We start from the raw sequence: 57,671 nt of genomic DNA on the forward strand, positions 1-57,671 counted from the left end.
TTTTCCATAAACTTAATATCTCCATACATAAGTTTAGTAAAAATAGCAGATAAAATAGTTAGAATAACAGTAGCTATACCTAAATAAATATCTACAGAAAACATTATTACAAATAAAAGTATAGGCGTTACTACCGCAACAGTAATATCAGGAATTAAATGTGCAACTATCATATGAGTATCACTGGCATTATCATCTATTATTTTTCTGATTCTCCCTGATTCATTAACATCAAAAAAAGAAAATGAAGCTTTCATTAAATGACTTATTCCTGCTTTTCTAAGATTTGTTTCTAATCTAAAAGCAAATAGATGAGTAAATCCTACTGAAATAAAATAAATTAAAGATTGTACAATCATAATAATAAAAATGGTAATCGCATAATTTTTAGCTTGAGTAAAATCTTTTTTTAACAAAAATTCATTCAAAAATTTATACAAATACCAATACGGTAAAATTGAAAGTGCTGAAGAAATAACACTCATAAAAATAGCTATATATACGAGAAATTTTTTATCAGGCACATATTTGAATAATTTCTTATAAATATCCATTAAATCCTCCTATTTTATTAAATATTCAATATATTACAAATCAATGCTATAAATAAATTGAATAAGTATTTATATTTAAACGACGTAGTCGTCGTTTAAATATATTATAGCATTTTTAATATTGCTTTTCAATATCTTTAAGATTGATTTTTATTATAAATAAAAAAAGATTATCTTTAAATAACAGATAATCTTTTAAAAATTTACTTGAAAATAAGAACCCCACCCTTCCATGATGCTTCGCATCAGGTGGGTTCCCGGGAACCTTGTTGTTTCACAATAAAAAAGACACCTTATGGTGTCTAAATTATTAATTATTCTCCTAATTTAGTAGAAGCTAATTTTATTCCAGGTCCCATTGTAGTTGCAATAGAAACTGATTTTAAATATTTTCCTTTAGCTGCTGATGGTTTAGCTTTTATAATAGCAGTAATTATAGTTCTTAAATTTTCTTCTATTTTTTCAGCTCCAAAAGAAACTTTTCCTACTGGACAGTGAACAATATTAGCTTTATCAACTCTGTATTCAACCTTACCAGCTTTAATTTCTTTAACTGCGTTAGCAATGTCAAATGTAACTGTTCCTGATTTAGGGTTTGGCATTAAACCTTTAGGTCCTAAAACTTTACCAATTCTACCAACAACACCCATCATATCTGGAGTTGCTACTATTACATCAAAATCAAACCAGTTTTCAGTTTGAATTTTTTGAATAAGATCATCTGCTCCAACATAATCTGCCCCAGCATCTTTAGCTTCTTGAACTTTATTTTCTTTACATAAAACTAAAACTCTTAAAGTTTTACCAGTTCCATGAGGTAATACTACTGTACCTCTAACTTGTTGATCAGCGTGTCTTGAATCAACACCTAATTTAACATGTAATTCAACTGTTTCATCAAATTTTGCAGTTGAAGTTTTTACAGCTAACTCACATGCTTCTTTTAAATCATATAAGTTTGTTTTATCTATTAATTTTAAACTTTCTAAATATTTTCTACCTTTTTTCATTTATATCCTCCTTGTGGTGTTCGCTTTTTGCTCCCACGTAATATTACTCTTCTACAGTTATTCCCATACTTCTAGCAGTACCTTTAACCATGCTTATAGCCGCTTCAATAGTGGCAGCATTCAAGTCAGGCATTTTCATTTCTGCAATTTCTCTAACTTGTTCTTTAGTTAAATTACCAACTTTAGTTTTGTTTGGTACTTTTGATCCTGATTCGATACCTAATTTTTTCTTAATTAATACTGGTACCGGTGGAGTCTTTGTAATGAATGTAAATGATCTATCTTGGTAAACAGTCAATACAACTGGAATAATTAATCCAGCTTGGTCAGCTGTCTTTGCGTTAAATTCTTTTGTAAATTGCATTATATTTACACCATGAGGTCCAAGTGCAGTACCTACTGGTGGAGCAGGAGTCGCCTTTCCTGCTGGAATTTGTAATTTTACTAATGCTTGTACTTTTTTAGCCATTTTATAGTTCCTCCTTAAAAACTAATGTGGTTTTCGGGTGCTAAAACCCTCCCACTCTCGTATATCTCTGTTTTGAATGTTTTTCAAATTATTTTCAAATTTAATTTTTTATTACGTCACTAAAATCCAATTCAGCAAGCGTATCTCTTCCAAATAAAGAAACGAAAGCTTTTAATTTACCATTTTCGTGAGATACTTCTATTACTTTTGCAGTTAAGTCCTTAAATGCTCCATCTATAATTGTAATAGAATCTCCTTCATTAATTTCCACATCATTATATGGTTTTGCAGAAACACCTAATGTTTCTACTTCTTTTTCAGATAGTGGTACAGGTTTATTACCTGACCCTACAAATCCAGTTACCCCTCTAGTATTTCTAACTAAATACCATGAGATATCTGTTATTATCATTTTAACTAAAACATATCCAGGAAATAATTGTTTTTCTTTAATTTTTCCAGTTTCTGTTTCTTCTTTAACCGTTGGAACAACAACTTCAAATATATCAATGTCATTTCCACGATTTACAACTAACTTTTCGATATTAGCCTTTACTTTGTTTTCATGCCCTGAATATGTATGTACTACATACCATTTAGCTTCTTTTTCTTTAATATCCTTTAATTCTTCTGTTGTCATATAAGCGGACTAAAGTCCTTCCCTCCTTCATAATTAATGGATAATTAAACCTAACAATTTTTTTAATACATTATCCAATCCCCAAATTATAGCTGAACTAATTATAGAAATTGTAACTACTGCAAGGCTATAATAAAAAACACTTTTTTTAGAAGGCCATACTATTTTCTTAAATTCATGACGAACTCCACGCATAAAGCTAGTTTTCTTTTGTTTTTGATCAGTAGTTTTTGTTGTCATACTACTCTCCTCCAATCTCTAACTATTTTGTTTCTCTGTGAAGAGTGTGTTTTTTACAAAACTTACAATACTTATTCAATTCAATTCTGTTAGTTGTAACTTTTTTGTTCTTTTTAGTATTGTAATTTCTATTTTTACATTCTGTACATGCCAACACAACTTTATCTCTCATAGAAACACCTCCTTGAAAGCTAAATTTGAACATAATTATACATTATATTACTCATAAGATAATAACACAAAGTAAATCAATTGTCAAGCAATTTAGAGCATTTATTATTAACTTTATTTTTTAAAAATAAGTAAATTCTTAAATTTATAAAGTCTATCTATATTATCTATTATCTCTATCTTTTTTAATAAGATTTCTAAGAGCAAGTATTGCTGTTTTTATTGCTCTATCTGTATCTTCTATTACATTATTAGAAAGATTTTGTTTAACTCTTTCTTGATTGTTTACAACCAAAAATATTGAACCTGCTCTAGTATTCAAATAACTTGATACTATAAATAGTGCTGCTGATTCCATTTCACTTGCCTTTGTATGAAGTCTTTTCCAAGCTTCCCATTTATTTAATAATTCATAGCTTACCGGTTTAGTTTCAGGTTGATGTTGTCCATAGAATGCATCTTTACATTGCACCACTCCAACATGATATTTTTGATTTGTTTCAATACAAGCATTTGAAAGTTCATTTACGATATTAAAATCAGCAACTGCAGGAAATTCTATTGGTGCATATTCTTTTGAAGTTCCTTCCATTCTTATTGCTCCAGTTGCTACTACCAAATCTCCAGCTTCAACATCTAATTCAATTCCACCACAAGTACCAACTCTTATAAATGTATCTGCGCCGATTTTATGCAATTCTTCAACAGCTATTGATGTACTTGCTCCACCAATTCCTGTACTTGTTACAGAAACTTTTTCTCCTTCTAAAAATCCTGTATATGTTACATATTCTCTATTATCTGCAACTAAAACCGCATCATCAAAATATTTAGCGATTAATTTACATCTTTTTGGATCTCCTGGTAAAATTACATATCTTCCAACATCTCCCGCTTTCATATCAATATGATATTGTTTTTCTTTTAATAATTGTTGTGACATTTATTTTTCCTCCTCGTTTTCTAAATTCAATACTAATTCATACGCTTCATTTTTTGAAATATTATAATTATTTTTTAGCAATTTTACAATGTCCTTAGTGCTATATCCATCATCTTTTAATTTTAATATCTCTTTTTTTATATCAATATCCACTCTCTCATCAGATATTTTTTCTATTATAAGAACTATCTCTCCTTTTACTCCTTTTTCAGAATAATATGAAATAATTTCTTCTAAATTTCCTCTTTTGTACTCTTCAAATAACTTTGTTAGTTCTCTACATACACATGCATTTATATTTCCAAATAAAGAATATAAAAATTTTAATGTTTTTAAAAGTCTATGTGGACTTTCATAGAATATTCCTGTAACTTTCATATTTTTAAAACTTTGAAAATATTTTTTACGTTCCGAATCCGTTTTAGGAACAAATCCCATATATACAAAACTTGTCGCATCAAATCCGCTACCACAAATTCCATTTATCAACGCACATGCTCCGGGTAAAATTTCATAAGATATATCTCTTTTTATAACTTCCTGTAAAATCACAAAGCCAGGATCATTTATTATCGGCATTCCTGCATCTGAAATTACAGAAACAATTTTTCCATCTTCTATATTATTTATTATTTCTTCAACTCTCTCGCTCTCATTAAATTTATGATATGATACTAATTTAGTATTTATATTATGAAATTTTAATAAGTTTGAGCTGTTTCTGGTATCTTCACAATAAATTATATCACTTTTCTCTAAAACTTCCAATGCTCTAAGTGTTATATCTTTCATATTACCAATAGGTGTTGGAATAAAATAAATATTAGAAATTCTGTCCATAATATATCTCCTTAATCTTATCAGTATATTCTCCATTTTTATTATAAATATAAATATTATTTTCAACCAATAAATTACTATTTCCGTTTTTAACTAGCTCAACCATAAACAGATGTGGCTTTTTATCTATATTTGTAGAAATAAATTGAATTCTTTTAGGCTCTAATCTAAATTTTCTCGATTCACTTAAAACATCAACCAAACGTTCCATACTGTAAATCAAAAAAACTTTTCCTGAAGATTTTAGTTTTTTATATGAAAAATCTAAAATATCTTCAAGTTTAAGTGCATATTCATATCTTGAAATCAAAAAATTCTCATCTTCATTTAATATTCCAGTATTCATTTTTTTATATGGAGGATTTGAGACAATATAATCAACAGATGAATTTTCAAAATCGTTATAACATTCTTTTAAATCTTTATTTAAAAGGACAACATTTTTTAGTTTATTTTCAACAATACTATGCTCAATAAGCTTTGCATTTTCATTTTGTATTTCTATAAGATATACAGTTTTTAAATTATTTAAAAAATTAATTCTAAAGCCTACTATTCCAGTTCCTGATCCGATATCAATTAATATTTTATCTTTTTTCACTTTTGAAAAATAGGATAGCAAAATTGAATCAATACTGAAAGAAAATTTATTCTTATTTGTAAATATAACACCTTCAGTGTTAGGAATATAATGTTTGTCCATATAATAACCTCCGTCCTATATTTTACCATAAATATGCTTTAAAAGGAATTATTTTTATGATAGAATATACTAAGGTGATTATATGAATTTTACGAATCAACAAGTTGATGCCATTAAACATTTTGAAGGTCCTGCTTTAATTTTAGCAGTTTCGGGTTCAGGCAAGACAACTGTATTATTAAATAGAATTTTAAATTTGATTAACAATCATAATATAGATCCAAGTAAAATTATTTCTATTACTTTCAGCAAATCTCAAGGAATTGATATGGAAAAGAGATTTTTAGCACTAAATCCTGAATTCAGAGGAAAAATTACTTTTAAAACAATTCATGCTTTTTGTTATGAAATAGTTAGAAATTATATGAAAGTAAAAAACATCAAAAAAACTTTAATTGAAGGAAATAACGAATTCAATAGAATTTTAATTTTAAAAAGAGTGTATTACCAAAAAAATTATAAAAAACTTTCTGATGAAGAAATAAATGAATTCTTTTCAATTTATGACTTTACAAAAAATAAAATGTACGATTTTGAAGGCTATATAAGAAAAAATCATTTTATTTCAAATCGTTCTTTAATGTTAAAACTGTATAATTTGTATGATGAAATAAAAATTCAAAATAATTTTATGGATTTTAATGATTTGCTCATTTTGGCTAATGAATATATTTCAACAGATAAAAAACTTTTAAAAGCTTTAAAAAATAGATATAAATTTTTTCAAATTGATGAAGGTCAAGATACCTCAACATTACAATTTGAAATCATCAGGAAGATTGTATTTCCTGAAAATAATGTCTTTATAGTAGCAGATGATGATCAGTCAATTTATAGTTTTAGAGGTGCAAGTCCTGAAAACTTATTAAATTTTAAAAATATTTATCCGAATTCAAAAATATTTTTTATGGATAAAAATTTTCGTTCTACAAAAAATATAATAAAAATAAGCAATAAAATAATTCAAGGAAATAAAATTAGATATGAAAAAACTTCTAAACATACAACTGAAGAAAGTTCACAAATAATGCTATTTAAAGTTAAAAATTCAACTATTCAAGCAAGAGAATTAGTAAAAAGAATTTCTGAAATAAATCCTAATGAAACAATCGGAGTTTTGTATCGTAATAATATATCTTCGCTATATATAGCGGACATATTAAAAAATAATGATATTGATTTTTTTGTAAAAGAAAATAAATTCGATTTTTATTCTAACAGAATATTAAATGATGTAAAAAATATCCTTTTATTTTCTGAAGATACTTCAGACTTGGAAGCTTTTAAAAGAATTTATTTTAAACTTAATGCCTATATAAAAAAGGACTTCATCTCTAAATTGGAATATAAGCCTTATAATCAATGTGTTTTGGAAAGTCTACTAGACTTGGATGAGTTAAATGATTTTTATATAAACAAATTTACATCTTTAAGAAATGATTTTAAAAGATTAAAAAGGATGAAAATGGAGGATAAAATTGATTGTATTCTCTATGAGATTGGATATAGAGATTATTTGGATAATTTTAATGACTTTTCCAATCTAAATTATAATCTAATATTTGACTTGATAAAATATTTATCCAAAGATTTAAAAACTTTTGATGAATTTATTGAAAAATTGAACAATTTAAAAGAATTACTTAAAAATGCTTCAAGTTCAAAATCTAATATATCAATTTCAACAATACATTCTGCAAAAGGTTTAGAATATGATAATGTATTTATTATTGATTTAATTGATGGAGAATTTCCACAAAAAAGTATATTAAATTCTTTTGATGAAAAATTATTAGAAGAAGAGAGAAGATTATTCTATGTTGCAATGACTAGGGCAAGAAAAAGATTATTTTTGTTTACAATAAAAGAAAGAAACAATTTACCTGTTGAACCTTCAATTTTCTACAATGAATTAAAAAACAAATATTAAAAAAGGAGCCACGCTCCTTTTTTATGTGTAAATTATTTGTTTTTTGCTGCATTAGTTCCTGCTATAATTCCAAAAACCGTAATATCTGCTATTGAGACGGAACCAAGTCTATTATTACCATGAATTCCACCTGTTGTCTCTCCTGCAGCGTATAATCCCTTTATAATATTTCCATTTTTATCCAACACACTTGCATCTTTATTTATCTTAAGACCACCCATTGTGTGATGAACTGCAGGAACGGCTTCTAAACAGTAAAAAGGTGCTTTATCTATTTTAAAACCTAATCTTCTAAGATTGAATAATGTATCTTTTCCATTTTTTGAATCTTCATTAAATTTATTTATTGTTGCTTTTAAATTTTCCTTATCTATTCCAAAAAAGTCAGCCATTTCATCAATTGAATTTACCTTACAAAGTTTTTTACCCTCTATCAAATTATTATATTCGACTTCGTGAGTAGGTAAAATATTTGATTTTTTCATTGACTCTTCATCCCAAATTTGATATGCAACACTATCCGTTTGAGCCTTAATTCCCATTGAAATTTCTCTTCTAGTACCCAACTCTTCAACAAATCTTTTTCCTTCTTTGTTTACGAGTATTGCTCCACCAACAAGCCTTGTGTCTCCAGTATATAAAAGTTTACCTGTCTCAACATCACAAACAGGATATAACTGAATTTTATCTAAATCTACAACATCAGCTCCAATAGCTTGTGCCATTTTTATCCCATCACCTGTTGAACCTGCAGAATTTGTTGAAAGAATTTTATCATCAATTTCTTTATCATTATCATAAAGCATTTTTTTGTTTGCTCCAAAACCACCTGTTGTTAAAACAACGGATTTCGCATTAACTATCAATTCTCCAGTCTTTATTTTAGCCTTAACTCCAGTAACTACATTATCTTTCGTGATAAGTTCATAGGCATTAGTCTCTGTTAAAATTTCTATTCCCAATTCCTCAGCTTTAGCTTGCAATTTGTTTATCAATTCTTTTCCAGATTGACCTTTAGGAATTAAAGACCTCTTAACTGAATGACCTCCAAAAAACATAAGTTCATCTGTCCACTCAACATTAACATCATCTCTTAACCATTTTGCACCATCAAGTGCATTATTAGCTAAAACATCTATAAGTTCTTTATCTCCTCCAGCTTTTTCAACATCTTTTTTAAATAAGTCTATACTGTCCTTTATATTTTCCTTTTCTTGTAACCAATTCATTGGAGCTGCATATTCAGCACCTGAAATTAAAGTATTTCCACCGATTATTGGTAACTTTTCTAAAATTACGACATTAGCTCCAGATTCTTTGGCTTTAATTGCAGATATTAATCCTGCCCCTCCTGAACCAACAACAACTACATCAACATTTATTTCTTTAGTTTCAAATTTTTCATTAGTAGTAGGGTTGTTTTTAAGAATTTTTTTATAATCGAGTCCGGATTTGTTTATAGCATCTGCAAGAGCGTTTATAAAAGCTTTTGAAGAATAAGTTGCACCTGTTATTTCATCTAAATTTAGATCTCCTGAATTAACTTTTTCAATCAATTTTTCAATAGCAAGTTTCCCTACATCTTCAGTTTCAACACTTTCCTTTAATGATACTTTTTTTATTTTATTATTTTCAAAACTTACATCAATAACAACATCTCCATTATGTCCTCTAGCTTTTCCCTCGTATGTTCCATTTACTGCAGATTTACAAGAATTTAAAAATAATACAAAAACAAGTAAAAATGATAAGGCTTTAAATAATTTTTTCATAATATCCTCCAAATCTTACAAAATTATTATACTGAGATTAAATTTCTCCTTATGTTTATTATGTATATTGTAATTGTAATCTTAATTAAAATTATTTTTATATTCATTTAATACATCAAAAATTTCGTTAATATCAGTTAAAGTATTTATAGTATTTTTCACCTTGTTTGAATCTTTAAAACCTTTTAAATACCATAAAATATTTTTTCTCATTTCTCTTATTGCTATTCTTTCCGGTTTAAATTCCAACTCCAGTTTATAATGCCTTTTTATAGTATCAATAACTTCTTCCAAAGTTGGAGATGAGTATTTTTTTGTTAAATTATAATCCTTAATTTGTTTAAAAATAAATGGATTCCCAAGAGAATGCCTTCCAATTGCAACTGCATCAGCTCCGGTTTCTTCTTTCATTCTTACATAATCTTCAACGCTACAAACATCTCCATTTCCAACTACTTTTATAGGAACATGATTTTTCAAAGTTTTTATAGCATTCCAATCAGCCTTTCCTGAATAAAACATTTCTCTTGTTCTTGCATGTAATGTAATCATATAAGCTCCAGCTTCAACAATAGCATCAGCAACTTCTAAAAAGTTTTTGTTTTTTTCATCAAAACCCAATCTAATTTTAACACTTACGGGAACTTTAGAATTTTTCACCATAGTTGAAACAATACTTTTAACCTTTTTGGGTTCTTTCATCAAGTAACTTCCCTCATGATTTTTAACAATTTTTGGAGCAGGGCATCCTAAATTCAAATCAAGTTGATAAATATCATCTCTTTTATTAAACCTATTTTGGATTATTTCTGCCATAATATTTTCATCACTTCCAAATACTTGTAATCCAACAGGTCCTTCTCTTTTGTCAATATAAGTTATAATTGAAGTTTTGTCATTATCATAATATAATCCTTTTATAGAAACCATCTCAGTAAAAGTTAAACTCGCTCCCATTTCACTAGCTAAAATTCTATATGCAACATCGCTAACTCCTGCAAGTGGAGCTAAAAAAATGTCTCCATCAAGCATACTATAACCCCTTTTTCATCTTATAGATTTCAAGCATTCCATCAAGAGTAAGTTTCTTATCTATAATATTAATCTTATCTATATCTTTGGTAATTAAGCTGGAATATCCACCTGTTGCAACAACTTTTAACTTAGAAACATCAAAATTCATCTCTTTTACAATTTCATCAATCAACTTTTCAATAAGTCCAATATATCCAATTACCATACCAACTCTAATATTATCCATTGTATTTTTAGCTACAATTCTTTCAGGTTTATAAAGTTCTACTCTTGGAAGTTTTGCAGTTTTTAAAAAAAGTGCTTCTGATGAAATTCCAATTCCTGGAATTATAGCTCCACCTTGATAAACTGAATTTTCATCAACTACATCAAAAGTAATAGCTGTTCCAATATCTATAATTATCAAAGGAACTCCATATTTTTTAATTCCTGCAACTGAATTTACTATTCTATCTGCTCCAATTGTTTTTGGATTATCGTGATTTATTTTTATTCCCAAATCACAATTATCATCAATAATTATTGGTTTTAAATTAAAATATTTTTTTATAGCATTTTCAATTGAATGCATAACATCAGGAACAACTGATGCTACAACAACATCGTCAATTTCAGATTTTTTAATATCGTTAGCATGTAATATTTCTGTAATTGACATTGCATATTCATCACTTGTTTTATTTTTTATCGTATTAAGTCTAAAATCACAAATTAGTGAATATCCTTGATAAACTCCCAAAACAATATTTGTATTTCCAACATCTATAACTAATAACATATATTTCTCCAAATCACTAATAAATTTTTTCAATTACTTATTTCAATTTAATTTTAACATTTTTTATATTTTATTACAATTATTTTACACATCAATTTTTCAATTCCCAGTCCATTTCAATCAAAAAACGATTAAGACAAAATCTTAATCGTTAAGTTTTCTATAGTTCTAAAAAACAATATTAAATTACAATCCACGTTTGAAAAATTTACGAAATTCTGATACTTCTGCTCCACTTTGTGTAATTGCAACTGAATACTTTGCACCTTTTACAATTCCTGGCTCAAATGTTATAGGTTCAAATTGATAATGTACATTTTCTTTATCAGCAACACAATAACCTACAAATGTTTTTATTGTTGCTCCATTTTCTTTATTAAAATATTCCGGTTCTGAATATTCTGTCAAAGTTGCATTTACATTAATTATAACAACTTCTCCTTCTTTATATCCAACAATAAAATTACTATGTCTTGTAACTTTTACAACAACAGCATTAGTCTCATTTTGCATATGACAATATATTAACTTGTAGTCATCGCCATTTTCTACACAAGAATTAAAAATTTCACGCATCCTTGCCTTGTTTTTTATATTATCCTCATTACTCGCTCCTGTTAAAGCTTTTTTAACTATATCAAATAATCCCATTTTTCCTCCTAAATTAAAATTATTAAAAATTTTTTCACTAAAATTATATCATTTTATAAAATACATGTCTATATTATTATAAAAAAATAAGAAACAAATATAAATCTGTTTCTTAATTAATATTAACTATTTATTTTTATTTTTTATAGATGCCTTTATAAAACCATCAAATAGTGGATGAACTTTATTTGGTCTTGATTTAAATTCAGGATGGAATTGACAAGCAACAAAATAATTACTGCCAGTATATTCTATAATTTCAACTAGATTAAGTTCAGGATTTATTCCTGAAAAAATAACTCCAGCTTTTTCAAGTTCTTTTCTATATTTATTGTTAAATTCGTATCTGTGTCTATGTCTTTCTTGAATTATTTCAGAATTATAAAGTTCTCTAGATTTAGTGTTCTTTAAAAGTTTACAATCATAATTACCAAGTCTTAAGGTTCCCCCTATATTTTCAACATCAAATTGATTTTCCATCAAATCTATAACTGGGTATTTGGTAGTATCATCTTTTTCAGTTGAATCTGCTCCTTCAAGATTTGCGACATTTCTTGCTATATCTATAATTGCAATTTGCATTCCAAGACATATTCCAAAATAAGGAATATTATTTTCTCTTGCATATTTACTTGTAGCAATCATTCCTTCAATTCCTCTGCCACCAAAGCCGCCCGGAACTATAATTCCATCAATTCCTTTAAATACTTCTTTAGCCGTTTCTTCAGTAACTTCTTCAGAATTTATCCAATGAATATTAATCTTATGAGCATTTTTATATCCTGCATCTATTAACGCTTGAGAGACTGAAAGATAAGCATCATGAAGTTGAACATATTTGCCAACAAGTCCAATTTCTAATTCAGATTTTACCTCTTTATATGAATCAATCATTTCTTTCCAATTATTTTTTACAATTGGCTTTCCTTCAAGGCAAAGTTTATGCAAAACATAATCATCTAAACCTTGTTCATGTAATCTAACAGGAACTTCATATATAAAATCAACATTTTCTGATTGAACAATTGCACTTTTTGGAACATCACAAAAAAGACTGATTTTATTTTTTATTTCATCAGAAATTTTTTCAGGGCTTCTAACAACTATTATATTAGTCTTTATTCCTTGACTCATAAGTTCCTTAAAAGAATGTTGGGTTGGCTTAGTTTTTAATTCATCTGAGCCCGGTATAGTAGGTACCAAAGTAGTATGAATAAATAAAACATCTTCTTTTTTATTTTCCGCATGAATTTGTCTAATTGCTTCAATAAAAGGTAGTGATTCAATATCTCCAACTGTACCACCAATTTCAGTTATAATTATATCAGCTTTACTTTCCTCAGCAGCCTTATAAACATATCCCTTTATTCTATCAGTAATATGTGGAATAACTTGAACTGTTGAACCGTTATAATCTCCTCTACGTTCCTTTTGAATTACTTCACTATAAATTCTTCCAGTAGTAACATTACTTCTTTGAGTAAGTTCCTCATCAATAAATCTTTCATAATGACCTAAGTCCAAATCTGTTTCTGCTCCATCTTTTGTTACAAAAACTTCTCCATGTTGATATGGACTCATTGTTCCCGGGTCAACATTTATATATGGATCAAATTTTTGCATAAAAACACTAAATCCTCTATCTTTTAAAAGCCTTCCCAAACTTGCTCCACATATTCCTTTACCTATTCCAGAAACAACTCCTCCGGTAATGAAAATAAATTTGCTCATAATATCCTCCTAATTTAATACTCTAAACATTTCCTCATAAGTTGGTATTTTCCAATTTTCTCTTGAAACATTTGATTCAATTTCATCACTTATTTTCCTAATTTCTTCTATTTTTCTAGGAACGAATTTATGTAAACTTATTACTTCTTCAATTCCATTTTTATTTTTTATTGTTTTTTCAAATTCATTAAATTCATCAAGTTTAACAAATAATCCCTCAAGCAAATTATTTAGTTTGTTAATTCTCTCATTTAGTTTAACATTTTTTACTCTTTCATTCAAATTTATTTCAAAATTAAGTTCTTGTATACAAGATGGAATGACATCTTTATTAATCATATTAATTAATGTTTTCATCTCTAGCAAATAAGTATTCTTTATATCTTCAATGCAAACATCATAAACTGCACCTAATTCTAAATAATTTAAAATACCATTTTTCAAAAGAACATCATACTCTTTTGACTCTTTTGCACTTAATATTGCTTCTAAATATGTTCTATTATTTTTAAGTCCTCTTCTTTCTGCTTCTTCAATCCATTCTTTTGAGTAATTATCGCCAGAAAATAAAATTCTTTCACTTTCAACAAAGATTTCTTTTAGAATATTTTTGCAAGCCACAATTCTTTCAGACTTATCATTAATATTTTCAACTTTCTGTAAAATATTTTTAAGCTCTGAAGCAACTATTGTATTTAAAATTATGTTACAATCTGCTGCACTTTGCATTGAACCTAACATTCTAAACTCAAATTTTCCATCAGTATAAGCAAAAGGTGATGTTCTATTTCTATCATCAGTATCTCTTGGTGCAAATTCCAGATTACTAATATTAAAATCATTTAATTTTATTGGATTTTTAACTTCCATATCTAAAATATCACATAATACATTTTCAATTTCATTTCCTAAATAAACAGATACTATTGATGGTGGAGCTTCATCTCCTCCAAGTCTTAAATCATTTCTAACGCTTGAAGATGAAACTCTAAGTAATGAAGAATATTTATTTACAGCTGAGACTGTAGAAATCATAAATATAGCAAAAAGTAGTCTCTCTACTTCATCATCTTTTTTTGGTAGTTTAAATAAATTTTTACCATAATTTGTAACCAAAGACCAATTATTATGTTTTCCACTTCCATTTACATTTTTAAATGGCTTTTCATGTAATAAACAGACAAGATCATGCTCATAAGCTGTTTTTCTTAAAACTTCCATAACAATTTGATTATTATCAACAGAAACATTTACTGTATCATATAGAATTGCAACTTCAAACTGACCAGGAGCAACTTCATTATGTTCAGTTTTAGAATTAATACCTAAATCCTCTAATTTTTTATTTATACTATTGTAGTAATTCATAACTCTTTTAGGAATTGAACCAAAATAATGCTGTAATAACTCTTGATCCTTAGGTGGCATTTCACCGATTAATGTTCTTCCCGTATTTATAAGGTCAACTCTCTGTTCATAGAATTTCCTATCAATCAAGAAAAATTCTTGTTCTAAGCCAACTTTTATTCTAACTCTAAAAATCTTTTCATCTGAAAATAAATTATATAAAGCAGTAGCTTGTTTTGATAAAAAGTCCATACTTTTTAAAAGTGGAGCTTTTTTATCCAAACTTATACCATCAAAAGAAACAAATATTGATGGAATATATAAAATATTATCCATAATAAAAGCATTTGCAGTACAATCCCAATATGTATAACCTCTAGCTTCAAAAGTTGATCTCATTCCTCCATTTGGAAAAGATGAAGCATCTGGCTCACTCTTTAAAAGTTCCTCTCCTGAAAATCTAACTATAGGTAAATTTTCACTTGATTTACTTATAAAACTCTCATGTTTTTTTGCAGTATTACCATTCAACGGTTGAAACCAATGACAATAATGTGTTGCTCCCTTTTCTATAGCCCACTCTTTCATTGCATGCGCAATTATATCGGCACTGTCTTTATCCAAAAGTTCTTCTTTTCTGATAGCATTCTTCCATTTTAAATATACAGGATACGGCAGTTTTCTTTTCATTGCACTTTTATTAAAAGTAAATTTTCCAAAATCATCAATTCTGCTCATAAATTCCTCCTATAAAAAAATTGGTCTTCTTTTTACCTCTAAATAGAGAAAAAAAAAACCAATTTACAAAATTTTTTATTTATTAAACTATATTATTACTTAACTTATAGTAATATAATAAAATATTTTTTTGATTATGTCAAGTACCTAAATAGAATAATTTTTTAAATTCTAGATCTTAACTTTAATATCTTATAAAGTCTTAAAACTGAATAAATATAAGAAGCAAGTCTCATTGTTACATCATATTTATCTTTTATCTTCATTATTTCATTATAAGCAAGTAGCATTTTATACTCTACTTTATTTAAAACATCATCTTCTGTCATATCCATTCCCGAAATATTTTGTACCCATTCATAGTAAGAAGCTATAACACCGCCTGAATTTGCTAAAATATCTGGAATTACTTCAATATTTTTTTGACTTAATATTCTATCGGCAAGATAATTAACAGGGCCATTAGCCCCTTCAACAATTAATTTAGCTCTTATTTTTTGAGCTTCTTCTTCTGTAATTGAATTTTCTAAAGCACAAGGTATAAGAACATCTACATCTAAAGAATAAAATTGATCTATTGAAATATGTTTAGAACCCTTAAAATCATATAATGTATGATTTTTTGAAAAATAATCAATTAGTTCAAAAACATTAAATCCATTCTCATTATATATGGTGTAAACACCATGTTCATTATCAAATTCTGAAACTGCTAAAATATTTCCACCCATTCTTGCTAAATGTTTCGCAGTATTAGAACCTACATTTCCGAAACCTTGAATTGCAATTTTTGAATCTCTTATATTAATACCTAATTTATTTAAGGATTCTCTAGTCATAACGGCAACTCCAACTCCTGTTGCCTCTTTTCTTCCAAAAGATCCCCCAAAGCCTAACGCTTTTCCGGTAAAAGTTGCAAGAGTATTATTACCGGTTAATTTTATATACTCATCTAACATCCAAGCCATAATTTTTTCGTTTGTATTTACATCAGGTGCTGGAATATCAAATCTATCTCCAATATATTTGTAAAGCTCTTTAACATATCCTCTTGATAGTTTTTCAAGCTCATTTTCAGATAATTCATTTACATCTACTATTATTCCACCTTTTCCACCGCCAAAAGGCAAATGAGTAGCTGAACATTTTAAACTCATCCAAATAGATAAAGCTTTAACTTCATCCCCATTTACACTTTGATGAAATCTGATACCTCCTTTATATGGACCCATAACATCGCAATGTTGAGAACGATAACCTTTGAAAATTCTAAATTTTCCATTATCCATTTTTACAGGTATATTTATTTCTATGGTTCTTTCTGGTTCCTTTAAAAGATTATAAACACTTTCATCTAAATCTAAAACTTCACAAGATTTTTTTAAAATCATTTGAACATTTTCTAACGGATTAACACTATTCATACTATTCTCCTACAAGTAATTTTCCCATTCTAAATATAAATTTTCCTTTTCTTCTATCAATTCAGACAAATCTTTACTAAGTTTTAAAAATTTATCTTTATCATTAAAAATTTCTGGATTTTGAATATCTCTATTACAAGTTTCAATTTTGTCTTCTATTTCAAAAATTTTATCTTCAATTTCCTTCAATTTTTGTTTTTTAGCTTTTTCTTGTCTTTCTAATTCTCTTTTCTTCTTTTTTTCTTTCTCAATTTCTGTCTTTGAGATTATCTTTTCTTCTATTTCATTTTTTTCATTTAACTTTTCTAAAAAGTAATCATAATTCCCATAATATTCTGTTATTTTACTATCCTCTAATAACCAAATTTTATTTACAACTTTATTTAAAAAATATCTATCATGCGAAATAGTGAGAACTGTTCCAGAATAATCTACAATTGCTTTTTCTAAAACCTCTTTACTTTCAATATCTAAATGATTCGTTGGTTCATCAAGAAGTAAAAAGTTAGATTTCGACAACATTAGTTTTAAAAGTTCAAGCCTTGCTCTTTCTCCACCACTTAATTCTCCAACAGATTTAAATAAATCTTCATCAAAAAAGTTAAACTTTGCAAGATGACTTCTAACTTCAAAATTATTCATTTTTGGATAGGCATCCCAAAATTCATCCATAACTGTATTTTGATTACTTAAAGTTTTTTGCTCCTGATCGTAATACCCAATTGATACTCTAGCACCTAAATCACATTTTCCTTTTAAAGCCTCAAGATTATTACAAATTATTTTGAATAAAGTTGTTTTACCAACTCCATTCTTTCCAACAAGACCAATTTTATCTCCTTTATAGATATTTAAATTTATATTATTAAATAAAATTTTATCATTAAATCCCATTGTCAAATCTGAAATATCCAAAACATCTTTCCCAGACTCAACTTCTGGAACTAGTTTTAATCTCATTGAATTTTTATAAATTTCTGGATTTTCAATCAAATCCATTTTATCAAGAAGTCTGCGTCTTGAACTTGCCTGCTTTATAAATCTATTATTTCCATAATTTTCAAATCTTTGAATAATTTCTTTCTGCCTAGAAATCTCTTTTTGTTGTTTTTCATAAAGATGTCTATTAATTTCAAAATCTTTTTCACGTCTTGAAATATATTCATCATATCCACAATTAAAAACCTTTAATTTCTTATTCTCTATTGAAAAAATCCTGTTACAAACAGCATTTAAAAAATACCTATCATGAGAAATAATAAGGCAGCTTCCTTTATATTCTCTTAGATAAGACTCTAAAAACTGAATAGATTCTATATCTAAGTGGTTTGTTGGTTCATCAAGTAAAATCAAATTTGACGGTTTAAGTAAAATTTTTGCTAAATGTAATCTACTTTTTTGCCCACCACTCAAATTATTAACTGATTTAGAAAAGTCTTCCTCTAAAAAACCAAGTCCAAACAAAACTCCTCTAACTTTCGAATTATAAGAATATCCATTATTTTCTTCAAAATAATGTCTTTTACTTTCATATATATCAAAAAGTTTGTGAATTTCTTCTTCACTTAAATCCTTATTACCCATTTCAATCTCTAATTCTCTTATCTCTTTTTCAAGAAAAATAATATCTTCAAAAACTTCTAGGCATTCTTCATAAACTGATTTATCACTAGTATAAGAAATATTTTGTTTTAAAATAGATAGATTTACATTTTTTGCAAAATTTACTTCTCCACTATCAGCAGATAAATCTTTAATTAAAAGGTTAAATAATGTAGTTTTGCCACTTCCATTATCTCCTACTATTCCAACTTTATCTCTGTTAGAAATCGAAAAAGTCACATTTTCTAATATATTTTCACTTAAAAACGACTTAGTTAAGCCATTAACACTTAAAACAATCATAAAACACCTTTTTAGAAAATAAATTTAGATTCAAAGTTACTAACTTTTCCAACCGCTAGTAATACACTAAAATAAATATAAGCAGTTTGATGCCATAGGATTGTAACATCCAACATTCCATGCAAAATAACTACAACAGTTAAAGCTATTATGAGTCTAAATAAATTTCTTTTTCTTATACTATATACTTGCTTAACTATTCCTACAAAAAGAGGTGCAATTACCAAAATACCGACAATACCAAAATTAATTAATACATCTAAAGCTATGTTATGAGCATGGTTTGCCGGGTGAGTTACCCAAGTTGCATTTTGATAAGCCATTGGGCCACTACCAAACAAGAAAGTTTGTTTAAATAGTTTAATAGCATTATCCCAAATTTCTTTCCTTGTTCCAAGAGAATTTCCTATAAATTCATATCTTGGAAAAATCCTATTAGAAAAAATCATAAGTATTACTATGACCACTGTAAAAATTCCAAGAAATGCAAAAACTTTTTTATTATTTTTCGTTAAAGAAAGCACCAAAGTTGCAATCAAAATTGTTGGTAATGCAGTTCTATTTTCTGTCAAAAACAGAACTATAAATGCAAGTGTACTTACACACAAAAAATACAGTCTATTATTTTTATTTTTATTTGATAAAAAATAATACATTGCTATTATAATTATGAATTCACAAATAGTAGCATAGTAATTCGTATTAAAAAATGACGATACTGGTCTATGCAAAGCCATATATTCTATAAATTCATACATCTTTAAATCCATACTAAACTTACTATATAGTACTGAAAGAATTGTCAAAATAAAACAAAATATTGAAACAATCATATACAGATTAATAATTCTTGAAAATAACTTTCTATTTATAATAGATCTATAGTACATAAAAAACATAGCAAATTCAAATATAATTATTGATACTCCAATACCATATAAATTATGTTTAAACACTGAAACTACGAATATTAGTAGAGTAAATGCTAAAACATTTTTAACATATGGCGTTCCTTTTAATATAGGAATAATTTTACCACTAACTATTAAATAGAAAAATAGAGCATTAAAAGCGAATATTAAAAAATAAAATGGTAAAAACACTGTAAATGAAACTATTAATATTAATAGTTCATCTAAATTTAGCCCATATTTTTCTAAAATACCATCAATATAATTCATATATCTTAAGCCTTTCATAAGCCATTTTATCAATATTATTAAATTGAAATACCTTATAACTTAACTAATTATAAAAGTTAAAGATATAAATAAATTAATATTATTTCAAAAAAATTTTAAATTTATTGTATTATAGCCTCAGCATTAAAATACAATATAATTATTCTTTGCAATTAAGATTTAAAAAAGAGAATTTTAAAGAATATTTTTAACATATAAATTGTCACAAAAGCAATCATTTAATGACCATTCCCTCAAATAAAACTTATTTCAATTATAGCATAAAACAAAAAAAAATAAAACTCTTAAAAAAGAGTTTTATTGTATACTCATAAAAAATCAAGGTTTTTGAACACACCTTGATATAATTTAGTTCTATCTTACCCCTGGATAATCCTTTAAACTATTCATATAGTAAGTAAGAGTTAAAAGACTTCCATCTAAATGAACATTTTCAAGCACAACATTTCTTGGTAATTTCAAATCAATTGGTGCAAAATTCCAAATTCCTTTTATACCACAAGCAACTAGTTTATCAGTTATTTCTTGTGCAGGTCTTGCAGGAATCGCTAAAATTGCAATATCAACTTTTTCTCTAGTTACAACTTCTTCTAATTCTGAAATATCTTTAACAACAACATCATTTTGTTTACTTCCAATAATATCTGATGAGTTATCAAAAATTCCTACAACCTTAAAGCCTTTTTTTCTAAATCCACTATAGTTTAACAATGCACTACCAATATTACCAAAACCAATAATAACTACATTATAAGGCTTATCAACACCCATAATTTTTTCCAACTCAATTTTTAACTCTTCTACATTGTATCCATAGCCTTGTTGACCAAATGCACCAAAGTGATTCAAATCTTGTCTAATTTGTGATGCAGTTAAACCTGTAATCTTACTTAATTCTTGAGAAGATACTCTAATTATTCCCTTATCTCCAATAAGTTCAAGGTATCTATAATATTTAGGTAAACGTTTTATAACTGCAACAGAAATTTTATCGTCTAACATAATAAACCTCCTACCATTTTTGTTTTCATTTAATTATATTAATATGTAAAATCTAAAACGTACTCTCGTTTTAAGTATTATAACACCTATTCAAATTTATTGCAATATTTTTTACAATGTTTTTTAGAATGTATAACTATTTTTTTCAAACTTTGTCAGTTTATAGCAACCATATTAAATAATTATTAATAAATTATAAACAAAATATATTGAAAAATGTAAAAAAAAGTTCTAAAATATAATTAATAAATTTTAGGAGGTAAACTTGAATAACTTTGAAATAATAAAAGAATGTCCAATATTTAAGGACTTTTCAATAGATGAAATAATAGAAATATTTTCAGTAGTATCTTTTTACGAAAAAAATTATAAAAAAAATGATATAATTCTAGCTGAAAATACAAAAGTAGAATATTTTGGAATAATTACAAATGGAAGAATTGCAGTTTCTAATTTCGATTATTTTGGAAATAGAAATATTTTAAATGTTTTTGAAAAAGGAGATTCATTTGGTGAAGCCTTGGTTTCATTAGAAATGAAAATTCCTCACGAAATAATTTCTCTAACAAGTTCTTCTGTAATTTGGATTGAGTATAGTAGTTTATCTAATTCTCAATATTACCAAAAAATTTTAAATAATCTTTTAAATATAATATCTACAAAAAATTTAATTTTAAATAAAAAATTACAAATACTATCAAAGAGAACTACTAGAGAAAAAATTTTAGAATATCTTTCAACTCAAAAAAAGTTACTATCAATAGATAGCAACTTTGAAATAAATCTAAATAGAAATGAAATGGCAGACTACCTTGCACTAGACAGAAGTAATCTTTCAAGAGAGCTTGGAAAATTAAAAAAAGAAGGCATCATAGACTTTAAAAAAAATAAATTTAGATTACTATAAAAACATTGTATATTAATAAATTAAATAATTTTAACCTCATTTATATATTGACTTTTTTACAAAAATATTATAACATTCTCTTTGTGATATTCATTATCGTAATATAAAAATATATGGAGGTTTTATGAAAATAAAAAGAATTTTGAAAATATTTATGGTATTTTTATTTATCTTTTCTCTATTAATACCAAAATTTTTGTCAACAAACAGTCATACTGTTACTGCAAATGATAATGGTATAAATGATGAATGGACAATTGATGATTTTATAATAGAAAATGACACTATTTACGGTTTTTCTAAGAAAGGTTCCGAAAAACTTAAGAAGAATGGAAAAGTAATTTTACCTACAGAGAAAAACGGTGTAAAAATAACAAAGGTAGCAAGTTTTGCTTTCCACCCAGATAAAAAGAAAGAAATTGAAGATTATATCGGTCGCGAAGGTAAGAATGGCGAAAAAAATAATAAAGATGTCGATGGAAATGAAATTCGTAATATAGGAGAATCATTTAACAATACACTTATTAAATCTGTTACTATTCCTGATGGATATGAATACATCGGACAAGATGCCTTTGATTTTAATGAAAGTTTAAATGAACTAAAACTTGCATCTACTATAACAAGAATAAGTGATTATGCCTTTGCACATATAGCATTAGACAAAAGTTTAGAATTACCAAGTGAATTAAAAACTTTAGGCGACTCTGCATTTATGGAAAGCCAAATTACAGGGAGTCTTGTTCTACCAGAAAAGTTGGAAAGCTTGGGAGAAAGAACTTTTAAAAACAATAAAATTTCAAATATTGAATTTAAAGGTAAAAAAATTTCTGAACTTGGAGAAAAAGTTTTTGAAGATAATAGAATAGAAAGCATTAATATTCCAAACAGTATAAAAAAAATAGCATCGGATGCATTTAACGGTAATTATGGAAATGAAGAATATAATTATATAGTTACACTTTGGACTGAACATAAAAATAATCCAAATAAATTATTTGGAGCTTCTTTTTATGTAGATCCATCTGATGATTTAAAAGTTAAAAAACCAGAAATAAATTATAAAATTTGGGAAAATGCCGATTTTAAAATTAATAAAAATGTAATTGAAGGATTTTCTAATAGAGGACTTTTAAAAGTTAAAAAGAATAAAAATTTAAAAATTCCAAGTGAACATAATGGAATAAAACTAACACAGATTGCAGATGATGCTTTTAGAAACATTAATTTTAGAAATGAAAGTCTAAAAAAATATGACTTGGAAAGTGTAACTTTACCTAATAGCATAGAAAAAATTGGAAATTTTGCCTTTCAGTCAAATTATATAACAGAATTAGATGTTCAAGATTGTGAAAATTTAACTGAAATCGGAAAAGGTGCATTTATGAATAATAAGATAAGTACACTAAATTTGAATGACCATTTAAAACTTATTGATGATGCAGCTTTTCATATAAATAATTTGGAATTTGTATTTATTCCTAAAAATGTTGAGAAAATTGGAATTTCAGCATTTAGAAACAATAAAATAAATATGCTTTTGATGAATTCAGAAAAACTTTCAGAAATTGGAGAAATGGCATTTCTAGGAAATGCTATAGCTCAAGTTGATTTAACTCAAACTCCAAATTTAAAAACAATAGGAGTTCAAGCATTTGCAGGTAATTTAATCACTTCAGTTAATTTACCTTATGGTGTTGAAGAAATAAGAGAAGAAGCATTTAGGAAAAATTCAATAAAAGAAGTTGCTTTTCCGAATTCACTAAAGAAAATAGCTTTTAATTCATTTGATGAAAATCCAGGAAATTTAGAATATAAAAAAGTTTTAGTTGAAATTACCGGTGGAAATATTAATAAAATTCCTGATGGAAATAATTTTATTGTAAATAAAAATACCTTGGCTAAAGACAGAACTGAGCTTAAAAAAACTATTGAAAAAATTGATTCTTTAAAATTAGATGAATTTCAAGAAAAAACAAAAAAATTATTTTTGGATATAAAAAAAGAAGGAGAACTTCTCTTAGAAAAAACTAATTTAAGAGAAGGAGAAATGCTTAAATATATTTTTGAAACTAATTTTTTAATTGATAGATCAGACATTAATATTTTATTAAAAAAAGCTAAGAAAAGTCTTTCAAATGGTGATGAAAAATCAAAAAAATTGTTAGAAGACAAAATTAATTATGCTGAAAAATCATATAATAACAGTGCATTGGATACTAGAAAATTAAAAAGACTTAAGAAAGAATTAAAATTTCTTACAGACTTGGTAAATGGAGAAGGCGAAACATCAAAAACTGTTATGTTACAAGGTCATCATAAATTAAATAGTCCATTACCTATACCATCATATCATATAGGCGTTAATGTTTACTTTGACAAGAACGGTAAAATTTTATATGTTTTGGATATGAGCTACAATATAGGAAAAGGAACATTAAATCAATATGGTACAGAAGTGGAAAATGTTGATGAGGATAATGAAGGATATCACAAGTTAGCATTGGATACTTTATCAGACTATGAAGGACTAAACTATAAAGAAATTTTGTCTGGAAATGTTGATTCAATTGGTAATATACTAAAAGTTGAAAAAGCAAAATATCATAGAGAAGGTATGTTTGAGGCAATAAAAGATGCTTGTAAAGATTATAAAGAAAAAGTAATCCGAAACGAAGAATATGACATCACTGTAGTTTCATTAGAAGAAACAAAATTTACAAATCTAAAATTGAGCGTTAAAAAAATAAATTCAGACAGTATAAAAAATCTACGAAATAATGTTTTGAATGCCTTTGATATACAGTTTAAAAATTTGAATGATAAAAAAGTTGATATGACTGGTAAATTTAAATTAATTTTAAATAAAAAATTTAGTGATGTTAAAGCTGTTTATCACCTTTCTGAATCAGGAGAACTAACTTCATGTAAATTTTCTCAAACTAAAGAAACTGTATCATTTGAAACGACACATTTTTCAAAGTATATCATTGAATATAACAAAACAAAGGAAAAAAATTCTGAAGGAAATAACTCAGATTTAGAAAATAACAGGAATAATAATATTTCTAGAAATGATACTAATACAAAAGCTAATACAAAAAATATGGGTAATAAACTACCACAAACTTCTATTGAAAAATCATCAATATTAGCAGTATTTTTAAGTATAGTAGTTTCAATTTTCATTTTTGTAAAATCAAGAAAATATAATTAGTTATTAAAGAAGTTAAATTAAAACTGACCTCAATAAATTAAAAATAATTTTTTGAAGGTCAGTTTTTAAATATAAAAATAAATACTATAAAACTATATGTAAATGTGGTATAATGATAAAAATATTTTTTTAATTGTGTTTATTTAATTGATTGAGAATTGCTTATATGGGGGTGTATGATGAATAAAAAAGAAAAAATAATTCAACTATGGTTTGATATGTGGATAAAACAAAAAGATTTAGGAATAGATGAAATTTTTACAGAAGATGTTATTTACACAGAGAGTTGGAGCCCCAAATATGAAAATCGTGAAACAGTAAAATTATGGTTTAATGAATGGAATACTCGTGGAATGGTAATAGATTGGACAATTAAACAATTTTTTCATAAAGGCAATCAAACTATTGTAGAATGGTATTTTAAAAATAAAATGAATGATGAAAGTATCGAAGATTTTGACGGAATTTCTCTTATTGTATGGACTGATGACAATAAAATAAAAGAATTAAAAGAATTTGGCTGTAATCGAAACAACTATAATCCTTATCAAAATGGTAAAATACCAAAATTCAGGGACGAAAAAACAAATTGGTTTTAATCATTTCAAACTAAAATAATTAAGAATAATTTAAAAGGAATGTCCCCTATCAATTATGGATTACATTCCTTTAATAATTTCTATATTTTTAAATCCAGTTCAATTAAATGACTGCATTTTATTATTTTAAATATCAAAATTCTACATACTATAATTCTTTAACTTTTTCTATCCATTTATTAAAGTTTGTTTTAAATATTATTGCCTTACTATATGGAAGACATAGTTCTGCCTTCCCAATATATTCTTTAAGTGTGTTAAGAGTTGTCTTAACATTAGTAGATCCAGATGTTGAAAAAGGAACCACCTTTTTATCATCTAAATTATAATTCTTTAAATAATCTAATACAATCATTGGTGGTTTACTAAACCAAATTGGATATCCCACTAAAACAACATCAACATCAGAAATATCTACAACTGGTGCAACATATTTAGCTGTTATATCCTTCTTTTTTTCATCTCTCGCTCTTCCAATAGCCTTAAAATATGAACCATAAGAAACTTCGGGTTCTATACTTATCATATCACAACCAAGATTTTCTTGGATTTTTGTTGCAACATTTTTAGTCTTACCACTATTTGAATAGTAGAAAATAATAGCTTTCATATTTTACCTCCTTATTTTCATTTTAACTTTAATTAATCATAGATATAATTTAAAAATTTCTATTTACTTTACTTATTTTTTAATACCTACTATTTTTATACCCTTTTTCTTATTTGCTTTAATCTCCATATTTTCAGTCGACACAAACTTAAGAAAAGCAATACCTTTTAATTTGTTTTATAGGAAATTCAAATATTCCTCTTTGTGATAGCACAACACTTATGAATAATCCTACAAATAAAAATTCAATCTTTCCCATAACTCCTGCATAAAATAAACTTGAAATACAAAATAGTTTTTCAAGTAAAATATAAAATTTCCAATGCCAAAAATAAACATTTATCGAGTTTTTACCCATATTGCTTATCCACTTAATTTTTTTATTTGGTATTAAGATTATAAAAGAGCAAAGTATCAATAACGACAATATGTAACAAGATAGTCTTGCCAAAGCTCCATATCTTAATATTGGTTCATAAAACGCGTTTCTTCCGGTAAATAAATACCGTAAAATATAAAATTTATCTATTTTATAAAAACACAAAAATCCCCATATCAATAAAATCAATATCGAAACTATATAAAGTCCCTTATACTTATTTTTAATACTTATTATATCCTCACTTTTAAGCATTGTACCTAACAAATAAAAAGGAAAAAACACAATAGCTCTTGATAAATACAAAAAATCTCCAATAGACTTGTCATATCCGGTAAAACAAGCCAAAACTACTGAAAAAACTAAAATATATTTTTTATTTTCATCTTTTATAACATAAGATATTATCGTATAAATTGCAAGAACAAACATAAACCATGATATTCCCCCATCAGATAAAAGACTGAAGCTAACATTGCCATTTCCGCTTAATCTGTCAAAAATCAAGGTTATTACTTTATACAAAAATCCAATACTACAATAAAAAATACACTTTTTTACAATATTTTTTTCGCTATGAAACAATCCTGAAATAAAAATAAATAGAGGCATATGAAAAGTATATATAAATAAAAATACACTTTTATACACATCTGATTTAGCTGTAAATTCATCGGCTAAATGTCCAATAACAACAAGTGTTATTAAAATAAATTTAAGATTATCCCATAGTGCTATACGCTCTTTCATAATTCCTCCCAAAAAACAAATAATTTATTTTTTCCAATCTCCATTTATAATTTTTCTATAATTTTCCGGATCAGTATCTCCTTCTGTATTAATTAAAAGAATAACAGAATTTTCATCTATTTTCATTTTTTTCTTCATCTCTTCCATAGAAGGTTCTGTCAAAACTCCAAGTAACGCACCCATTGTTGAAGCACCTGATTCTCCAGAAATAATTTTTAAATCTTCTCCTTTATTAAAAGCATAGGCTCTCATTCCATCAACTGCCATTTCATCAGAACCGGAAATATAAAAATCAGTATAATTCCATATAATTGGCCAGATAAGACTACAAGTTGTTCCGCAATTCAATCCTGCCATAATAGTCGTTGGTGCTCCTCCTACAGAATAAGATTTCCCATCGCCTATCTCAGCAGAACGATAAATACAATCGGCAACATTTGATTCAACAATAGTAAATATAGGTTTGTTATTTTTATAATGTTCTACAAAATATGCAATCATTCCTCCAGCCATTGAACCTACTCCTGCCTGTAAAAAAATATGTGTAGGAATTACATTTAAATTTTCTAACTCTTCAGTAATTTCATAAGCCATTGTGAGATACCCTTGAATAATCCATGTCGGAATTTTCTCATATCCATCCCAAGAAGTATCTTGAATTAATATCCAACCATACTTTTTACTCATTTCTAAAGCATATTTAACAGTATCATCATAACTTAAATCTGTAATCTCTACTTTTGCAGGACCAACTTTTCGAATTGCTTCTGCTCGAACTTCTGCTGTTCCATAAGGCATATAGACATGGGCTTTACATCCAAATAATCCTGAAGCCCAAGACACTCCCCTACCATGATTTCCATCAGTACATGTTACAAACTCAATCTGTTCAAGTCTTTTTTTATATTTATCAGATAACAAATCATTTAAACTAGTAGTATCCGGATTAAGATTTAATTCATCACATAAAATTCTAAACATTGCATAACTTCCACCTAGCCCTTTAAATGCATTTAGTGAAAAACGCTTTGATTCATCTTTTACGTAGATTGCACCAATATTCAGCTTTGAAGACAAATTAGGAAGACAAGCGAGTGGAGTTTTCTTATATTCCTCAATCTGTTTATGAAATTTTAATACTGCTTTCGCCTGCTCTTCACCATATAATTTAATATCTAATTCCTTTTTAGTATTTGAACTTTCAAGAACTTTTATCTTTTCAAATTTACCATTCATTGTAAAATAACTCCTTTTTTGTCAAAACATGCCATATAGTTTTGTTTTCAAAACCACATTTTAAATATAAATTTTCAGGATTACTTTTATTATTTATTTTCCCAGAAACAGTAACAAAATCTGCTTTTTTCTTTAATCTATACAATAATTCATTTACAATAACTGTTCCAAATCCTTTTTTTCTATAATCTTTTGAAACTTGAATCCAATCCAAATACCCCTCTTTTATTTCATCATCAAATTCAGCAATTCCTGTAGCAACTATTTTTTTATTATATTTATCAAAAATACAAATCCACAATTCCTCATCATATACTATACGATCTTTATAAGACTCTAATTCTTTAATTGTTATTCCCTCATCATAACAACTATTTATATGAATGGCAAATTCTTCAATACTACATTTGTAAAAAATAAAATTCTCAGGAAGATTACATAAAATAATATTATTTAAGTTGTGAACTAATTTAAAATAAATATCATCATTAAAATCTTTTAATAGCTCTTTTGAAAAATACTTATCATTAATTATTTTCATATTATCTGGAACTTTGAATTTTTTACTTTTCCAGTATGACAAAGCAGAGTGTTCAGTTGGGTTTTCTAAATATTTTTTCTCACTCATTTTACCTCCTATAAAAATATTAATGTATACATAGTATTATTCCTATTCTTATACCTTCTCAATCTCCACAACCACTTCACAATGTGCTGTTTTACTGAACATATCACATAGTTTTACTTTCTTTAATTCAAATCCACCTTCTATAAAAAGTTTTAAATCTCTTGTAAGTGTCGCTCCGTTGCAACTTACATATACAACTTTTCTAATATTACTTTTGATAATAGTATCTACAACTTTTTTATCAAGTCCTTTTCGTGGAGGATCTACAGAAATTATGTCTATATTTTTATTTTTTAAGATTTCATCAATCTTTTCTTCACTTTTTCCATATAGAAACTCAACATTATTCACATCATTTAGTTTTAAATTTTCTTTAGCGTCTTTTACTGCATCTTTTACAACTTCTACACCAATCACTTTTTTAAAATTTTCTGCAAAATATATACTTGTTGTTCCTATTCCAGAATATAAATCTAATAAGTTTTTATCTTTATTTTCTCCTAAAAAATCTTTTGCTATATTATATAAATTTTCAGTTTGAAATCTATTTACTTGAAAAAAACTCTTTGGAGAAATATTAAATTCATATTTTCCTATTTTATCAGTAAAATTTTTCTTAAAAAATATTAATTTACTTTCTTGTCCCATAATTATACTTGCTTTTTTAGGGTTAATATTTATATGTCCACTTACTAATTTCTCATATTCACTTAAACTTTTTACAAAATTTTCAACTTCTACTGTATCTTTTTTAACAACAACTGTAATCATAATTTCAGAATTGAAATTTGACCTTATGCTGATATTTTTCAAAATTCCTTCGTCTGTATTTACATCATAGGATTTAATTTTAAATTCTTTTAATTTTGCTTGTAAAAATGGTAAAAATTCATTTATACTCTCATCACTTAATGGACAATTTTCAAGTTTTATTTTGCTTTCCCCATTATCCACACAGTAACAAAGTTCAAAATTTTCATTTGTCTTTAATTCAATTTTATTTCTATAATTTAAGTTATTTTTATTATCTAAAATTTCTACACCTTCTAATTCTATACCTGTATTTTTTCTAAGGCTATCTAAAAACATCTTTTTCTTTAATTCAAGTTCTTTTTCATATTTTAGATTTATAAAATGATAGATATCTGTTAGTTTTTCATCATATAGATTTTCTCTGTATTCACTATATTTCAAATATTTTTTAACATATCCGTTAGAAAATTTTTTCTTCTTTTGAGTTATTTCAACATCTACAATATCTCCAACAAGTCCACCTTTTACAAAAACTACTCCCTCTTCACTTTTTGCAACTCCAAGTCCCTCATTGGTATTGTCAATTATTTCTAAATTTCTTAATTCCATTATTTTCCTCTTTGTCTTGTAATTTCATATAAACCAAGTTTTGTAAATCCGTGAAAATTCCAAATCTTATTGTCAAAAATTTGTATTTCTTTAATTTTTTCTTCCAAAATTTCTTTTTCTTTTGTTTTCATATTTATAAAATCTACAATTATTATTCCCGAAATATCCCTAAAAGAAATCTGTCTAATAATTTCATCAATTGCAATTAAATTTACAGATAATGCATTCTTACTTTTATTTATTTCATTTGTTTTTTTCTTTGAATTTACATCTATTACTGTAAGTGCTTCCGTTTTTTCTATAACTATATTTATATCTTCAACTTCAACTATTTTTTTATTTAATCCCTCTAGATATACTCCGATATTATAATCATATTTTGGAGAATATTCTTCATCATACATCAATTCATTTTTCAAAAATTTATTATCTTTAAAACTCTTGTATAACTCTTTATCATTTAATATACAGGAATATTTTTCATTTTCAAATAAAAAGTCCTCCAAAAAATTCTCCTTTTTGTAGATTAATTTAGGAACCGGTAAATTATTTAAACTATCCACTATTTCTTGCATTTTTTCTACATTTTTTCTTATATCATTCAATAAAGCGTCTTCATCACAATCGACACTTTTTGTTCTCAATTTTACTGAAAAATTTGATTTTATATTTTTTATTTTTACTAAATCAAAGTTATGTTCTTTTAATTTTTTTGAAATCAAAATATCTTCTCTATTTTTGTAAGATATAACTGAAAACATTGAAGAAATTGAAAAATTCATCGAAACATTAGGTGCTTTTTCTCCTGCATTTATTTTATAAATTTCAACAAATATAACATCTCCAACTTTTACTTCACCGATAGTATCTTTAAAGTCTAAAAATCCATTTTTCCCATTTTTAAGTTCTACAAAAAAGCATTGTAATGCATCAACTTTTTTTACAACTCGTACTCTGTATATATCTCCAATTTCAAAATCACTAAATGTTTTTACAAAATAGGAGTTTAATTTTGAATTTAAAACTTTTCCATATTCAATTTTTTCTTCATTTTTATATATAAATAAATAATCTTTCAAAACTTTCTCCTATTCAACATATTCAAAATTATTCTTTTTATATAGAATTTTTTTCAACAACCCACAAAAATACACACAAAAAATATAATTAAGCTGTGCAAGGTTATAATTATATTCTAAAATTAAATTTCTATCTTCTCTTATATTTATCTCTTCACTTAAATTTTTCAATTTTTTAAAAATCTTATTAAATTGATAATAATAAAAACTTTGATGTATCACTAAAATAGCAATACTAACTAAAAACATAATATTAAAAAATAATTTAATCATAAAAACTCCATAAAAAAAGAACTTGGTTAATCCAAGTTCTATTTTACCATAAATTTAGCTATAAGTTAACTACCTTCTACATATATCCCATTCCAGGATTCATTCCGCCAGGCATTTGTCCCATTGGTTCATCTTTAGTTACATCAGCAACAGCAGCTTCTGTTGTTAAAACCATTGATGCAACACTTGATGCATTTTGAAGTGCTGATCTAGTAACTTTTGTAGGATCAACAATTCCATTTTCAAGCATATTTACATATTTTTCACTTAAAGCATCAAAACCAATTCCAACTTCAGCATTCTTAACATTTTCAACGATAACTGAACCTTCTAAACCTGCATTTATTGCAATTTGTCTAACTGGTTCTTCAAGTGCTTTAACAATTATATTAACACCTGTTCTTTCGTCTCCATTAGTTCCTTCAAGAAGTGCTTTAACTTTTGGAATTACATTTAGCAATACAGTTCCACCTCCAGGAACAATACCTTCTTCTACTGCTGCTCTTGTAGCTGCAAGTGCATCTTCTATTCTTAACTTTCTTTCTTTAAGTTCTGTTTCAGTAGCTGCACCAACTTGAATTACTGCAACTCCTCCAGCAAGTTTAGCAAGTCTTTCTTGTAATTTATCTCTATCATATTCAGAATCGCTTATTTCTATTTGATTTCTAATTAAAGCAACTCTTTCTTCTATAGCTGATTGTTCACCTGCTCCATTTACGATAACAGTAAGTTCTTTTCCAACAGTTACCCTTCTTGCTTTACCTAACATTTCAATAGAAGTTTCTTTTAATTCATATCCTAAATCTTCTGAAATAACTGTACCACCTGTTAAAATTGCAATATCTTGTAGCATATCTTTTCTTCTATCACCAAAAGCAGGTGCTTTTACAGCTACACAGTTAAATGTTCCTCTTAATTTATTAACAACAAGAGTTGCCATTGCTTCGCCTTCTACATCGTCAGCAATAATTAAAAGTGGTTTTCCTTGTTGAACAATTTGTTCTAATACAGGTAAAACTTCTTGAATATTAGTAATCTTTTTATCAGTAATTAAAATATATGGATCTTCAAGTTCAGCTTCCATTTTTTCAGTATTAGTTACCATATAAGGAGAAACATATCCTCTATCAAATTGCATACCTTCAACAACTTCTAAAGTTGTTCCCATACTTCTAGATTCTTCAACAGTGATAACACCGTCTTTTCCAACTTTTTCCATTGCATCAGAAATTAATTTTCCAACTTCTTCATCAGCTGCAGAAATTGATGCTACTTGAGCAATACTTTCTTTTGTTTCAACAGGTTTTGAAAATTCTTTAATTCCTTCAACAGCTTTATCAACTGCTTTTTTAATTCCCTTTTGAATAATCATTGGATTTGCTCCTGCTGCAACATTCTTTAAACCTTCTCTGATAATTGCTTGTGCTAAAAGTGTTGCTGTAGTTGTACCATCACCTGCAACATCATTTGTCTTAGTTGCAACTTCTTTAACAAGTTGAGCTCCCATATTTTCATAAGGATCTTCCAATTCAATTTCTCTTGCAATAGTAACACCGTCATTTGTAATAAGTGGTGAACCGAATTTTTTATCTAAAACTACATTTCTTCCTTTAGGTCCAAGTGTAACTTTAACTGTATTTGAAAGTTTATTAATACCAGCTTCCATTCCTTTTCTTGCTTCTTCATTAAATTTAATTTCTTTAGCCATTTAAAAACCTCCTAATCTTCAACAACTGCTAAAACATCAGCAATTTTTACAACAATATATTCTTTTTTATCAAGTTTAACTTCAGTTCCTGCATATTTTGAGAAAATTATTTTATCTCCAACTTTAATTAAATCTTTCTTATCTTCATCTTTTAAAATTTCATCACCAATTGCCAAAACTTTAGCAACACTTGGTGCCTCTTTTGCAGAAGTAGGAAGAACTATACCTGAACTTGTCTTTTCTTCTACCTCAACCATTTCTATAACTAATTTATCTCCTATTGGTTTTAATTTCATAATATCCCTCCTATTAAAGTTATTAGCAGTCTATTAACTTGAGTGCTAATTGATTACAAATATATTATACCACATAAAACATAATTTATAAACATTTTTATAAAAAAATTTTTTTAATTAGAAAATTTTATTTAAAATAAACTTGTTTATTCAAAAAAAAATCACTCAATACAGATTTTACTCTATAATTGAGTGATTTTAAATTTAGAAAATTTATTAAATTATAAAACTAATTATTTTTATTTTCCTTTTCCTCATTCTTTTCTTCAGATTTTACTGGTTTATCTGTTTTTGTTTTTTCTACATCCTTATTATCATCAACTTTTTTATCTTCAGTCTTTGGAACAGAGTTATTTTTTTCTGCAGATTTTTCTTCAACTATTTTTTCTTTAGATTCTTCACTATTTTTTTTAGTTATTTTATTTTTCTCTTCTTCATAACCTGAATAATCTTTTGTATCTTCTTCATCCACATAATCTTCATTATCTTTTTTGGCTTTTTTTGGTGCTTCTGGTAGTTTCTTTTTATATCTAATTTGTCCATTTACTTTTTCAAAATCAGCTAAACTAAATGTTAAAGTCTCATCATTTATATAAACATAAGCAATATCACCTATAATATAAGCATCCGTTTCATCTTCAAGATTATAAACTTTTCTAAGATACTTTAATACTTCCTCTTTATCAACTGTTATTTTAGACTCAATTTCTGCATTTGGATTTTGAATTATATATTTTAAAGCAGCTACTATTTCTCTGGCGGTACATTCACCATATTGACCAGCTTTTGCATTTTGAATAATTTGTTTTATAGTTATTGCATGGTAGTGACCTCCATGTAACCAATAAAATATTCCTTTTGTAACTCCATTAGATCCATAAACTGGTAATGTTGTATTTAAATCTCCATAATGTCTCATTGCTCTAAGATTACTATCAAGATATGGAATTACTTTATCTTTTATTTCTGCTTTTACACTTTCATAAGTAAATAATTCATTTTCATCTACACCAATATCTGAGTGATCGCTTCCTTCTTTAATATATTCAGCATCAGGATAACGGCTTCTAGGATTTTCGTGAACTACTCCGACCTCTTTATCTCCAACATATAAATGCCAATGATCTCCATGATCTATAATTTTTGTAACCCCTTTTGGCCATTCAAATGGTTTATTTGAATTTTCTCCATGATTTCCTTGATATTCTCCAAATTCAGCTTCTGGATAAAGTGATCTTGGATTAGTATAAGTGATTCCTTCATTTCCTTTTGAATCATAAATATGATAATGATCTCCATGTTTTAAAATTTTTACTATATTATATCTGTCAACAGGATCTTTTCCCAAAACATTTACTATATTTAAATTCTTTCTAGCTTCATATAATTTTTCACTAGCACTTGGAACATTTGGTCTTTCATTTTCAGTATTATCTTGTGAATCTCCATGATTTCCTTGATACTCTCCGACTTCTGCATCAGGATATTTTGAAGTAGGATCAGTATAACTAATATATTCTTTACCACTTGCAGTATAGATATGCCAATGATCTCCATGTTTTAAAATTTTTACAACTCTATCTTTTTTCTCTTCAATAATATTTGCATGTGAATAGTTATTTGAATTTCTCCTATTTCTGTGTGAACCATGTGAACCCACATAAGTTCCTACAGTAATATTTGGAAACATACTTGATGGATTTTCATAAGTTAAATATTCATTCCCATCAGCTGTATAAACATGCCAATGATCTCCATGTTTTAATATTGATGTTACATTTAATCCTCTTAACTTACTCTTTGAAACAACGCTAACAAGAGAAAGTGAATTTCCATCTCCTAATTTTGAAGGGTCTGTATAAGTGATATGTTCTTTACCATCTTTAGTAAACACATGCCAGTGATCCCCGTGCTTATAAGATCTTACAATATCACTCTTTTTTATTTCAGCATCAATTAAAACTTCTGTAGTTTCATCTTTTTTATAATTTGTCTCTTTTTCAACAAATTCAAAATTTTTACTAGAAGTTTTTTCCTTTTCTTCCTGTTTTTTTGAACAACTTGCAAGTAAAACTGCACTACAAACTAAAATCAAGTTCATTTTATAAATTTTATTCTTTAAATTTTTACTCATATTTCCCTCCTATTCATTAAAAGATTTAACCAAAGCATTTAAATTTAATTCCATTAATTTTAAATATCCCATTTCAATTTCTTCGTCTGTCAAATTTTCCATTGTATATAAAGTATCTGTTTTTGTATTTGTGTTTTTAGCAAGAGTTTCAGCAACTTTTGGAGTTGCCTTTCCTTCAAAGAAAATTGTATTTATCTTGTATTTCTTAACAAAGTCTGCAATTTTTTGAAGTTGCTTTGCTGATGGTTCATCTTCCGGTGATATACCTGTTACTGCAACTTGTTTTAAGCCATAATCATTTGCTAAATAGTTAAAAGCAGCATGACTTACAACAAAATATTTTTGTTTACTCTTAACCTTTGAAAGCTCTGTTTCAAATTTTTTGTCTAAAGCTCTAAATTCATCTTGTGCTTTTTTTAGATTTTCTTTGTAATAGGCTTCATTTTCAGGATCTATAGAAGAAACTTTTTTATAAATAGTATCAAGTTGAATAATTGCATTTTTTACGCTAAGCCAAGTATGTGGATTTGTTTTATCATGCTCATGTTTATCTTCTTTTTCATCACCATGATCATGTTCTTCTTCCAATCCATCTCCACTTTCAAGCAAAGTCAATCCTTGTGATAGATTTAAGAACTTATTTTTATCCTTAACAGTATCTTCAATAGCAGAAATAAAAGACTCCATATTTGCACCATTATAAATAATCAAGTCTGCTTTTATAATTTCTTGCATATCTCCAGCTTTAAGTTCAAAGGAATGAGGCTCTTGATTCCCTTTTATTATTGTTTTAACCTCCATTTTATCCCCAACAATTCTCTTTGTAAGATCTGTTACTGGAAAAAATGTTGTATAAATAACTTTCTTATTTTCTTTTTGCTCTGTAGTTTTTTGCTCTTTATTATTTTCATCCTTACTAGATGAACAAGCAACTAAAAACATACAGCTAATCATCATAATTGAAATAATTTTTTTCAATCTTTTATTCATAAATAATCCCCCTTAAATTTTCTTTAATGCAAATAATTCTTATTTGTGTTAATATTATACTACTAATTTTTTACTTTTTCAATAGTTAAAATCAAAATTTTTACAAAAAAAATACTTAATTGAAAAATCAATTAAGTATTTTTTATATTTTATAAATCATCTAAATCATCATCTATTACACTTGATTTTGAATAAGCTGAAGGTTTTGCTTCAAAGAAATCTGTCTTTATTGCATTTGGATCTGAATACTCACTAACCCATTTCATACTTTCTGGTTCTTCATCATAACCATCATAAAGTTTACCAAAGTTTAAAGCAGTACTTCTTAAGTTTCCAAGATATTTTATATAATCTTCAACCATTTGCATTGTAAGTCCAGGAATATTTTCTCCCAACACGTATTTTCCCCAAGCAATTTCTTGTTCTACACCTGTTTTAATCATATCTTTATATACAGCAACTTTTTCTTCTGTAAATAATTCCGGTTCTTCATTTTGTAATTCTAAAAGCATTTTTTTGAATAACCAAAGATGTGTATTTTCATCTCTATTTATATATCTGATTTCTTGTACAGATCCAGGCATTTTTCCATTTCTTCCTAAATTATAGAAGAACATAAATCCTGAATAGAAGTAAACTCCTTCAAGAATATAATTTGCAACCATTGTCTTTACTAGACTGTATGGATCTTTATTTTCTTGAAACTCATTATATAAGTCTCCAATGAATTTATTTCTTGCAAGTAGATGTTCGTCATCTCTCCATTGATATAGAATATTTGTTCTTTCTTCAGGAGAACATATACTATCTAACATATATCCATAACTTTGTGAATGGATAGCTTCTTGATAAGCTTGGATAGTAAGACAAAGGTTGATTTCATTTGCTGTTATATACTCTCCAATATATGGAAGATTTGCAGTTTGAATACTGTCTAAAAATATTAGAAAACTTAAAACTTTATCAAAAGCAGTTTTTTCATATTCATCTAATATTTTATAATCTTTTAAATCTTGAAATAAATTTATTTCTTCCGGAATCCAGAAATTATTCATGGCATTTCTGTACCATTCTGTTGTCCAAGTATATTTTACATTGTTAAAATCATTTAAATTTGTAGTATTTCCATTTATCATTTTTCTTTTTGACAATTCTATATCTCCATTTTCATTAAATAGAGCTTTTTTATTTAATTCCATAATATCTCCTTCCTATGCAGAACAACTATCGCATTCTTCAATATCTAAACTCTTACTTCTTATATAATAAATACTCTTTAAACCAACTTCACAAGATAAAATCAAAAGATTTAAAATTTGACTCATCTTATAATCTGTTGTGATATAAAGATTTAAACTTTGTCCTTGATCAATATGTCTTTGTCTAACTCCACCAGCTTTTATAGACCAAGTTTGATCTACTTCATGAGCATTTTCATAAAGCCAAAATGTTTCAGGAGTTAAATCAGGAGCAACTCTCGGAATAATTGAACCTTTTTTCTCTTCAAGGAAATATCTCATCATAACAGGATCTACTCCAGCTGTAGTTCCTGCGATAATAGAAGTTGAACCTGTCGGAGCAACAGCTAAAAGATAAGCATTTCTAAGTCCGTTTTTAGCAACTTTTTCTTTAAGTTCAATCCATTCTTTAGAATTATATTCTCTTTTTTCAAAATATTTTCCGTTTTGCCATTCTGAACCTTCAAAATATTTATAGCTTCCTTTTTCTTCGGCAATCTTTGAACTTTCTTTAATAGCAAAATAATTTATTTTTTCATAAACCTTATCCATAAATTCTAGATGTTCTTCAGTTTGCCACATAATTTTATTTTTTACAAGAGCATGATGATATCCACTTGTTCCAAGACCAATTGCTCTATATTTTGAATTTGTTATTTTAGCAAAAGGTGTTGGGTAGTAGTTTAAATCAATTACATTATCCAATGCTCTTATCATTGTAGAAACTACAAATTCCATTTCTTCATCATTTTTTAGATCAATATTTCCAAGAACTAAACTTGCAAGATTACAAACTACAAAATCTCCAGCTTTAACATCAGTTACAACATGATCTTCTCCATCTATTTGTAAAATTTTATCTTCAACATCTAAAATTTCTTTCATATTTTGCATTATTTCAGTACAAAGATTTGAAGAGTAAATCATTCCCTTATGTGAATTTGGATTTGCATTATTTGCATTATCTCTATTAAAAATAAAAGGTGTGCCAGTTTCAACTTGACTCTTTAAAATTAATTTAACTAAATCTTTTACAGTTAAAACTCTTTTATCAAGTCTTGGCTCTTTAATACAAAGTCTGTATTTTTCTTCCCACTCTTCTCCATAAAAATCTTCCAAGCAGAATCCCATTACATCTTTTACTTCATGTGGACAGAATAAATACCAATTAGAATTTATATTTTCCTTTGCTAAACGCCAGAATAAATTAGGGAAACAAATTGCAGGGAAAACATCATGAGCTTTCATTCTGTCATCACCATTATTAGTTCTAAGATTTAAAAACTCGGGAATATCTCTATGCCAAACATCTAAATAAACAGCACAAGAGCCTTGTCTAACCCCTAGTTGATCAACTGCAACTGCTGTATCATTAGCAAGTTTTATCCATCTGATAACTCCACCTGCAACACCTTTAAATCCACGAATATCAGAACCACTTGCACGAACCTTTCCAAAATATAGTCCCATTCCACCACCATGTTTTGAAACTTGAGCAAAATTATCTATACTTCTATAAATTCCTTTTAAAGTATCAGGAACTGTATCTATGAAACAAGAAGAAAGTTGATGGAATGGCTTTCTCGCATTTGACATTGTAGGAGTTGCAACAGTTGCCTTTAAATTACTAAGAACGTCATAAACTTTTTTAGCAAAAGAAACTCTATCTTTTTCAGGAATTGCGAGATGCATAGCAATACCCATAAACATTTCTTGCATTGTTTCAATTACTTTTTTATGTGAATCACAAATTAAATATCTCTTATATACTAAATCTAAAGATGAATAAGTAAATAACTCATCTCTACTGTCATCTATATACTTTTCAAGCTCATCAATATCATCACTTGAATAGTTTTCTAATATATATTCCCCATATAAATTAGCTTTTGTCAAAGCTTGTATCTTTGATTTAAAATCGACAATATGCCATTCTTTCTCATAATTTGAAATCTCTTTATGAATTTTATAAGCATAAATTCTAGCAGAAATATATTCCCAATTTGGATTTTCTTTCGAAGTCAATTCAGAAGATGCCTTTATTAAAAGCTCAACTTTTTCGTTCAAAGTAGAACTTGGTTTAACAAAAGACAAGAACTTTCTACATAATCTGTCAAGCTCATAACCTTCTGTTGAAAAATCTTTTTGAATTTTTGCAAGCACTTCAATTAAAGATTCATCTTCAATATATTCTCTAAAAGAATTTAATTCCTTTCTTAAAGAATTTCTTTTTTCTCTATATAAAATATAGCTTTTTAAAGTTTCATAATGATTATTCTTAGTTAAAGTTTTTTCAACATAATCTTGAATTTCTTCAACACTTATACTTGAATTTTCATCCTTATTTTGTAAAATATTTTCAAAAACCTCTTGTGCCAATTGTTTTGAAAGTACCTTTTTATCTTCATCACCAACACTAATAAATGCTTTATAAATTGCATTTTCTATTTTAGAAATATCAAATGATACCTCTGATAAATCTCTCTTTATAATCCTCAATAAAATCACCTCCGCAAATTTATACCCATTATAAAACAAAATATATATAGAAATCAAGTTTTATTTTTTACTATATATAGTATGTTTTGTAGTATTTTTAAAAATATTTTGGTGGATATAAAAATATTACTATTAGTAGTAAAAAAATTTTTTAATTTTTTTATAAAATATATATAAAATAGAAAAATATGATATAATATTTGTAACGATAAAAAATTTTTATGAAAGGAAAATTATGAGACTTAGAAAAAAATGGTGGGCAGTTCCTGAAATGAAAGAAAATGCTCAAGTAATATTCAATGCAGAAAACTTAAAAGGAAAATGGAACGAAGAATTTAAAAATAACAATCCTATAAATCTTGAACTTGGTTGTGGAAAAGGAAAATTTATAAGCGAAATTGCTGATATTAACAAGGACATTAATTACTGTATATTGGACTTGGACACAAATGCAATTGTATATGCAACAAGAAAAATTAGGGATTTAGAATTGTTAAATGTTCGAGCAATTCCTACAAATATAGAAAAAATAGATGAGATATTTAACGAAAACTCTATATCTAGAATTTACATAAATTTCTGTAATCCTTGGCCAAAGAAAAGACATCATAAAAGAAGACTTACTCATCCTAATTTTTTAGCAAAATACAATAAATTACTTGTAGAAGAGGGAGAAATACATTTTAAAACTGATGATGATGATTTATTCGAAGCAAGTTTGGAATACTTTAATGAAAACGGATTTGAAGTAATACTAATTACATATGACTTAGCGAACTTTGAATATCCAAAAAACATAGAAACAGAATACGAAAATAAATTCAAATCATTAGGAATAAAAATAAAATTCTTAATAGCCAAGAAGAAATAAGAGCTTTGTCTTCCGAACGTCTCTCAACACGTCATCTTGAACGTAGTTGAGTAAAGTGAAACGAAGTTAATCTAGCTCTAACTTTGTTTACTTGTAAACAATAGTAATTTTGAGAGAATAATTGTGTAATAGTGAAATAATTCACGTCTTTTTACTATTCAAAGAATATCTTCCCCAACACGTCATCTCGAGCGAAGTCGAGAGATCTCCTAAAGCCCCATATGATTGAATTTTGAAAATTTTAATTAAAAACAACAAAAAGACAACAATTCAAACAAATTGTTGTCTTTTTAATTTATACCTATCTCAATTATAAAGTTTTTAATTTTTCAATTAAGTCTTCAAAACTTCCCTTTTCACAATTTATTTCACAATCTGGAGCTGAATTAAGATTATCTGTTACCAAATAACAATTCATTCCGATAGAACTAGCAGCAAAAATATCCTCTCTTTCATCATTACCAATCATTAAACAGTCCTTTGGCTCAACATCAAATTTTTCACATAAATCTAAATAATACTTTGGGTTTGGCTTTGAAAAAGAACTATTACTATAATGAGTAACATAATCAAAGTCATCAACATCAAGTCCTGTCCATTTCAATCTAACTAAGGCATCCTCAGGAAAGACTGGATTAGTAGCAAGAATCACCTTTCTCCTATTCTTCTTTGCAAGTTCAACAGCAACCTTTGCCAAACTATTTTCAGTTGAAGACCTCTTAACCTTATTAAAAAATTGATTAGCATAAAAATCCGCTAACAATCCCTTAACATTTGATACGTCTGCATCTATGACACTTTCAAACCTATCCCAAAAAACTTCTTCATTAGTCTTCTTTCCATCATTCTTAATCATATCACCTGTCGCAGTCCAAATTGTTTCAACAAGTTTTTTACTATCAATATTATAATCAGAAAATACTTTTGACAATTCTGTAAAATAAATATCAACAAATAATTTTTCATCCAAAGGAAGCAAAGTTCCATCCAAATCAAATAATATAGCTTTCATTTTTCCTCCTTAAATATTACTAATTACACCAAAATTTATGTAAAAAATAACATTAATTTAAAACTTAAAATCTTTTAAGTAATACATATATTATAACGACTTGTATAATAATTTGCAAATAAAATTGGATATATTGATATTTCTAAATTAAAAAATATTACTTTTCTTCAAGTCCTAAAAAATAAGTATTATTTTCTGTAAAAGTAACTACATGTATATTACTCTTAACTTTATTTTTTTCGTCTTCGGAACTATTAGTATGTCTTACACAACAATCAAAAAATAATTCAATAACAATTTCTTTGTCTTCATTTCCATGTTTGTAAATTATTAATTCTACATCCCTTTTTAAAATCTCTTCATATATACTATCCATCCACCAAGCATCTGTCTTCCCTAATGACATACCATATATTATAAATAATTCCGCTTCTGTAAAATAAGATTTATATTTAATATCATATTGAGCCCAGTAAGATTTAACTAATCTTTTTTCTTTAGATTTCCCTTTATCATAATTCTCCAAATCAATTCCAAAAAGAATTGACCTAGGAATATCTTGAACTCCATGAGGATGGATGATATCATATATTAGATATGATGATAAAGATGTTGTAGTATAATAACAATTCAATTTATATTTAAGTTGATAATTTCTATCTGCTTCCGTATAGCAATGTGGATCGAACTGATGTTTATCTAAATAAATATAATTATCTAAGAGTGAAGTATAATTAAAATTAAAAAATAAAAAATAATATAAGTTATAGTGCCAATTACCTTTTATAAATTTCAGGTCCTCAATATCTTGCAAATCCATTAAAAATTTTTCGAAAGATTGTATTGCAAGATTATTATTACTCACACCTTTATTTACTTCTAGTAAAGTATTAGCATCAACTAATTCATTTAAGAATCTTGTAAATAGTTCCTGAAATTTATCAATGCAACTTTCAATTTCAGTAATACTATTATTCCCTTTAATATCTAATTCACTAATGGTATTTTCAAAATCACTCCAATTTTTTTTACCTTCTTCTTTATCTTCCTTCATTTTTTTATATAATATATTATTTTCATCTACCAAATTAAAATATGTTATATAATCAAAAAAATCTGAATAACTAGTTGTTTTTCCTTCCATTCTTCCTTTTTTGTATTTCATTAATACAGATATATCAAATCCATTTCCTACCAATACAAGTATATTATGCTGTTTTTTAAATTTTTTAAGTGAATTTCCATAATAGTTTTCATGATATTTTTTAAACATACAATTGCACTCCCATACTAAATTTATATTTTTTATGATAATATTATTATTCAGCATCAAATTTCTTCGGTTCATAAATTTTATAATATTTTCCTTTGTATTTTATTATATTTTCCTGCTTTTCATATTCATTTGTAGCTGAAATTTTTACTTCTGCTTCGTATAGGTCGGATTTTATTAATAGCTTTCCTTTTTGGTCATATAATTCAATTTTTTTGTCTCTCATTTTAGAGATATTTTTTATTTCACTCTTTAATATTTCTTCGAGATGAGATTTTTCTTTTAGTTCTTTAAAATCACTTACTCCGTTTTCAATCACGATTGTATATGAAATGTTATAAATATTTTTTGTAGTTTCATGAGTATCAAGACTCTTTATTTCAAAAAGTAATATTATTACTATAGAAACTAAACTTATCATGTGTTTTATTTTTTCAGATTTCTTTGATATTATGATGAAAAAAATGTCTTCTAACAAAGCCAAAACCCATACAAATAATGCTATAACTACCAAATCAACAATAAAAAAGAGTATAATTACTAAAGCGGCAATAACAAAATGAAATAATCCATAATATTTCAAAATCTTTTCAGGATTTTTCATTTTAGGATTTCTCATTAAAATATTATATGCTTCAGAAACATACTCTTTATTTCTAATCTTATAGAACATAAGTCCTATATACATATATCTTGTCAAAATTAAAACCATTAAACCATAAATAAATAAGCATCTCATAGTTATTCTCCTAGTAATCTTAATAATTTACAACTCAAGATGATTATAACAAATTAAACTAATATATTCAACAATTTAATGAAAATATTTTCATAAAAAATAGCGAAGTTTTTCTTCGCTATTCTTTATAATTTTTTATTAATTAAAATAATTCTTTTTTTATTTTGTCATAAACTGCATCAACTGTAAATCCAAATTTTTCAAATAATAGATTTGCAGGTGCTGATGCTCCAAATGTATCAAGACCTATTGAAATTCCATCTAATCCAACATATTTACCCCAGCCAAATGTTGATAGAGCTTCTATGCTAACTCTCTTTCTGATGTTATTAGGTAATACTCTTTCTTTATATTCTTTACTTTGCTTTTCAAATTCTTCCATACATGGCATTGATACAAGTCTTGTGCAAATATTTTCTTCTAAAAGTTTTTCACAAACTTTGTAAGCCAAGCCAACTTCTGAACCTGATGCAATAATAATCACTTCAAAGTCTTTCCCAAAGTCTTTTAGGACATATCCACCTTTTAGAGATTCTGCTGAAGTTTCTTCTAAATTAGTCAATTTTTGTCTTGTAAGTGCTAAACAGCTTGGAGTTTTTCTATTCTTTAATGCAGATATCCAGGCATAAGCTGTTTCTTTTGCATCACAAGGTCTATACATTGAAACATTTGGTGTAGATCTGAACATTGCCAAATGTTCAATTGGTTCATGAGTAGGTCCGTCTTCTCCAACTCCAATGCTATCATGAGTTAAAACATAGATAACGCCTTGATTCATAAGTGCAGAAAGTCTTACAGCAGGTTTTAAATAATCACTGAAAACAAAGAATGTTGCACAATATGGTAAAAGTCCTCCATGTAATGAAATCCCGTTACAGATTGCAGCCATTGCATGTTCTCTTACTCCAAAGTGAATATTTTTACCGCTTCTGTTTTCAGGTGAATAGTAGTCAAATTCTTTCATTGTTGATTTATTTGATGGTCCTAAGTCTGCTGATCCTCCAAAAAGATTTGGTAGTAGTTTAGAAAATCTGTTAAGAACAATTCCACTTGATTCTCTTGAAGCCATATCCTTATCAAATTCAATAATCGAAGGGTCATTTAAGATTTCTTCGTCAATTTCTTCTTTCATAAATTTTCTGAATAAATCATACTTTTCAGGATATTTAACTTTGTATTCTCCAAGTAGTTTTTCCCAATCATCAACAAAAGTATTCTTTTTTTCAACTACTTCTTTCATATATTTTTTAACTTCTTTAGGAACGTAAAAACTTTCTTCACATTCCCAACCAATATTTTTCTTAAATGTTGGAATATTATCTTCTCCCAATGGTTCTCCATGTGCTGAAGCACTTCCCTCTTTAGTTGAACCATATCCGATTTTTGTCTTTATTTCTATTAATGAAGGTTTATCAGTTAGCTTTGCTCTTTCTATTGCTTCTTTAATTTCATTGATATTATTACCATCTGTAACAAAATAAGTATCCCAACCTAGAGCTTCATATCTAGCTCTTACATTTTCGCCAAAAGCAGTTGAAGTATCTCCTTCAATCGTTATATTATTGCTATCGTATAAAACTATAAGTTTTCCTAATTTTAATGTACCTGCAAGTGAAGATGCTTCATTGCTGATACCTTCCATAAGACAACCGTCTCCAACGATTGAGTAAGTATAGTGATCTACTATTTTACAATCATCAGTATTAAAAATTGAAGCTAAATGACTTTCAGCTAATGCCATACCAACAGCCATTGAAACACCTTGTCCAAGTGGACCTGTTGTAGCGTCTATTCCTGCAGTATGTCCATATTCAGGATGTCCCGGAGTCAAACTGTCAATTTGTCTAAAATTCTTTATATCTTCAATACTAACACCATAATCGAATAGATGAAGTAATGAATATAAAAGCATAGAACCATGTCCTGCTGATAAAATAAATCTATCTCTGTCAAACCAATTTGGATTTTTAGGAGAAATCTTCATACAATCATTAAATAAAGTAAATGCCATTGGTGATGCTCCAAGTGGAAGTCCGGGATGTCCTGACTTTGCTTTTTGAATAGCATCAGCACTTAATGTTCTCATAGTATTAATACATAAATTCTTAATTTCCATATCATTCCCTCACTTAAATATATTATTTTTTTAAATAAACTTAACGAACTTATTATATCAATAAATACATTTTTTTTCAATAGAAAAGGTAGTGCATCACACACTACCTTTTAGCATTTTTTATTCTATTTATTTTCGTCTTCATCAACTACTTCATAGTCAGCATCAACTACATCATCTTTCTTTGGTTCTGCTCCTTCTCCTTGTGGGTTAGCATTTTGATATAATTTTTCTGAAATTTTGTAGAATTCTTGAGTTAAAGCGTCATTCTTTGCTTTAATGTCTTCTACATTGTCAGTTGTTATTGCTGATTTTAAATCTTCTAATTTTGCATTAACTGCAGATTTTTCATCTTCTGAGATTTTTCCTTCTAAATCTTTCAAAGTTTTTTCAGTTTGATAGATTAAGGATTCAGCATTATTTTTAGTTTCTACAACTTCTTTTTTCTTCTTATCTTCTTGAGCAAATTGTTCTGCTTCTCTAACTTTCTTATTAATTTCATCTTCAGATAATTTTGTTGATGCAGTAATTGTAATCTTTTGTTCATTTCCTGATCCTAAATCTTTAGCATGAACATTTACAATACCATTAGCATCAATATCAAAAGTAACTTCAATTTGTGGAACTCCTCTTGGAGCAGCTGGAATACCTGTTAATTGGAATCTTCCAAGTGTTGTATTATCATGAGCAAATTCTCTTTCACCTTGTAAAACATGGATATCTACTGCTGTTTGTCCATCTGCAGCTGTTGAGAATATTTGACTCTTCTTTGCAGGAATAGTTGTATTTCTTTCGATTAATCTTGTCATTACACCACCCATTGTTTCGATACCTAATGACAATGGAGTTACGTCTAATAATAATAAATCTTTAACTTCTCCTGTTAAAACACCACCTTGAATTGCAGCACCAATGGCAACACATTCATCAGGGTTAATATCTTTTTGTGGTTCTTTTCCGATTAATTTTTTAACTGCTTCTTGTACTGCCGGAATTCTTGTTGAACCACCAACCAAAAGAACTTTATCAATTTCAGATGCAGTAAGTCCCGCATCATTTAATGCTTCTCTAACTGGAACTAAAGTTTTATCAACTAAGTCTGAAGATAGTTCTTCAAATTTTGCTCTCTTAATGTCCATATTTAAATGAACTGGAGCTCCATCAACAGCTGTAATGAATGGTAAGTTCACATTAGTAGTCATTGTTGTTGAAAGTTCTTTTTTAGCTTTTTCTGCAGCATCTTTTAATCTTTGCATTGCTGTTACATCTTTACTTAAGTCAATACCATTTTCTTTTTTGAATTCTGAAATCATATATTTCATTAAAACTTCGTCAAAATCATCTCCACCAAGTCTATTGTTACCTCTTGTAGCTAAAACTTCAAAAACTCCATCTCCAATTTCCAAAATAGAAACGTCGAATGTACCACCACCAAGGTCGAATACCATTATTTTATGTTGTTCAGTATCTTTATCCATTCCATAAGCCAAAGCTGCTGCTGTTGGTTCGTTGATAATTCTCTTAACATCTAAACCAGCAATCTTTCCAGCGTCTTTTGTAGCTTGTCTTTGGCTATCTGTAAAGTAAGCAGGAACTGTTATTACAGCTTCTGAGACAGTTTCTCCTAAATAACTTTCAACATCTGATTTAATTTTTTGTAAAATCATTGCTGAAATTTCTTCTGGGCTATATTCTTTATCATCGATTTTTACTTTGTAGTCTGTACCCATTTCTCTCTTAATAGAAGTTATAGTTCTTCCTGCATTTGTTATTGCTTGTCTTTTTGCAGTTTCTCCTACTAATCTTTCTCCATTTTTTGTAAAAGCAACAACTGAAGGAGTAGTTCTATTTCCTTCTACGTTTGCAATAATTGTTGGTTCTCCACCTTCCATAACAGCAACTGCTGAGTTTGTTGTTCCTAAATCAATACCTATAATTTTTGACATATCTTTTTCCTCCTAATTATTCACTAACTTTAACCATACTTGGTCTTATTACTTTATCTTTAATTTTATATCCTTTTTCAAATGTTTCTAATACAATGCCACTTTCTACTCCATCTTTACTTTCAGTCATAACTGCATTATGTAGATTTGGATCAAAAACAGCACCATCACTTTCTATTTCCTCAACCATTTCGGTTTTCAAAATTGACTCAAACTGTTCTTTAATCATAACAAAACCTTTAATCGCCTCATCTTCTATATTTACATGAGTAAAAGCTCTATTAAAATTATCCAAAACAGGCAACAATTTTAATATTAAACCTTCATTTGCTAAGATAATAGAATTTGACTTTTCTCTTTCTGTTCTGTTTTTATAATTTACAAAATCAGCTTGAAGTCTTAAAAGTTGATTTTTTAATTCCTCAATTTCTGAATTTAATTTTTCTTCAACTTCATTAGAAGAGTTTTGTTCTAAGTCTTTTTTTTCTACTTCTTCAGTAGTTTCTTCATTTAGCTCTTCTTCCATTTCCTTTTTATCTTCTTTCAACTATTTCGCCTCCCATCATTTTAAAATATCTTTAATTCTATCATTTATACTTAACATAGCTGATATTATTTTTTCATAATCCATCCTAGTAGGTCCAATAACAGCAATCTTTCCTTTGCTACCGTCCCCAAGATTATAGGATGTTGCAACTATTGTATTTTCATTTAAAAAGTCTTTGTTATTTTCACTTCCTATACTTACATATATTTTATCTCCACTGTAACTTAAGAATAAATCTTCAAGCTCATTTTTATCTTCTAAGAAATGAATAAGTTCTTTAGCTTTATTTAAATCTCGATATTCTGGGAAATTAAATATATTAGAAATTCCTTCTAGTTCAATACTGGATTTTTCATTCTTTGAAATCTCTTTACCAATTAAATCAGAAATTTCTGTTATAAAAGGAATTTTTGAAACAAAGGTAAGTTTCAAATACTCTAGTCTTTCATTTAAATCTGATACTTTAACATTTATCAAATACTTCTTCAAGTAAAATATCAAATCTTGTAATATATCTCCACTAAGTTCTGTTTTCGAATCAAAAACTGTATTTATAACTTTTCCATTATCAAAAACCAATACCAAAACATAACAATTTCCGCTTATATTAATGACATCAATACTCTTAACAGAGCAATCCATATAATCCGTAATCATAGTCGCTGTGATACATTCTGTTACCTCAGAAATTATCTTTGCGGATTCTTTAAAAATTTTATTTTTTTCATTAATATGTTTTGATAAAATGTCAATTCCATACATATTTTTTGAAATCTCATCAAAATGTGAAGACAACAAATAGTTAACATAATGTCTATAAGCCTTATCTGATGGAATTCTACCAGAAGATGAATAAGCTTTATTTAAAAATCCTAATTCTTCCAAGTCACTCATTTCATTTCTTACCGTTGCCGAACTGACTCCCATATCATATTGTTTTGAAATCGTTCGGGAACCAATTGGCTCAGATGTGCTGATATAACTATCTATTATGGCATATAAAATCTTCAATTTTCTATCATCAAGCATTTTATCACCTCTTTTTAGCACTCAATCTCTTAGACTGCTAACAATATTATATTACTATTATTCCCCTATGTCAAGATTTAAAACATTTTTATTAAAAAAATTTTTTTACCAATTATTTTTTTAAATAATTTAAAGATATTTTTCTAAGTTTTATAGTAAACTAATCTATTTATTGTATAAAATATAATGTAAAAATTTTGTAAATAGTTGACAAAATTTTATATTATTGTTATTATTATCTTGTAGAAATTGTTATTAAGTTTAAAATCTATATTTTAAATTTAATTATAATTTATATTGTATATTATATAAATACAATAAATTTTTATTTTGTTATTCAAAATTTAAGGAGGACTTTTAAATGAAAGTAGCAGTTGTATATTGGTCAGGTACAGGCAATACTGAAAAAATGGCTGATTGTATCGCCGAAGGTATTGAAAATGCAGGTTCTGAAGTAGAAGTAATCTTCTGTGACGATTTTGGCGCAGATATGTTAAATGATTATGATTTAGTTGCATTTGGTTGCCCAGCAATGGGAGATGAAGTTCTTGAAGAATCAAGCTTTGAACCAATGTTCGAAGAAGTTGAAGAAGAATTAAATGGAAGAAAAATTGCTTTATTCGGATCTTACGAATGGAATGAAGGACAAAAATGGATGAAAGACTGGAAGGTTAGATGTGAAGGAGTTGGAGCTAAAATTGTAGCTGAACCACTTTGCGTATATGATTGTCCTACACCAGAAGATGAAGATGATTGTGTAGCATTCGGAGAAAAGATTGCTAAAGCATAGTTATACAAAAAACAAAAGTAGCCTAATGGCTGCTTTTTTTATGTTCTTAATATTAGAAATTATAAAGTTGTTACATCTGCCTTTAATTTATAAATAACATCTTTTCTCTCTACAATTATATTCACTTTTTTTGAAAGTTCTTCATCATTTTTTATTCTTTGTAATAATTTATTTGAAGGATTTATTGTATAAGCATTACCAAATCTTCTAAGCATTGATAAATCTCCAGTTGTATCTCCATATGCATAAGATTTCTCAACATCTATATTATATTTTTCTATAATCTCATTACATACTTCATCTTTTCCCTCGCTATGCCACATAGGTACAATTTCCCCAGTAAACTTACCATTTTCATCAAACAAATATTTTGTTGCTCTAAATTCTGTAACATCATATTTTTCAGCCATTTCTTTAACCAAAAAATCAGGACTTCCTGAAATAAAAAATATTAAATGCCCATTAGCTTTATGAAATTCTAACTGATTTCTTGAGAAGACATAAACTCTTTCAAATACTTTTTTTATAGATTGTTCTGCAATAAATTTGTTATATCTTATATCAAAACCTCTTAAATCACTTCTATATTTTTCAGAAAGTGCTTCAATATAGGCGTCATACGCCCCATATCTATTAACATATTCCATATATAATTGTTTTACATCATCAACCCAAACACTTTCATCCAAAATTTCATACTTTATAAGTCTTTTGAAATGTTCAATCATAAGTGATTCTCTTGCAATAGTTCCGTCAATGTCAAAAAATGCGGCTATATTACCCATATACACACCTACTTTCTCTTAAAATTCATTAGTATTAAAGCATAGAATAGTGAAACAACACCACTAGTACCTATAATCATAGCATAGTATAATGAATTTATACCTCTTGCAGTTAAAATGTTTGTCCAACCGTCAGCTAAGAATATTGTTCCAACAATTATTAAAACAAATGCAGGAATAAATTTAACAAATCTATTTTTTAGTCTACTAAGCAAATATGTTACTAACATTCCAATAAATATTGCAAGTAAAACTATAAGCACTGATGTTCTTTTTTTCACCAAAATTCCTAATAACTCTTTCATATTAACTCCTACTTTTTAATTCTTCTTTAAGTTCAGGCAAAGATTTAAGACAAACATCACCTTCACTTATTTCTAATAAATTTAAAACTTCACACAAATCACCATAATTCGAAACTTCAATTTCCATATATGGATCAGGATAAACTTCTTTATCCCATATGTCAATGTCAATATGAGCATTTTTTAATTTATATGATGTTCTAAATTTTTTCTCTATATCAAGTTTATCATATCCTAAAAAATTTAAAATTTTTAGCATATCTTCACTATTTTCTAAAGAAACATTATATTCATTAAATTCCTTTAACAACTTATTTTCTTTATGCTCTTTATATGTTAACTCTGAATTAATTTCTTTTCCATTTTTATCTAAAAATTTTCGAATTCTCAAAAAACTTCCCTTGGGAATATAATCAAATTTTGAAGATGTAAGCCTTATATTTTCTTGATTTTCACTTTTCAAAAATTTTGCCCCTAAATTTTCCAATTTGGCTTTAACTTCTTCAACATCTATATTTAAAATTTTAACTTCTAACTCTTTCTCCATTTTATCTCCTAATAAGTCTTGGGATAAATTTTAAGTAATCCGCGGAAATACAATGGAATTCTATTCCGTCGACTACTTCATCCACAACATTATTTAAAGAATATGCATGTAGATGTCCATATAAAACAATTTTTATATTATGTTCCTTAACAAATAATCCAAAGTCATTTAAAGTCCTATCTTTTTCTACTGGTGGATAATGAAAAAGACAAATTATTTCCTTTTCTTTATTTTTAACAGAATTATAACTTAATTTTAATCGCATAAGTTCTCTATTGTAGATTTTTCTATCTGTATCTTCGGAAAATTCAGAAGATTTTGGAGAAATCCAACCTCTTGTTCCAATAAATACATATTTTTCAGTTTCAAAACTATTGTTTTGTAAAAAAAACATATTTTTTAAATCTAATTCTTTTATTTTATTAAGACTACTCCACCATAAATCATGATTGCCTTTTAAAAAAATTTTCTTTCCCGGAAGACTTTCAATTCTCTTTAAATCATTGTAGGCCTCATCAATTTTTAATGCCCAAGAAATATCTCCAGGCACAATGACATAATCGTCATCTTTTACAATTTCTTTCCACGCTTTAAACATTCTTTCTTCATAGTTTTCCCAAGCGGATCCAAAAACCTCCATTGACTTATCTCCAGTATAATCTAAATGCAAATCAGATAAACCGTATATCATTATAACTCCTAAACAAATTTTTTAACATTTTCAATACTTTGACTTGCAATCATATATCCTTCCTTATATAAATCTACAACATCTTGCATATTAGTTGTAAACGACTTAAATTTTAAAGGATTAATAGGTGCAAAAACTAATGCTTTATCTTCTGCTTCTAGTTTATCTACTAAATCCATAGTTTCGTTATATTTATATTTTTCATTTTTCATTGATTCAATAAATTTAGTATAATCTTTATAAGCATACTTTACTCTATCACTAACATCAGAATCCTCTCTTCTATAACCTCTATTTCTAGTTAGTAAAATTACGTACTTTTCATAACCTTTTTCAATTGCTCTTTCAAGTGGATTGCTATTATACATTCCACCATCAAAATAAGGAATTCCATCAATCACTACAAATTTTGCCATATCTGGAAGAGAAGATGAAGCTATTATCTTATCAACCATATCTGAAGTGTTTTTTGCATCTTTTGCTGAAAAGAATTTATAACTGCCATCAATCAAAGAAGTTACCCCTGCTTCAAAATCTCCATCTAAACTTTTATCAAATTCAGGAAAATTAAAAATACTATTAACTGTTGATTTTAAATCAATAGGCTCAGAAGAATTCTTTAATAATTCCATATTTTTCAAAAACTCTTGAAACAATTTATTAACATCAAACTCTATTCCACTAAAAAATTCAAAGCCTGTAATAGCTCCGGCAGATACTCCTACAATATATGGAAATTTAATTCCATTTTCTTTAAAGCAATCTAAAACTCCTTTTAAAAAAGCTCCTCTCATTGCCCCGCCTTCAATTACCAATGCAACTTTATTATTCATAAAACACCTCATATCTTATTAATTATATTTATTATTTTACCATAAAATCCAAAAATATACAAAAAAGCAAGTCTACGAAATTTAATTAATTTTTCAATTAATCAAAACATTTATATATATTTAAAATTTCTTTTACATAATTTAAAACGGGTATCTCTCTATTCAAAATAAGCTTCCCCAGTTTTGTATTTGAACAGTTTTTATACTCCTTTATAGCATCTTCAAATGTCAATTTAAGTGTTGATAATTTAAAACTCTCAATTTCTTCAATTGTCAAATTCCTATCTCCAAACGATTCTATTTTACAAAAATAGTAATTATTAATATTATGTCTATGGATAAGGTTATAATAGTCACTTACAACTCCTATTTTACAAATAATTTCAACTTCTACTCCTAATTCTTCCTTTAGTTCTCTTCTGAGAGCAGATTCTAAATTTTCATTTAATTCAACTCCACCACCTGCAGTTTCAATAAGAGTAGCTTTCCCAAAGTCATCATCTCTATGAACTCTAACAAAGTAAAAATAATTTGAGTCATCAACAACAATTGATCTGACAATTAGTCTATTGTGATCAATATATTCCTTATTCCATTCATCATCCTGAAGTTCTAAATCCAATTCCGGTATATCTATATTTATTTTATACTTCACTTTCAAACCTCCTTGATTAAATAAAATTTTTAATCATATCAATTATATTACATAAATTATAACAAAAAAAGATATGCAATTAAATACATATCTTTCTTTCATTACTATTTAACAACTATATTACAAATTTTTCCTGGAACAAAAATTTCTTTTACAACAGTTTTTCCTTCTATAAATTTTTTAACATTTTCGTTATCATAAAGTGCTTCTTTAAAATCTTCAAATTTTGCATCTTTTGAAATCATTAATGTTGTTCTGACTTTTCCATTTATTTGAATTGGCATTTCTACTTCATCATCAATTGTTTTTGCTTCATCATATTTTGGCCAAGTTTGTTCAAAGATATATCCACCAAAATTCATTTCTTGCCATATTTCTTCAGTTATATGTGGAGAAACCGGATTTAATAAAATCAAGAATACTCTCAAGTCTTCTCTTGAAATTTCTTTTGCTGAATAAAATTCATTAATCAAAGTCATAAGAGCGGCTATTGCAGTATTAAATTTAAGACTTTCAAAATCTTCTGATACTTTTTTGATAGTCTTATGAATTGATTTTTCTAATGATTTTGTCATTTCTTCGGATGAACTTGTAATTTCTTGTAATTTCCAAACTCTATCTAAGAATTTTCTACAACCGTTAATTCCACCGTCAGACCAAGATGCACTTCTTTCAAAATCTCCTAAGAACATTTCGTAACATCTTAATGCATCTGCTCCGTATTTGTCAATCATCTCATCAGGATTTACAACATTTCCTCTTGATTTAGACATTTTTTCTCCATTTTCTCCAAGAATCATTCCATGTGATGTTCTCTTTAAATAAGGTTCTTTTGTATCAACTACACCTATATCATAAAGGAATTTATGCCAAAATCTTGAATACAACAAGTGCAATGTAGTATGTTCCATACCACCATTATACCAGTCAACTTGATTGAAATATTTTAAGGCATCTTTTCCAACAAGATTTTCTTTATTATTAGGATCCATATATCTTAAATAATACCATGAAGATCCTGCCCATTGTGGCATTGTATCTGTTTCTCTCTTTGCTTTTCCTCCACATTTAGGACAAGCACAATTTACGAACTCATCAATTTTTGAAAGTGGAGATTCTCCTGTTTCTGTAGGTTCAAATGATTCAAGTTCAGGAAGTTTTAAAGGTAGTTCTTCTTCCGGAATTGCAACCCAACCACATTTTTCACAATATACCAAAGGAATCGGTTCTCCCCAATATCTTTGTCTTGAAAATACCCAGTCACGAAGTTTAAAGTTTGTCTTCTTATTTCCAATACCAAGTTTTGATAAATATTCAAAAATCTTTTCTTTGGCTTCTTTAACTGAAAGTCCATTTAGAAAATCTGAATTAACCATAATTCCACTATTAGTATCCGTATATGCTTTTTCTTGAACATTTTCTCCACCACTAACAACTTCAACTATTTCTAATCCAAATTTCTTAGCAAAATCAAAATCTCTAGTATCATGTGCAGGAACTGCCATAATTGCTCCACTACCATAAGTCATTAGAACATAGTCAGAAATAAACACAGGAATTTCTTTTTTTGTACAAGGATTAATTGCAGTTATTCCATCAATTTTAACACCCGTCTTATCTTTATTCATTTCAGTTCTTTCAAATTCAGATTTCTTTTGAACTTCTAAAATATATTTTTCTATTTCTTCTTTATTCTTTATTTTATCTTCGTATTTTTTAAGTAATGGATGCTCACAGGATATAACCATATAAGTTGCACCAAAAATTGTATCAGGTCTTGTAGTATATACCAAAATAGTATCATCAATATCTTTGATTTGGAATTTAACTTCCATTCCATAACTTCTACCAATCCAATTAATTTGTTGGGTTTTAACTCTGTCAATAAAGTCAACTTCATCAAGGTCATCAATAAGTCTATCTGCATATTCTGTTATCTTTAACATCCATTGGTTTTTTACTTTATGAATAACTTCACTACCACATCTTTCACAACAACCGCCGACTACTTCTTCATTTGATAAACCTACTTTACAAGAAGTACAGAAGTTTATTGGCATTTCCATTTTGTATGCAAGTCCTTTTTCAAACATCTTCATAAAAATCCATTGAGTCCATTTGTAATACTCAGGATCTGTTGTATTTATTTCTCTATCCCAATCAAAAGAAAATCCAATACTCTTTAATTGTTTTTTAAAGTTTGCAATATTATTTTTTGTTACAATTTCCGGATGAATTTTGTTTTTCATCGCATAGTTTTCAGTTGGTAAACCAAAAGCATCCCAACCCATTGTAAATAATACATTTTGTCCTTCAAGTCTTCTTTTTCTACTTACAACATCCATTGCAGTATATGGTCTTGGATGTCCTACATGAAGTCCTTGACCAGAAGGATATGGAAATTCTATTAAAGGATAGAATTTTTCTTTATCATTAATTTCACATTTAAAAGGTTTCTTTTCATCCCAAATATCTTGCCATTTTTTTTCGATATTTTTTGGATCATAATTTTTCATAACATTCCTCCATTCGTAATAAAGTA

51 protein-coding genes and 1 pseudogene (1 of these 52 running past the window's edge) are annotated in these 57,671 nt (G+C 27.2%); 6 read left to right on the forward strand and 46 right to left on the reverse strand.

All coding sequences use genetic code 11. From position 1 onward, the window contains the following. The 9 genes and pseudogenes from WFJ11_RS04435 to WFJ11_RS04475 form a co-directional block, all read right to left on the reverse strand. Positions 1–554, reverse strand: a pseudogene (locus tag WFJ11_RS04435) (ABC transporter ATP-binding protein) (it extends 1,184 nt beyond the left edge of the window). Between the two features lie 314 nt (positions 555–868). Beyond that, complete coding sequence (gene rplA, locus WFJ11_RS04440; RefSeq protein WP_009372290.1) at positions 869–1,564, reverse strand: 50S ribosomal protein L1; 696 nt, start codon at positions 1,562–1,564, stop codon at positions 869–871. Between the two features lie 43 nt (positions 1,565–1,607). Next, positions 1,608–2,033 (reverse strand): 50S ribosomal protein L11, encoded by a 426-nt coding sequence (gene rplK, locus WFJ11_RS04445; RefSeq protein WP_293440624.1) that lies wholly within the window; start codon positions 2,031–2,033, stop codon positions 1,608–1,610. A 100-nt stretch (positions 2,034–2,133) separates the two neighbouring features. Further along, positions 2,134–2,673 (reverse strand): transcription termination/antitermination protein NusG, encoded by a 540-nt coding sequence (nusG, locus tag WFJ11_RS04450; RefSeq protein ID WP_009372483.1) that lies wholly within the window; start codon positions 2,671–2,673, stop codon positions 2,134–2,136. A 33-nt stretch (positions 2,674–2,706) separates the two neighbouring features. Next, entirely contained in the window at positions 2,707–2,913 is a 207-nt protein-coding gene (secE, locus tag WFJ11_RS04455) for a preprotein translocase subunit SecE (RefSeq protein ID WP_009354239.1), read from the reverse strand. 22 nt (positions 2,914–2,935) lie between these two features. Next, positions 2,936–3,085: a 50S ribosomal protein L33 gene (gene rpmG / locus WFJ11_RS04460; protein ID WP_009372623.1), complete on the reverse strand. Its 150-nt coding sequence runs from the start codon at positions 3,083–3,085 to the stop codon at positions 2,936–2,938. A gap of 162 nt (positions 3,086–3,247) precedes the next feature. Next, entirely contained in the window at positions 3,248–4,027 is a 780-nt protein-coding gene (gene udp, locus WFJ11_RS04465) for a uridine phosphorylase (protein ID WP_009372352.1), read from the reverse strand. After that, positions 4,028–4,867 carry a 16S rRNA (cytidine(1402)-2'-O)-methyltransferase gene (gene rsmI / locus WFJ11_RS04470; protein ID WP_338816961.1) on the reverse strand — a complete coding sequence of 280 codons (840 nt, stop codon included), beginning with the start codon at positions 4,865–4,867 and terminating at the stop codon, positions 4,028–4,030. Further along, positions 4,851–5,570 (reverse strand): tRNA1(Val) (adenine(37)-N6)-methyltransferase, encoded by a 720-nt coding sequence (locus WFJ11_RS04475; RefSeq protein WP_338816962.1) that lies wholly within the window; start codon positions 5,568–5,570, stop codon positions 4,851–4,853. Before WFJ11_RS04475 ends, rsmI begins: the two co-directional genes overlap by 17 nt. Positions 5,571–5,652: 82 nt before the next feature. On the opposite strand from WFJ11_RS04475, the gene WFJ11_RS04480 reads away from it, so the two are divergent. Continuing rightward, positions 5,653–7,500: an ATP-dependent helicase gene (locus tag WFJ11_RS04480; protein WP_338816963.1), complete on the forward strand. Its 1,848-nt coding sequence runs from the start codon at positions 5,653–5,655 to the stop codon at positions 7,498–7,500. A gap of 32 nt (positions 7,501–7,532) precedes the next feature. On the opposite strand, the gene WFJ11_RS04485 is transcribed toward WFJ11_RS04480, so the two are convergent. The 10 genes from WFJ11_RS04485 to WFJ11_RS04530 form a co-directional block, all read right to left on the reverse strand. Further along, positions 7,533–9,272, reverse strand: coding sequence for a flavocytochrome c (locus tag WFJ11_RS04485; RefSeq protein ID WP_338816964.1), 1,740 nt, complete (start codon positions 9,270–9,272; stop codon positions 7,533–7,535). An 81-nt stretch (positions 9,273–9,353) separates the two neighbouring features. Then, a complete protein-coding gene (gene dusB, locus WFJ11_RS04490) occupies positions 9,354–10,304 on the reverse strand; it encodes a tRNA dihydrouridine synthase DusB (protein WP_323988710.1) in 951 nt (316 codons plus the stop codon). Position 10,305: 1 nt separating this feature from the next. Then, a complete protein-coding gene (locus tag WFJ11_RS04495) occupies positions 10,306–11,085 on the reverse strand; it encodes a type III pantothenate kinase (protein WP_338816965.1) in 780 nt (259 codons plus the stop codon). A 186-nt stretch (positions 11,086–11,271) separates the two neighbouring features. Beyond that, entirely contained in the window at positions 11,272–11,736 is a 465-nt protein-coding gene (locus WFJ11_RS04500) for a hypothetical protein (protein ID WP_338816966.1), read from the reverse strand. Between the two features lie 126 nt (positions 11,737–11,862). After that, complete coding sequence (locus WFJ11_RS04505; protein WP_338816967.1) at positions 11,863–13,467, reverse strand: CTP synthase; 1,605 nt, start codon at positions 13,465–13,467, stop codon at positions 11,863–11,865. Positions 13,468–13,476: 9 nt separating this feature from the next. After that, positions 13,477–15,552: a glutamine synthetase III gene (locus WFJ11_RS04510; RefSeq protein WP_338816968.1), complete on the reverse strand. Its 2,076-nt coding sequence runs from the start codon at positions 15,550–15,552 to the stop codon at positions 13,477–13,479. 164 nt (positions 15,553–15,716) lie between these two features. Then, positions 15,717–16,976: a Glu/Leu/Phe/Val family dehydrogenase gene (locus WFJ11_RS04515; RefSeq protein ID WP_313960670.1), complete on the reverse strand. Its 1,260-nt coding sequence runs from the start codon at positions 16,974–16,976 to the stop codon at positions 15,717–15,719. A gap of 9 nt (positions 16,977–16,985) precedes the next feature. Next, positions 16,986–18,881 (reverse strand): ABC-F family ATP-binding cassette domain-containing protein, encoded by a 1,896-nt coding sequence (locus tag WFJ11_RS04520; RefSeq protein ID WP_338816969.1) that lies wholly within the window; start codon positions 18,879–18,881, stop codon positions 16,986–16,988. Positions 18,882–18,892: 11 nt separating this feature from the next. Beyond that, positions 18,893–20,080, reverse strand: coding sequence for an O-antigen ligase family protein (locus tag WFJ11_RS04525; RefSeq protein WP_338816970.1), 1,188 nt, complete (start codon positions 20,078–20,080; stop codon positions 18,893–18,895). A gap of 357 nt (positions 20,081–20,437) precedes the next feature. Continuing rightward, positions 20,438–21,085: a redox-sensing transcriptional repressor Rex gene (locus WFJ11_RS04530; RefSeq protein ID WP_009372487.1), complete on the reverse strand. Its 648-nt coding sequence runs from the start codon at positions 21,083–21,085 to the stop codon at positions 20,438–20,440. Positions 21,086–21,350: 265 nt separating this feature from the next. Between WFJ11_RS04530 and WFJ11_RS04535 the strand changes: the two genes are divergently transcribed. The 3 genes from WFJ11_RS04535 to WFJ11_RS04545 all read left to right on the forward strand — a co-directional run bounded on the left by WFJ11_RS04535 (position 21,351) and on the right by WFJ11_RS04545 (position 25,808). Continuing rightward, positions 21,351–21,992: a Crp/Fnr family transcriptional regulator gene (locus WFJ11_RS04535; protein ID WP_293441306.1), complete on the forward strand. Its 642-nt coding sequence runs from the start codon at positions 21,351–21,353 to the stop codon at positions 21,990–21,992. 124 nt (positions 21,993–22,116) lie between these two features. Then, positions 22,117–25,209, forward strand: a complete 3,093-nt coding sequence (locus WFJ11_RS04540; RefSeq protein ID WP_338816972.1) for a leucine-rich repeat domain-containing protein — start codon at positions 22,117–22,119, stop codon at positions 25,207–25,209. A gap of 179 nt (positions 25,210–25,388) precedes the next feature. Beyond that, positions 25,389–25,808, forward strand: coding sequence for a nuclear transport factor 2 family protein (locus tag WFJ11_RS04545; protein WP_293441107.1), 420 nt, complete (start codon positions 25,389–25,391; stop codon positions 25,806–25,808). Between the two features lie 148 nt (positions 25,809–25,956). Here the strand turns inward: WFJ11_RS04545 and WFJ11_RS04550 are convergent, their stop codons facing one another. The 13 genes from WFJ11_RS04550 to WFJ11_RS04610 form a co-directional block, all read right to left on the reverse strand. Beyond that, the gene (locus tag WFJ11_RS04550; protein ID WP_293441109.1) at positions 25,957–26,418 is read right to left on the reverse strand and encodes a flavodoxin family protein; all 462 of its coding nucleotides are present in this window, start codon (positions 26,416–26,418) and stop codon (positions 25,957–25,959) included. A gap of 148 nt (positions 26,419–26,566) precedes the next feature. After that, positions 26,567–27,547, reverse strand: coding sequence for an acyltransferase family protein (locus WFJ11_RS04555; RefSeq protein WP_293441111.1), 981 nt, complete (start codon positions 27,545–27,547; stop codon positions 26,567–26,569). A gap of 24 nt (positions 27,548–27,571) precedes the next feature. Continuing rightward, positions 27,572–28,783 (reverse strand): diaminopropionate ammonia-lyase, encoded by a 1,212-nt coding sequence (locus WFJ11_RS04560; protein ID WP_293441113.1) that lies wholly within the window; start codon positions 28,781–28,783, stop codon positions 27,572–27,574. After that, the gene (locus WFJ11_RS04565) at positions 28,773–29,411 is read right to left on the reverse strand and encodes a GNAT family N-acetyltransferase (RefSeq protein WP_293441115.1); all 639 of its coding nucleotides are present in this window, start codon (positions 29,409–29,411) and stop codon (positions 28,773–28,775) included. Before WFJ11_RS04565 ends, WFJ11_RS04560 begins: the two co-directional genes overlap by 11 nt. Positions 29,412–29,459: 48 nt before the next feature. Beyond that, positions 29,460–30,773 carry a 23S rRNA (uracil(1939)-C(5))-methyltransferase RlmD gene (rlmD, locus tag WFJ11_RS04570; protein WP_338816973.1) on the reverse strand — a complete coding sequence of 438 codons (1,314 nt, stop codon included), beginning with the start codon at positions 30,771–30,773 and terminating at the stop codon, positions 29,460–29,462. Then, the gene (locus tag WFJ11_RS04575) at positions 30,773–31,852 is read right to left on the reverse strand and encodes a ribonuclease E/G (RefSeq protein ID WP_338816974.1); all 1,080 of its coding nucleotides are present in this window, start codon (positions 31,850–31,852) and stop codon (positions 30,773–30,775) included. The genes rlmD and WFJ11_RS04575 overlap by 1 nt, the downstream gene beginning before the upstream one ends. Positions 31,853–31,861: 9 nt before the next feature. Further along, positions 31,862–32,125, reverse strand: coding sequence for a hypothetical protein (locus tag WFJ11_RS04580; RefSeq protein WP_338816975.1), 264 nt, complete (start codon positions 32,123–32,125; stop codon positions 31,862–31,864). A gap of 76 nt (positions 32,126–32,201) precedes the next feature. Beyond that, the gene (gene groL / locus WFJ11_RS04585; protein ID WP_150263056.1) at positions 32,202–33,833 is read right to left on the reverse strand and encodes a chaperonin GroEL; all 1,632 of its coding nucleotides are present in this window, start codon (positions 33,831–33,833) and stop codon (positions 32,202–32,204) included. 11 nt (positions 33,834–33,844) lie between these two features. Further along, positions 33,845–34,129: a co-chaperone GroES gene (locus WFJ11_RS04590; RefSeq protein WP_004833192.1), complete on the reverse strand. Its 285-nt coding sequence runs from the start codon at positions 34,127–34,129 to the stop codon at positions 33,845–33,847. Between the two features lie 229 nt (positions 34,130–34,358). Then, positions 34,359–36,263 carry a hypothetical protein gene (locus tag WFJ11_RS04595; RefSeq protein ID WP_338816976.1) on the reverse strand — a complete coding sequence of 635 codons (1,905 nt, stop codon included), beginning with the start codon at positions 36,261–36,263 and terminating at the stop codon, positions 34,359–34,361. Positions 36,264–36,272: 9 nt separating this feature from the next. Beyond that, positions 36,273–37,253: a metal ABC transporter solute-binding protein, Zn/Mn family gene (locus WFJ11_RS04600; protein WP_313960659.1), complete on the reverse strand. Its 981-nt coding sequence runs from the start codon at positions 37,251–37,253 to the stop codon at positions 36,273–36,275. A 149-nt stretch (positions 37,254–37,402) separates the two neighbouring features. Continuing rightward, positions 37,403–38,452: a ribonucleotide-diphosphate reductase subunit beta gene (locus tag WFJ11_RS04605; RefSeq protein ID WP_009372573.1), complete on the reverse strand. Its 1,050-nt coding sequence runs from the start codon at positions 38,450–38,452 to the stop codon at positions 37,403–37,405. Between the two features lie 12 nt (positions 38,453–38,464). Beyond that, positions 38,465–40,990 carry a ribonucleoside-diphosphate reductase subunit alpha gene (locus WFJ11_RS04610; protein WP_313960658.1) on the reverse strand — a complete coding sequence of 842 codons (2,526 nt, stop codon included), beginning with the start codon at positions 40,988–40,990 and terminating at the stop codon, positions 38,465–38,467. 235 nt (positions 40,991–41,225) lie between these two features. Here WFJ11_RS04610 and trmB point away from each other — a divergent pair, with 235 nt between their 5' ends. Beyond that, positions 41,226–41,861, forward strand: a complete 636-nt coding sequence (gene trmB, locus WFJ11_RS04615) for a tRNA (guanosine(46)-N7)-methyltransferase TrmB (protein ID WP_009372383.1) — start codon at positions 41,226–41,228, stop codon at positions 41,859–41,861. Positions 41,862–42,171: 310 nt separating this feature from the next. Here the strand turns inward: trmB and WFJ11_RS04620 are convergent, their stop codons facing one another. From WFJ11_RS04620 to hrcA, 7 genes are all read right to left on the reverse strand, one after another. Next, positions 42,172–42,873 carry an HAD family hydrolase gene (locus tag WFJ11_RS04620; protein WP_338816978.1) on the reverse strand — a complete coding sequence of 234 codons (702 nt, stop codon included), beginning with the start codon at positions 42,871–42,873 and terminating at the stop codon, positions 42,172–42,174. 157 nt (positions 42,874–43,030) lie between these two features. Beyond that, positions 43,031–44,146, reverse strand: a complete 1,116-nt coding sequence (locus WFJ11_RS04625) for an AbiH family protein (protein WP_338816979.1) — start codon at positions 44,144–44,146, stop codon at positions 43,031–43,033. A gap of 46 nt (positions 44,147–44,192) precedes the next feature. After that, on the reverse strand, positions 44,193–44,885 hold the full coding sequence (locus WFJ11_RS04630) for a hypothetical protein (protein WP_338816980.1): 693 nt from the start codon (positions 44,883–44,885) through the stop codon (positions 44,193–44,195). A gap of 142 nt (positions 44,886–45,027) precedes the next feature. Further along, positions 45,028–47,001, reverse strand: a complete 1,974-nt coding sequence (gene tkt / locus WFJ11_RS04635) for a transketolase (protein WP_338816981.1) — start codon at positions 46,999–47,001, stop codon at positions 45,028–45,030. 125 nt (positions 47,002–47,126) lie between these two features. Next, positions 47,127–48,947: a molecular chaperone DnaK gene (dnaK, locus tag WFJ11_RS04640; protein WP_338816982.1), complete on the reverse strand. Its 1,821-nt coding sequence runs from the start codon at positions 48,945–48,947 to the stop codon at positions 47,127–47,129. 16 nt (positions 48,948–48,963) lie between these two features. Beyond that, positions 48,964–49,494: a nucleotide exchange factor GrpE gene (grpE, locus tag WFJ11_RS04645; RefSeq protein WP_338816983.1), complete on the reverse strand. Its 531-nt coding sequence runs from the start codon at positions 49,492–49,494 to the stop codon at positions 48,964–48,966. A 15-nt stretch (positions 49,495–49,509) separates the two neighbouring features. After that, on the reverse strand, positions 49,510–50,523 hold the full coding sequence (gene hrcA / locus WFJ11_RS04650) for a heat-inducible transcriptional repressor HrcA (RefSeq protein ID WP_009354297.1): 1,014 nt from the start codon (positions 50,521–50,523) through the stop codon (positions 49,510–49,512). Positions 50,524–50,884: 361 nt separating this feature from the next. On the opposite strand from hrcA, the gene WFJ11_RS04655 reads away from it, so the two are divergent. Next, positions 50,885–51,313: a flavodoxin gene (locus WFJ11_RS04655; protein WP_004833660.1), complete on the forward strand. Its 429-nt coding sequence runs from the start codon at positions 50,885–50,887 to the stop codon at positions 51,311–51,313. Between the two features lie 59 nt (positions 51,314–51,372). Here WFJ11_RS04655 and WFJ11_RS04660 read toward each other — a convergent pair whose 3' ends face one another. The 7 genes from WFJ11_RS04660 to leuS all read right to left on the reverse strand — a co-directional run bounded on the left by WFJ11_RS04660 (position 51,373) and on the right by leuS (position 57,645). Further along, positions 51,373–52,098: an HAD family hydrolase gene (locus WFJ11_RS04660; RefSeq protein ID WP_039868293.1), complete on the reverse strand. Its 726-nt coding sequence runs from the start codon at positions 52,096–52,098 to the stop codon at positions 51,373–51,375. Positions 52,099–52,106: 8 nt separating this feature from the next. Then, a complete protein-coding gene (locus WFJ11_RS04665; RefSeq protein ID WP_009372771.1) occupies positions 52,107–52,403 on the reverse strand; it encodes a hypothetical protein in 297 nt (98 codons plus the stop codon). Position 52,404: 1 nt separating this feature from the next. Beyond that, positions 52,405–52,950: a class IV adenylate cyclase gene (locus WFJ11_RS04670; RefSeq protein WP_323988569.1), complete on the reverse strand. Its 546-nt coding sequence runs from the start codon at positions 52,948–52,950 to the stop codon at positions 52,405–52,407. Position 52,951: 1 nt separating this feature from the next. Then, on the reverse strand, positions 52,952–53,641 hold the full coding sequence (locus tag WFJ11_RS04675) for a metallophosphoesterase (protein ID WP_009372545.1): 690 nt from the start codon (positions 53,639–53,641) through the stop codon (positions 52,952–52,954). 8 nt (positions 53,642–53,649) lie between these two features. Beyond that, positions 53,650–54,474 (reverse strand): patatin family protein, encoded by an 825-nt coding sequence (locus tag WFJ11_RS04680; RefSeq protein ID WP_338816986.1) that lies wholly within the window; start codon positions 54,472–54,474, stop codon positions 53,650–53,652. Positions 54,475–54,571: 97 nt separating this feature from the next. Beyond that, positions 54,572–55,129, reverse strand: a complete 558-nt coding sequence (locus WFJ11_RS04685) for an NUDIX hydrolase (RefSeq protein ID WP_338816987.1) — start codon at positions 55,127–55,129, stop codon at positions 54,572–54,574. Between the two features lie 104 nt (positions 55,130–55,233). Then, positions 55,234–57,645, reverse strand: coding sequence for a leucine--tRNA ligase (leuS, locus tag WFJ11_RS04690; RefSeq protein WP_338816988.1), 2,412 nt, complete (start codon positions 57,643–57,645; stop codon positions 55,234–55,236). Positions 57,646–57,671 lie beyond the last annotated feature (26 nt).

Origin of the sequence: Parvimonas micra (assembly GCF_037482165.1) — a bacterium.
Classification (GTDB): domain Bacteria; phylum Bacillota; class Clostridia; order Tissierellales; family Peptoniphilaceae; genus Parvimonas.

Bases quoted from the DNA above. Each gene is read 5' to 3' on its own strand.
- rplA (WP_009372290.1), bottom strand. From the start codon at position 1,564: ATGAAAAAAGGTAGAAAATATTTAGAAAGTTTAAAATTAATAGATAAA.
- rplK (WP_293440624.1), bottom strand. From the start codon at position 2,033: ATGGCTAAAAAAGTACAAGCATTAGTAAAATTACAAATTCCAGCAGGA.
- nusG (WP_009372483.1), bottom strand. From the start codon at position 2,673: ATGACAACAGAAGAATTAAAGGATATTAAAGAAAAAGAAGCTAAATGG.
- secE (WP_009354239.1), bottom strand. From the start codon at position 2,913: ATGACAACAAAAACTACTGATCAAAAACAAAAGAAAACTAGCTTTATG.
- rpmG (WP_009372623.1), bottom strand. From the start codon at position 3,085: ATGAGAGATAAAGTTGTGTTGGCATGTACAGAATGTAAAAATAGAAAT.
- udp (WP_009372352.1), bottom strand. From the start codon at position 4,027: ATGTCACAACAATTATTAAAAGAAAAACAATATCATATTGATATGAAA.
- rsmI (WP_338816961.1), bottom strand. From the start codon at position 4,867: ATGGACAGAATTTCTAATATTTATTTTATTCCAACACCTATTGGTAAT.
- WFJ11_RS04475 (WP_338816962.1), bottom strand. From the start codon at position 5,570: ATGGACAAACATTATATTCCTAACACTGAAGGTGTTATATTTACAAAT.
- WFJ11_RS04480 (WP_338816963.1), top strand. From the start codon at position 5,653: ATGAATTTTACGAATCAACAAGTTGATGCCATTAAACATTTTGAAGGT.
- WFJ11_RS04485 (WP_338816964.1), bottom strand. From the start codon at position 9,272: ATGAAAAAATTATTTAAAGCCTTATCATTTTTACTTGTTTTTGTATTA.
- dusB (WP_323988710.1), bottom strand. From the start codon at position 10,304: ATGCTTGATGGAGACATTTTTTTAGCTCCACTTGCAGGAGTTAGCGAT.
- WFJ11_RS04495 (WP_338816965.1), bottom strand. From the start codon at position 11,085: ATGTTATTAGTTATAGATGTTGGAAATACAAATATTGTTTTGGGAGTT.
- WFJ11_RS04500 (WP_338816966.1), bottom strand. From the start codon at position 11,736: ATGGGATTATTTGATATAGTTAAAAAAGCTTTAACAGGAGCGAGTAAT.
- WFJ11_RS04505 (WP_338816967.1), bottom strand. From the start codon at position 13,467: ATGAGCAAATTTATTTTCATTACCGGAGGAGTTGTTTCTGGAATAGGT.
- WFJ11_RS04510 (WP_338816968.1), bottom strand. From the start codon at position 15,552: ATGAGCAGAATTGATGATTTTGGAAAATTTACTTTTAATAAAAGTGCA.
- WFJ11_RS04515 (WP_313960670.1), bottom strand. From the start codon at position 16,976: ATGAATAGTGTTAATCCGTTAGAAAATGTTCAAATGATTTTAAAAAAA.
- WFJ11_RS04520 (WP_338816969.1), bottom strand. From the start codon at position 18,881: ATGATTGTTTTAAGTGTTAATGGCTTAACTAAGTCGTTTTTAAGTGAA.
- WFJ11_RS04525 (WP_338816970.1), bottom strand. From the start codon at position 20,080: ATGAAAGGCTTAAGATATATGAATTATATTGATGGTATTTTAGAAAAA.
- WFJ11_RS04530 (WP_009372487.1), bottom strand. From the start codon at position 21,085: ATGTTAGACGATAAAATTTCTGTTGCAGTTATAAAACGTTTACCTAAA.
- WFJ11_RS04540 (WP_338816972.1), top strand. From the start codon at position 22,117: ATGAAAATAAAAAGAATTTTGAAAATATTTATGGTATTTTTATTTATC.
- WFJ11_RS04545 (WP_293441107.1), top strand. From the start codon at position 25,389: ATGAATAAAAAAGAAAAAATAATTCAACTATGGTTTGATATGTGGATA.
- WFJ11_RS04550 (WP_293441109.1), bottom strand. From the start codon at position 26,418: ATGAAAGCTATTATTTTCTACTATTCAAATAGTGGTAAGACTAAAAAT.
- WFJ11_RS04555 (WP_293441111.1), bottom strand. From the start codon at position 27,547: ATGAAAGAGCGTATAGCACTATGGGATAATCTTAAATTTATTTTAATA.
- WFJ11_RS04560 (WP_293441113.1), bottom strand. From the start codon at position 28,783: ATGAATGGTAAATTTGAAAAGATAAAAGTTCTTGAAAGTTCAAATACT.
- WFJ11_RS04565 (WP_293441115.1), bottom strand. From the start codon at position 29,411: ATGAGTGAGAAAAAATATTTAGAAAACCCAACTGAACACTCTGCTTTG.
- rlmD (WP_338816973.1), bottom strand. From the start codon at position 30,773: ATGGAATTAAGAAATTTAGAAATAATTGACAATACCAATGAGGGACTT.
- WFJ11_RS04580 (WP_338816975.1), bottom strand. From the start codon at position 32,125: ATGATTAAATTATTTTTTAATATTATGTTTTTAGTTAGTATTGCTATT.
- groL (WP_150263056.1), bottom strand. From the start codon at position 33,833: ATGGCTAAAGAAATTAAATTTAATGAAGAAGCAAGAAAAGGAATGGAA.
- WFJ11_RS04590 (WP_004833192.1), bottom strand. From the start codon at position 34,129: ATGAAATTAAAACCAATAGGAGATAAATTAGTTATAGAAATGGTTGAG.
- WFJ11_RS04595 (WP_338816976.1), bottom strand. From the start codon at position 36,263: ATGAGTAAAAATTTAAAGAATAAAATTTATAAAATGAACTTGATTTTA.
- WFJ11_RS04600 (WP_313960659.1), bottom strand. From the start codon at position 37,253: ATGAATAAAAGATTGAAAAAAATTATTTCAATTATGATGATTAGCTGT.
- WFJ11_RS04605 (WP_009372573.1), bottom strand. From the start codon at position 38,452: ATGGAATTAAATAAAAAAGCTCTATTTAATGAAAATGGAGATATAGAA.
- trmB (WP_009372383.1), top strand. From the start codon at position 41,226: ATGAGACTTAGAAAAAAATGGTGGGCAGTTCCTGAAATGAAAGAAAAT.
- WFJ11_RS04620 (WP_338816978.1), bottom strand. From the start codon at position 42,873: ATGAAAGCTATATTATTTGATTTGGATGGAACTTTGCTTCCTTTGGAT.
- WFJ11_RS04625 (WP_338816979.1), bottom strand. From the start codon at position 44,146: ATGTTTAAAAAATATCATGAAAACTATTATGGAAATTCACTTAAAAAA.
- WFJ11_RS04630 (WP_338816980.1), bottom strand. From the start codon at position 44,885: ATGAGATGCTTATTTATTTATGGTTTAATGGTTTTAATTTTGACAAGA.
- tkt (WP_338816981.1), bottom strand. From the start codon at position 47,001: ATGGAAATTAAGAATTTATGTATTAATACTATGAGAACATTAAGTGCT.
- dnaK (WP_338816982.1), bottom strand. From the start codon at position 48,947: ATGTCAAAAATTATAGGTATTGATTTAGGAACAACAAACTCAGCAGTT.
- hrcA (WP_009354297.1), bottom strand. From the start codon at position 50,523: ATGCTTGATGATAGAAAATTGAAGATTTTATATGCCATAATAGATAGT.
- WFJ11_RS04655 (WP_004833660.1), top strand. From the start codon at position 50,885: ATGAAAGTAGCAGTTGTATATTGGTCAGGTACAGGCAATACTGAAAAA.
- WFJ11_RS04660 (WP_039868293.1), bottom strand. From the start codon at position 52,098: ATGGGTAATATAGCCGCATTTTTTGACATTGACGGAACTATTGCAAGA.
- WFJ11_RS04665 (WP_009372771.1), bottom strand. From the start codon at position 52,403: ATGAAAGAGTTATTAGGAATTTTGGTGAAAAAAAGAACATCAGTGCTT.
- WFJ11_RS04670 (WP_323988569.1), bottom strand. From the start codon at position 52,950: ATGGAGAAAGAGTTAGAAGTTAAAATTTTAAATATAGATGTTGAAGAA.
- WFJ11_RS04675 (WP_009372545.1), bottom strand. From the start codon at position 53,641: ATGATATACGGTTTATCTGATTTGCATTTAGATTATACTGGAGATAAG.
- WFJ11_RS04680 (WP_338816986.1), bottom strand. From the start codon at position 54,474: ATGAATAATAAAGTTGCATTGGTAATTGAAGGCGGGGCAATGAGAGGA.
- leuS (WP_338816988.1), bottom strand. From the start codon at position 57,645: ATGAAAAATTATGATCCAAAAAATATCGAAAAAAAATGGCAAGATATT.